The 57,671-nt window shown below is 30.3% G+C and carries 65 protein-coding genes and 1 riboswitch; of the genes, 3 read left to right on the forward strand and 62 right to left on the reverse strand.

The annotated features are described in order from the left end of the window. Positions 1 to 38: 38 nt before the first annotated feature. Positions 39 to 1,076: a sulfide/dihydroorotate dehydrogenase-like FAD/NAD-binding protein gene (locus B2S02_RS03360; protein WP_346920304.1), complete on the reverse strand. Its 1,038-nt coding sequence runs from the start codon at positions 1,074 to 1,076 to the stop codon at positions 39 to 41. A gap of 67 nt (positions 1,077 to 1,143) precedes the next feature. After that, positions 1,144 to 2,259 carry a D-alanyl-D-alanine carboxypeptidase family protein gene (locus B2S02_RS03365; RefSeq protein ID WP_346847970.1) on the reverse strand — a complete coding sequence of 372 codons (1,116 nt, stop codon included), beginning with the start codon at positions 2,257 to 2,259 and terminating at the stop codon, positions 1,144 to 1,146. Between the two features lie 127 nt (positions 2,260 to 2,386). On the opposite strand from B2S02_RS03365, the gene B2S02_RS03370 reads away from it, so the two are divergent. Both B2S02_RS03370 and ytfJ read left to right on the forward strand, forming a co-directional pair. Further along, positions 2,387 to 2,968 (forward strand): DUF2953 domain-containing protein, encoded by a 582-nt coding sequence (locus B2S02_RS03370; RefSeq protein ID WP_346847969.1) that lies wholly within the window; start codon positions 2,387 to 2,389, stop codon positions 2,966 to 2,968. After that, positions 2,969 to 3,397, forward strand: a complete 429-nt coding sequence (gene ytfJ, locus B2S02_RS03375; protein ID WP_346847968.1) for a GerW family sporulation protein — start codon at positions 2,969 to 2,971, stop codon at positions 3,395 to 3,397. 133 nt (positions 3,398 to 3,530) lie between these two features. Here ytfJ and scpB read toward each other — a convergent pair whose 3' ends face one another. The 47 genes from scpB to B2S02_RS03610 all read right to left on the reverse strand — a co-directional run bounded on the left by scpB (position 3,531) and on the right by B2S02_RS03610 (position 46,064). Beyond that, positions 3,531 to 4,265 carry an SMC-Scp complex subunit ScpB gene (gene scpB / locus B2S02_RS03380; protein WP_346847967.1) on the reverse strand — a complete coding sequence of 245 codons (735 nt, stop codon included), beginning with the start codon at positions 4,263 to 4,265 and terminating at the stop codon, positions 3,531 to 3,533. Next, positions 4,258 to 5,004, reverse strand: coding sequence for a segregation/condensation protein A (locus tag B2S02_RS03385; protein ID WP_035129401.1), 747 nt, complete (start codon positions 5,002 to 5,004; stop codon positions 4,258 to 4,260). The genes scpB and B2S02_RS03385 overlap by 8 nt, the downstream gene beginning before the upstream one ends. 360 nt (positions 5,005 to 5,364) lie before the next feature. Beyond that, the gene (locus B2S02_RS03390; protein WP_346847966.1) at positions 5,365 to 6,561 is read right to left on the reverse strand and encodes a D-alanyl-D-alanine carboxypeptidase family protein; all 1,197 of its coding nucleotides are present in this window, start codon (positions 6,559 to 6,561) and stop codon (positions 5,365 to 5,367) included. A 205-nt stretch (positions 6,562 to 6,766) separates the two neighbouring features. Further along, complete coding sequence (locus B2S02_RS03395; protein ID WP_346878749.1) at positions 6,767 to 8,071, reverse strand: pyrimidine-nucleoside phosphorylase; 1,305 nt, start codon at positions 8,069 to 8,071, stop codon at positions 6,767 to 6,769. A 56-nt stretch (positions 8,072 to 8,127) separates the two neighbouring features. Next, positions 8,128 to 8,943, reverse strand: a complete 816-nt coding sequence (locus B2S02_RS03400; protein ID WP_346920305.1) for a purine-nucleoside phosphorylase — start codon at positions 8,941 to 8,943, stop codon at positions 8,128 to 8,130. A gap of 248 nt (positions 8,944 to 9,191) precedes the next feature. Further along, on the reverse strand, positions 9,192 to 10,364 hold the full coding sequence (locus B2S02_RS03405; protein WP_346847964.1) for a phosphopentomutase: 1,173 nt from the start codon (positions 10,362 to 10,364) through the stop codon (positions 9,192 to 9,194). Positions 10,365 to 10,559: 195 nt separating this feature from the next. Further along, positions 10,560 to 10,778, reverse strand: a complete 219-nt coding sequence (locus B2S02_RS03410) for a hypothetical protein (protein WP_346847963.1) — start codon at positions 10,776 to 10,778, stop codon at positions 10,560 to 10,562. Positions 10,779 to 10,782: 4 nt separating this feature from the next. Continuing rightward, complete coding sequence (gene spoIIM / locus B2S02_RS03415; RefSeq protein WP_346847962.1) at positions 10,783 to 11,421, reverse strand: stage II sporulation protein M; 639 nt, start codon at positions 11,419 to 11,421, stop codon at positions 10,783 to 10,785. A gap of 80 nt (positions 11,422 to 11,501) precedes the next feature. Beyond that, positions 11,502 to 12,020 (reverse strand): NUDIX hydrolase, encoded by a 519-nt coding sequence (locus B2S02_RS03420; protein WP_346878747.1) that lies wholly within the window; start codon positions 12,018 to 12,020, stop codon positions 11,502 to 11,504. Between the two features lie 182 nt (positions 12,021 to 12,202). Next, entirely contained in the window at positions 12,203 to 13,036 is an 834-nt protein-coding gene (spo0A, locus tag B2S02_RS03425; protein ID WP_150844952.1) for a sporulation transcription factor Spo0A, read from the reverse strand. Between the two features lie 252 nt (positions 13,037 to 13,288). Continuing rightward, positions 13,289 to 14,443: a SpoIVB peptidase gene (gene spoIVB, locus B2S02_RS03430; protein ID WP_414632284.1), complete on the reverse strand. Its 1,155-nt coding sequence runs from the start codon at positions 14,441 to 14,443 to the stop codon at positions 13,289 to 13,291. 236 nt (positions 14,444 to 14,679) lie between these two features. Then, positions 14,680 to 16,377, reverse strand: a complete 1,698-nt coding sequence (gene recN, locus B2S02_RS03435; RefSeq protein ID WP_346920306.1) for a DNA repair protein RecN — start codon at positions 16,375 to 16,377, stop codon at positions 14,680 to 14,682. Between the two features lie 16 nt (positions 16,378 to 16,393). Further along, on the reverse strand, positions 16,394 to 16,843 hold the full coding sequence (locus B2S02_RS03440) for an arginine repressor (RefSeq protein ID WP_346847958.1): 450 nt from the start codon (positions 16,841 to 16,843) through the stop codon (positions 16,394 to 16,396). Next, positions 16,824 to 17,693 (reverse strand): NAD(+)/NADH kinase, encoded by an 870-nt coding sequence (locus B2S02_RS03445; protein WP_346847957.1) that lies wholly within the window; start codon positions 17,691 to 17,693, stop codon positions 16,824 to 16,826. The genes B2S02_RS03440 and B2S02_RS03445 overlap by 20 nt, the downstream gene beginning before the upstream one ends. Then, positions 17,690 to 18,514: a TlyA family RNA methyltransferase gene (locus tag B2S02_RS03450; protein ID WP_346877413.1), complete on the reverse strand. Its 825-nt coding sequence runs from the start codon at positions 18,512 to 18,514 to the stop codon at positions 17,690 to 17,692. The genes B2S02_RS03445 and B2S02_RS03450 overlap by 4 nt, the downstream gene beginning before the upstream one ends. Before the next feature lie 2 nt (positions 18,515 to 18,516). Beyond that, positions 18,517 to 20,394: a 1-deoxy-D-xylulose-5-phosphate synthase gene (gene dxs, locus B2S02_RS03455; protein WP_346847955.1), complete on the reverse strand. Its 1,878-nt coding sequence runs from the start codon at positions 20,392 to 20,394 to the stop codon at positions 18,517 to 18,519. A 5-nt stretch (positions 20,395 to 20,399) separates the two neighbouring features. Further along, complete coding sequence (locus tag B2S02_RS03460; RefSeq protein WP_346847954.1) at positions 20,400 to 20,984, reverse strand: hypothetical protein; 585 nt, start codon at positions 20,982 to 20,984, stop codon at positions 20,400 to 20,402. Positions 20,985 to 21,841: 857 nt separating this feature from the next. Next, positions 21,842 to 22,708, reverse strand: a complete 867-nt coding sequence (locus B2S02_RS03465; RefSeq protein WP_346847953.1) for a polyprenyl synthetase family protein — start codon at positions 22,706 to 22,708, stop codon at positions 21,842 to 21,844. Positions 22,709 to 22,731: 23 nt separating this feature from the next. After that, entirely contained in the window at positions 22,732 to 22,950 is a 219-nt protein-coding gene (gene xseB, locus B2S02_RS03470) for an exodeoxyribonuclease VII small subunit (protein WP_035129370.1), read from the reverse strand. A 1-nt stretch (position 22,951) separates the two neighbouring features. After that, a complete protein-coding gene (xseA, locus tag B2S02_RS03475) occupies positions 22,952 to 24,154 on the reverse strand; it encodes an exodeoxyribonuclease VII large subunit (RefSeq protein WP_346877412.1) in 1,203 nt (400 codons plus the stop codon). After that, entirely contained in the window at positions 24,144 to 24,989 is an 846-nt protein-coding gene (locus tag B2S02_RS03480; RefSeq protein WP_346847951.1) for a bifunctional 5,10-methylenetetrahydrofolate dehydrogenase/5,10-methenyltetrahydrofolate cyclohydrolase, read from the reverse strand. The genes xseA and B2S02_RS03480 overlap by 11 nt, the downstream gene beginning before the upstream one ends. Positions 24,990 to 24,997: 8 nt before the next feature. Further along, entirely contained in the window at positions 24,998 to 25,399 is a 402-nt protein-coding gene (gene nusB, locus B2S02_RS03485) for a transcription antitermination factor NusB (protein ID WP_346847950.1), read from the reverse strand. A 237-nt stretch (positions 25,400 to 25,636) separates the two neighbouring features. Continuing rightward, on the reverse strand, positions 25,637 to 26,035 hold the full coding sequence (locus tag B2S02_RS03490; RefSeq protein WP_035129363.1) for an Asp23/Gls24 family envelope stress response protein: 399 nt from the start codon (positions 26,033 to 26,035) through the stop codon (positions 25,637 to 25,639). A 187-nt stretch (positions 26,036 to 26,222) separates the two neighbouring features. Next, entirely contained in the window at positions 26,223 to 26,711 is a 489-nt protein-coding gene (locus B2S02_RS03495; RefSeq protein WP_346847949.1) for a SpoIIIAH-like family protein, read from the reverse strand. A 42-nt stretch (positions 26,712 to 26,753) separates the two neighbouring features. Further along, positions 26,754 to 27,458, reverse strand: coding sequence for a stage III sporulation protein AG (gene spoIIIAG / locus B2S02_RS03500; RefSeq protein ID WP_346847948.1), 705 nt, complete (start codon positions 27,456 to 27,458; stop codon positions 26,754 to 26,756). A gap of 35 nt (positions 27,459 to 27,493) precedes the next feature. Beyond that, positions 27,494 to 28,111 (reverse strand): stage III sporulation protein AF, encoded by a 618-nt coding sequence (gene spoIIIAF / locus B2S02_RS03505; protein WP_346920307.1) that lies wholly within the window; start codon positions 28,109 to 28,111, stop codon positions 27,494 to 27,496. A 15-nt stretch (positions 28,112 to 28,126) separates the two neighbouring features. After that, positions 28,127 to 29,281 (reverse strand): stage III sporulation protein AE, encoded by a 1,155-nt coding sequence (gene spoIIIAE, locus B2S02_RS03510; protein WP_150844940.1) that lies wholly within the window; start codon positions 29,279 to 29,281, stop codon positions 28,127 to 28,129. 8 nt (positions 29,282 to 29,289) lie between these two features. Then, a complete protein-coding gene (gene spoIIIAD / locus B2S02_RS03515) occupies positions 29,290 to 29,673 on the reverse strand; it encodes a stage III sporulation protein AD (protein WP_035129356.1) in 384 nt (127 codons plus the stop codon). Between the two features lie 9 nt (positions 29,674 to 29,682). Further along, the gene (gene spoIIIAC / locus B2S02_RS03520) at positions 29,683 to 29,880 is read right to left on the reverse strand and encodes a stage III sporulation protein AC (RefSeq protein WP_035129354.1); all 198 of its coding nucleotides are present in this window, start codon (positions 29,878 to 29,880) and stop codon (positions 29,683 to 29,685) included. Positions 29,881 to 29,895: 15 nt separating this feature from the next. Further along, positions 29,896 to 30,414: a stage III sporulation protein SpoIIIAB gene (gene spoIIIAB, locus B2S02_RS03525; RefSeq protein WP_035129352.1), complete on the reverse strand. Its 519-nt coding sequence runs from the start codon at positions 30,412 to 30,414 to the stop codon at positions 29,896 to 29,898. Between the two features lie 3 nt (positions 30,415 to 30,417). Then, a complete protein-coding gene (gene spoIIIAA, locus B2S02_RS03530; protein ID WP_346847946.1) occupies positions 30,418 to 31,335 on the reverse strand; it encodes a stage III sporulation protein AA in 918 nt (305 codons plus the stop codon). A gap of 240 nt (positions 31,336 to 31,575) precedes the next feature. Next, complete coding sequence (gene efp / locus B2S02_RS03535) at positions 31,576 to 32,133, reverse strand: elongation factor P (RefSeq protein WP_035129348.1); 558 nt, start codon at positions 32,131 to 32,133, stop codon at positions 31,576 to 31,578. A gap of 302 nt (positions 32,134 to 32,435) precedes the next feature. Further along, positions 32,436 to 33,263 carry a MetQ/NlpA family ABC transporter substrate-binding protein gene (locus tag B2S02_RS03540; RefSeq protein ID WP_346920308.1) on the reverse strand — a complete coding sequence of 276 codons (828 nt, stop codon included), beginning with the start codon at positions 33,261 to 33,263 and terminating at the stop codon, positions 32,436 to 32,438. Between the two features lie 48 nt (positions 33,264 to 33,311). Further along, positions 33,312 to 33,962 carry a methionine ABC transporter permease gene (locus B2S02_RS03545; protein ID WP_414632887.1) on the reverse strand — a complete coding sequence of 217 codons (651 nt, stop codon included), beginning with the start codon at positions 33,960 to 33,962 and terminating at the stop codon, positions 33,312 to 33,314. 2 nt (positions 33,963 to 33,964) lie between these two features. Beyond that, a complete protein-coding gene (locus B2S02_RS03550) occupies positions 33,965 to 34,924 on the reverse strand; it encodes a methionine ABC transporter ATP-binding protein (protein WP_346847944.1) in 960 nt (319 codons plus the stop codon). A 128-nt stretch (positions 34,925 to 35,052) separates the two neighbouring features. Next, positions 35,053 to 35,183, reverse strand: a riboswitch (SAM riboswitch). A 73-nt stretch (positions 35,184 to 35,256) separates the two neighbouring features. Next, positions 35,257 to 35,646: a hypothetical protein gene (locus B2S02_RS03555; RefSeq protein WP_035129332.1), complete on the reverse strand. Its 390-nt coding sequence runs from the start codon at positions 35,644 to 35,646 to the stop codon at positions 35,257 to 35,259. Further along, the gene (locus B2S02_RS03560; protein WP_346890902.1) at positions 35,636 to 36,079 is read right to left on the reverse strand and encodes a hypothetical protein; all 444 of its coding nucleotides are present in this window, start codon (positions 36,077 to 36,079) and stop codon (positions 35,636 to 35,638) included. Before B2S02_RS03560 ends, B2S02_RS03555 begins: the two co-directional genes overlap by 11 nt. Before the next feature lie 21 nt (positions 36,080 to 36,100). Beyond that, positions 36,101 to 36,826 carry a hypothetical protein gene (locus B2S02_RS03565; protein ID WP_346890903.1) on the reverse strand — a complete coding sequence of 242 codons (726 nt, stop codon included), beginning with the start codon at positions 36,824 to 36,826 and terminating at the stop codon, positions 36,101 to 36,103. Between the two features lie 11 nt (positions 36,827 to 36,837). Beyond that, positions 36,838 to 37,281: a hypothetical protein gene (locus tag B2S02_RS03570; protein ID WP_346890904.1), complete on the reverse strand. Its 444-nt coding sequence runs from the start codon at positions 37,279 to 37,281 to the stop codon at positions 36,838 to 36,840. Further along, positions 37,268 to 37,705, reverse strand: coding sequence for a hypothetical protein (locus B2S02_RS03575; protein WP_346920309.1), 438 nt, complete (start codon positions 37,703 to 37,705; stop codon positions 37,268 to 37,270). The genes B2S02_RS03570 and B2S02_RS03575 overlap by 14 nt, the downstream gene beginning before the upstream one ends. Next, positions 37,692 to 38,135: a hypothetical protein gene (locus tag B2S02_RS03580; protein WP_346920310.1), complete on the reverse strand. Its 444-nt coding sequence runs from the start codon at positions 38,133 to 38,135 to the stop codon at positions 37,692 to 37,694. The genes B2S02_RS03575 and B2S02_RS03580 overlap by 14 nt, the downstream gene beginning before the upstream one ends. Continuing rightward, on the reverse strand, positions 38,116 to 38,559 hold the full coding sequence (locus tag B2S02_RS03585; protein ID WP_346920311.1) for a type II secretion system protein: 444 nt from the start codon (positions 38,557 to 38,559) through the stop codon (positions 38,116 to 38,118). The genes B2S02_RS03580 and B2S02_RS03585 overlap by 20 nt, the downstream gene beginning before the upstream one ends. 21 nt (positions 38,560 to 38,580) lie before the next feature. Next, on the reverse strand, positions 38,581 to 39,777 hold the full coding sequence (locus tag B2S02_RS03590; protein ID WP_346847937.1) for a type II secretion system F family protein: 1,197 nt from the start codon (positions 39,775 to 39,777) through the stop codon (positions 38,581 to 38,583). Then, complete coding sequence (locus B2S02_RS03595) at positions 39,767 to 41,272, reverse strand: GspE/PulE family protein (protein ID WP_346877406.1); 1,506 nt, start codon at positions 41,270 to 41,272, stop codon at positions 39,767 to 39,769. The genes B2S02_RS03590 and B2S02_RS03595 overlap by 11 nt, the downstream gene beginning before the upstream one ends. Before the next feature lie 156 nt (positions 41,273 to 41,428). Continuing rightward, positions 41,429 to 42,256 carry a diaminopimelate epimerase gene (gene dapF, locus B2S02_RS03600; protein ID WP_346877405.1) on the reverse strand — a complete coding sequence of 276 codons (828 nt, stop codon included), beginning with the start codon at positions 42,254 to 42,256 and terminating at the stop codon, positions 41,429 to 41,431. A 12-nt stretch (positions 42,257 to 42,268) separates the two neighbouring features. Next, the gene (recQ, locus tag B2S02_RS03605; RefSeq protein WP_414632456.1) at positions 42,269 to 44,743 is read right to left on the reverse strand and encodes a DNA helicase RecQ; all 2,475 of its coding nucleotides are present in this window, start codon (positions 44,741 to 44,743) and stop codon (positions 42,269 to 42,271) included. 52 nt (positions 44,744 to 44,795) lie between these two features. Beyond that, positions 44,796 to 46,064, reverse strand: coding sequence for an amidohydrolase (locus B2S02_RS03610; RefSeq protein ID WP_346877404.1), 1,269 nt, complete (start codon positions 46,062 to 46,064; stop codon positions 44,796 to 44,798). Between the two features lie 239 nt (positions 46,065 to 46,303). On the opposite strand from B2S02_RS03610, the gene B2S02_RS03615 reads away from it, so the two are divergent. Continuing rightward, the gene (locus B2S02_RS03615; RefSeq protein WP_346920312.1) at positions 46,304 to 48,049 is read left to right on the forward strand and encodes an Rqc2 family fibronectin-binding protein; all 1,746 of its coding nucleotides are present in this window, start codon (positions 46,304 to 46,306) and stop codon (positions 48,047 to 48,049) included. Positions 48,050 to 48,089: 40 nt separating this feature from the next. On the opposite strand, the gene B2S02_RS03620 is transcribed toward B2S02_RS03615, so the two are convergent. The 13 genes from B2S02_RS03620 to B2S02_RS03680 all read right to left on the reverse strand — a co-directional run bounded on the left by B2S02_RS03620 (position 48,090) and on the right by B2S02_RS03680 (position 57,621). Then, positions 48,090 to 49,205, reverse strand: a complete 1,116-nt coding sequence (locus B2S02_RS03620; RefSeq protein WP_346847931.1) for a class I SAM-dependent RNA methyltransferase — start codon at positions 49,203 to 49,205, stop codon at positions 48,090 to 48,092. A 12-nt stretch (positions 49,206 to 49,217) separates the two neighbouring features. After that, positions 49,218 to 49,757 carry a bifunctional pyr operon transcriptional regulator/uracil phosphoribosyltransferase PyrR gene (gene pyrR / locus B2S02_RS03625; protein WP_035129314.1) on the reverse strand — a complete coding sequence of 180 codons (540 nt, stop codon included), beginning with the start codon at positions 49,755 to 49,757 and terminating at the stop codon, positions 49,218 to 49,220. A gap of 12 nt (positions 49,758 to 49,769) precedes the next feature. Next, positions 49,770 to 50,684 (reverse strand): RluA family pseudouridine synthase, encoded by a 915-nt coding sequence (locus B2S02_RS03630; RefSeq protein WP_346847930.1) that lies wholly within the window; start codon positions 50,682 to 50,684, stop codon positions 49,770 to 49,772. After that, the gene (lspA, locus tag B2S02_RS03635; protein ID WP_346847929.1) at positions 50,684 to 51,136 is read right to left on the reverse strand and encodes a signal peptidase II; all 453 of its coding nucleotides are present in this window, start codon (positions 51,134 to 51,136) and stop codon (positions 50,684 to 50,686) included. Before lspA ends, B2S02_RS03630 begins: the two co-directional genes overlap by 1 nt. Positions 51,137 to 51,148: 12 nt before the next feature. Next, complete coding sequence (gene aroF, locus B2S02_RS03640) at positions 51,149 to 51,961, reverse strand: 3-deoxy-7-phosphoheptulonate synthase (protein ID WP_346847928.1); 813 nt, start codon at positions 51,959 to 51,961, stop codon at positions 51,149 to 51,151. Between the two features lie 11 nt (positions 51,962 to 51,972). After that, entirely contained in the window at positions 51,973 to 52,665 is a 693-nt protein-coding gene (locus B2S02_RS03645; RefSeq protein WP_346877402.1) for a 5'-methylthioadenosine/adenosylhomocysteine nucleosidase, read from the reverse strand. A 397-nt stretch (positions 52,666 to 53,062) separates the two neighbouring features. Beyond that, a complete protein-coding gene (locus B2S02_RS03650) occupies positions 53,063 to 53,656 on the reverse strand; it encodes a DivIVA domain-containing protein (protein ID WP_346847926.1) in 594 nt (197 codons plus the stop codon). A 15-nt stretch (positions 53,657 to 53,671) separates the two neighbouring features. Beyond that, on the reverse strand, positions 53,672 to 54,448 hold the full coding sequence (locus B2S02_RS03655; RefSeq protein WP_346877401.1) for an RNA-binding protein: 777 nt from the start codon (positions 54,446 to 54,448) through the stop codon (positions 53,672 to 53,674). A 131-nt stretch (positions 54,449 to 54,579) separates the two neighbouring features. Beyond that, on the reverse strand, positions 54,580 to 55,029 hold the full coding sequence (locus B2S02_RS03660; RefSeq protein ID WP_035129307.1) for a cell division protein SepF: 450 nt from the start codon (positions 55,027 to 55,029) through the stop codon (positions 54,580 to 54,582). Positions 55,030 to 55,043: 14 nt separating this feature from the next. Then, complete coding sequence (locus B2S02_RS03665) at positions 55,044 to 55,712, reverse strand: YggS family pyridoxal phosphate-dependent enzyme (RefSeq protein WP_346877400.1); 669 nt, start codon at positions 55,710 to 55,712, stop codon at positions 55,044 to 55,046. Between the two features lie 117 nt (positions 55,713 to 55,829). Beyond that, positions 55,830 to 56,540 (reverse strand): DUF881 domain-containing protein, encoded by a 711-nt coding sequence (locus B2S02_RS03670; protein WP_346877399.1) that lies wholly within the window; start codon positions 56,538 to 56,540, stop codon positions 55,830 to 55,832. 12 nt (positions 56,541 to 56,552) lie between these two features. Then, entirely contained in the window at positions 56,553 to 56,894 is a 342-nt protein-coding gene (locus B2S02_RS03675; protein WP_035129303.1) for a small basic family protein, read from the reverse strand. 16 nt (positions 56,895 to 56,910) lie between these two features. Further along, positions 56,911 to 57,621, reverse strand: coding sequence for a DUF881 domain-containing protein (locus B2S02_RS03680; protein WP_346847922.1), 711 nt, complete (start codon positions 57,619 to 57,621; stop codon positions 56,911 to 56,913). Between the last annotated feature and the right edge of the window lie 50 nt (positions 57,622 to 57,671).

Raw genomic sequence — 57,671 nt, forward strand, 5'->3', positions numbered from 1 at the left:
TGCACAACCAGACCAGCCTCCCCCTATTATAACTATCTTCAATACAATCTTCTCCCTTCAAATATATATTTAGGACTGGTTTGCATCTTACACAGTCTTCTCAATTTTTCATCATCATTCATAATTGTACAGCAACCACAAACCCCTTCCCCACAACACATTTTTGCATTATTGGAACAAGAAAATTCAATATTCTTATCATAAGCTTCTACTATTTTCATGATTTGATGACTAAGCACATCTGCACTGTCACAATGCACTAAAGCAACATTACCCTTAGTTAAAATTCCTTCTAAAATCTTTCTACACTTACAATCAAGAATTCCACCCATAAGCAGTGTATTGGTTTTAATTATTTTTGTAGCAAATTTTTTCAATTCCTTTTCTATAAATATTGTATCTAAAGTTCCTTCATCAATAATTACTGTAATTGTATTTTCATTATTGTATAATTTCTCCATAACAGGTACCATAGGTGCTTGACCTATACCTCTACATACTAAAACACAATGATTTCTTTTAATGGTATTCACTGAATTAAGTCCTAAAATTCCATTCCAAAAAGGACCTTTAATTAAAACATATTCATTGATATTTACATCTTTAAGTATCTTTGTTTTAAGTCCCTTTAATTCAATAGCCAAGGTAATAACATCATTTCCCGTATCACTATCCATTACACAAATTGGGGTATCAAAGGCTTGTTCACAATCCTCTTTTCTAATAAATACAAAGGAACCAGGACCAACTAATTCGCTAGCTAGTTTTTGAGTAACTTTAATCTTTAATATCATAAGCTTTTCATTTATTAGTTCTTTATCTATAATTTGAAATCTTTGATGTTTCCTTCCTTCCTTTGCCTTAAAATTGTTTTGCATAAATTCCTGATATATACATACTCCATTCCAATTTACGCAATCACAAAAGTCTTTGCCATCTAAGTGAGAACAAAGAATGCAATTTCCTGACTCAGCTAAATGACATGGACAGTATTCACTTCCACAATCTATACAGTTATATGGTTCATAGCCCATTACCTGTGCCTCCAAAATTACTATATTATCAGAATATTTCACAATAAGTTATTTGCTACTATTTCCATGAAAAAAACCAAGGTTTTTACCTTGGTTTATATTATTTATTCTATTCATCTTTATTAATCATGTATTTAATGTAATCCCATATTCCAATTTTTTCAATATCTTCTTTGAGATGAAGGGTTATTGCGTATTTAGAGTTTAATTCATTGGTTATGGTAAGCATTCCTATATCATCTGTAGTTCTAATTGGTGTAGTTAACTCATAATTAGGTAGAACAATATCTTTGACTATTTTTTCTTCATTTCTAACAGGAAAAATTAAATCTTCTTCAGCAACTAATGGTATTCCCTTGTCTTTTCCTTTAACTTTTATATCTCCTATAACTTCACCAGCTTCTATAACTTTTTTATATTCATAATTATCTTTTACATATTCATAAATTCTCTGACTTTCTTTCCATCTTGGAACACAATTTAATGTTACTACAATTATTTCATTTTTATCTAGTTTAAAGGAACTAACAAGACATTTTCCAGCCTGTCCTGTATATCCAGTCTTAACTCCAGTACAATTAGGCTCTGAATATAAAAGTTTATTTATATTATTAAATTGTTTTGTAAATTCTATTCCTTCTTCTCCCGAGATTAATTTAGTAGACACAATTTTATTAAATTCTTCAATCTCCTTAGCTTTTTTAGTTGCTATAGCTAAATCATAGGCTGAAGAGTAATGGGAGTTACTATCTAGACCATGAGGTGATTCAAAATGACTATCTAACAAACCTATTGATACTGCAAATTCATTCATGACTTCACAGAACTTTTCTACAGTCCCACTAGTTCCTTCAGCAATAGCAATGGCACAGTCGTTACCTGACTTGAGCATAAGACCATATAAAAGTTCTCTTATGGTTACCTTATCTCCAGCCTTATATCCTACTTTAGAGCCTCTTATAGATGCTGCATTTTTAGATATTTCCACAACTCTATCTATATCTCCATACTGTAAAGTAACCAGAGCAGTTATTATCTTTGTTGTACTTGCCATAGGTATAACTTTATGGGCATTTTGATCAAATAAAATAGTTCCAGTAGCTGAATCTATAGCTATGGCAGATACTGCATCTACTCTTATTGGAGCTGCATCTACGTTTTTCATAGGAATACTCACTATAATAAATAAAAATATTAATAGGAAACAACATACTCTTCTTTTCATCCTTTTACACTCCCAACTTAAATTTGTGACTTATTCTCAAATAGTTTTATTTTTTTATTTACCATGAATATATAAATCATAGTTGGATAGAATTGCAGATATAAAACTATGGAGGTTTAGTATACTAATGAAATGTTTTTTATGGATTTTAGCCATAGTTACACTGGTCTTATTATTTCCTATTCCAATAAAAATAACACTTATATATGCTAATGAAATTTTTACCTTAAAAATATATAATAAAGTAATAATTCCATCAAAAACTAAAAAAAATAGGGCTAAAAATGAAAACAAATGGAGTGATTATGTAAAAACTCCTAACGAAGAAAAAATTTCAAAATTAAAATTTAAAGATTTGAAAGGAATAATAGAACTCTTTGTTAATTCTAAATTTAAATTTACTATACGCACTAAATTTAGAGTGGATTACTCTATAGAAGATGCTGCTATAAACGCTATTACTTACGGCTTTTTATATCAAATTACAGCATTTATTTCAACAATTTTAAATCTATTTTTTAAAGTTAAAAATTTTACTCCTACTATCAATATTAAATATAATAAAAATTTCTTTAAATTTGAAAGTACTAGTATAATTTTTATAAATATAGCAAAAATTATATACATGGTTATTGTAATTTTTTATCACCTTATCAAAGTACGAAAAACTTCTTCCTTTGATAAAGTGAATTTAAAGGAGGAATTTTAGATGGACGGTCATCCAATAGAAAATTTAATGAAGTCGACTATGGAAAATATTAAAAATATGATTGATGTGGATACAGTTATCGGTAATCCTGTAAGTGCACCTGATGGTACCACAATCATTCCAATTTCAAAGGTATCCTTTGGTTTTGCCTCAGGTGGAAGTGAATTTAAGGATACTAACTTAGATTCCTCTAACAGGCATCCCTTTGCTGGTGGATCTGGTGCTGGAATCTCCTTAAAACCAGTGGGGTTCTTAGTAGTACACAAAAATACCATAAGATTTCTTTCCGTGACTGAGTATAATCCATACGATAAGATAATGGATGCAATGCCTCAAGCCATTGATATGATTTCTGGGCTATTTAACAAAGATAAAGTCAATGGTGATAATTATTCTGAAGTCTATAACCCATGCGACCCTTGTGATTAACTCTAAGAAAAAAGGCTATCTTAAAATAATTCATTAATCTTTTTATAATATTGAGGTGTATTTTAATACTATAAGTACATCCTCAATATTTATTTAAGATTTAGATTTTATTTTAAATATAGCCATAATATTATTAGAACTTCTTTTCTTCAATATCCTTTTCCTCTAATTCTACTAGCTCTTCATCTTCAATAAAATTATCTAAAGATGGTAACTCTCCTAAAGATGTAAAATCAAAATGCTTTAAGAATTCGTCAGTAGTAGCATAAAGATTTGGTCTTCCTATAACACTTTTCTTTCCTGATTCCTTTATAAGTCCTTTTTCTACTAAAGTACTAATAGCTCTATCACTTTTAACTCCTCTTATGTCTTCAATTTCTATTCTGGTTATTGGTTGTTTATAAGCAATTATAGATAGGGTTTCAAGAGCAGCCCTAGATAAGGATTGTCTAATATTTGTCTTTAACAGCATTTGAAGATAATCACTATTTATAGGTTTTGTACCAAGCTGATAAGCCTTATTGATACATATTAGTTTTATCCCCCTAGACTCATCTCTTTCATATACCTTTTCTAAAACCTTTAAAAGTTCTGTAGCAAATTCTACTGAACATTCTAAAATACTTGCTATAGTGTCTACTTCCAATGGGTCTCCAGTTACATATAATAAAGACTCTATTATAGAAAAATATCTTTCATATTTAGATTCATCTATAAGATAATTTAACTGATGTTCTGATTCTTGAAGAACCTCTTCTATTTTATTTCTAGGATCAATATCTATGCTTCCATCTTCTTTATTTACTCTACTTAAAATTTTATCATTAACTTCTACATCTTCATGATTTAAATTAGTATGTTCATTCATCCCCCATCACTCCTTCTAAATATATTTCACCAAAGTTACCATGTTGAACTACTCGTACATCCTTAAGCTTTATTAACTCTAACAAGGCTAAGAAGGTTACAATGATTTCCGTTTTACTTTTGCTCTCCTTTATTATACTAGTGAAGGTAGTATTTTTACTATGCACTAATACGTCTTTTAAGTAATCCATCTTATCTTCTATTTTAAATAACTCAACCTGTACTCTGTCTTCTATGTTGAAGGTTTCATTCATCTTATTTTTATATATTTCCATAAGTTCAATATACATATTATATAAATCCATCATGGTTATGCCCTTAAGTAGCTCTTTGGCATCTTGCTTTTTTTCTCTGGTATCTTCAATTATTTCAGGCCTTTTAGTAAATATAATGCCTGTATTCATTTGTCTCTTGCCCAGAAATTCAGCTATATTTTTAAATTTTTTATATTGAACTAATTTATCTATAAGCTCTTGTGTATCATCAACCTCTTCAATCTCTGGTTCCTTATTTTTAGGAAGTAATACCTTAGATTTTAATTCAATTAATGTAGTAGCCATAACAATAAACTCTGATGCAATATCTAAATCCAATTCCTTCATTTCATTTAGATATCCTATATATTGATTTGTTATATCTAAAATACTTATATTATATATATCCATTTGGTTCTTTTTTATTAAGTGTAATAAAAGGTCAAAGGGCCCCTCAAAGTTTGAAGTTTTAATTGTTAATGCCATGGTTTCACCTTCCTTACAACAAATTTATCTGCATACTAAAAACTTCAATATATATTTTAGCATGAAAACACTCATTTTAAATTATACTCTAAATTTAGTTAAATTTACAATAGTAAAAACCATATCTTTCAATTATGACAATTATTATTTTGGAATCAAAAATTACTGTAGTTCATTTAAAAATAAAAAATCACCCTAAAAATTTTAGAGTGATTTTTTATATCAGCATTATACATTTGGGGTTGTATATTGTAACTGATAACTATAGCATTAAACTGAATTTTAAATTAACCTTTATATATACTTTTTACAAACATTTATTTTTTATTCAATATAAGTATATTAAAAGATTAAATATACTTATATTGAATGATCAAATATATTTGAAAATATATCTTTAACATTTTTAAAGAACTGAGATTGTTTTACTTCCCTATCACTATATAATTCTACTTTTCCTAGTAATTCATCTCCATTATAAACTTCACAATATCCAACAACATCACCAGCATTTATTTTTTTCAGTTCAGGATTAATATTTACTTTCTTTGTTAATTCTTCCTCAGTGCCTTTTTCTATGGTTACTTTTAAATCATCTTTTGCTTTTGCTATAAAGAAAGAATCACCTTTTTTATTTAATGGGATTTGTTGCACGTCTACATCTTTAGCTACTATAGTTTTACTTTGGTATTTAGAAAATCCAAAATCCATAAGCTTACTTGCATCTGCATTTCTTTGTTTATATGTAGGCGCTCCCATTATTACTGCAAGCATCCTTACATTGTCTCTAGTTGATGTAGCAGATATGCAATACATAGCTTCTTGTGTAAATCCTGTTTTTAGTCCATCACACCCTTTGTAAAATCTCACCAACTTATTATGATTAACTAATTCAATTGGTGTTTTTCTACCTTCTGATATAGTTTCCATATATATAGATGAATATTTTAATATGATTGGGTGTTTTAAAAGCTCTCTAGACATTATGGAAATATCTCTAGCAGTACTTAAATGTCCTGAAGCACTAAGACCTGTAGCATTTTCAAAGTGAGTATTAGTCATTCCAAGTTCTTTAGCTCTTTCATTCATTTTTACTGCAAAAGCTTCTTCACTGCCTTCTAAGAATTCTGCCATTGCCACTGCTGCATCATTTCCTGATGCTATAGCTATACCTTTTAGAATTTCTTCCACAGTTCTTACTTCTCCAGTGTCCAATATCATACTACTACCGCCCATAGATTTAACCTTTTCACTACAAACTATTTTATCTTGAAGAGTTATTCTTCCATCATCTAAGGCTTCCATAGCAAGTAGCATAGTCATTATCTTAGTAACCGAAGCAGGTGCAAACTGTTCATCTGAGTTTTTTTCATAAATAACTTTACCTGAATTAGGCTCTAATAGTATTACAGATTTTGCCTGTGGCTCAAACCCTATTACATTATCTGCAGGCTCATTTTTTATTTCATCATCAGCAAAGGCTGTTGGAAGGATTATAGCCTGCAATGAAAGTAGTACGGATAATAATAAAGTTAAAACAAATTTATTCTTTTTCATAACCGACCTCCAAAACAATTATTATGAGGTTATTTTTACCTCAATCTTAAAAATTATCCTAGAAATTTAGAAATTTTATTTTCTAAAGTTTCTTCCTATTTAGAGTTCCCTAATATAGAATTTATATCCTCAAGGTGCATATATTACTTTAAAAATAAAATGAAGCTATATAANNTTATATAGCTTCATTTTATTTTAATATATACTAACTAATTACTTCATGGATTAGTGGTATATCATTTTTATAGCCTTCAACTATTTCATAGTTTTTTAAGATACCCTCATTAGCTTTTTCAATAAGGCTTTCATTATTACTATGAATATATGCTATGGTGTCACCCTTTTCTACTTTATCACCACGTTTTTTATTTAAAACTATTCCCACTGCTAAATCTATTTTACTTTCTTTAGTGGCCCTTCCTGCTCCAAGTTCCATTGCAACTATTCCTAAGTTTTCAGCATGGATTTTTTTAACCACTCCACTATTTTCTGCAATTACCGGTACTACATACTTAGCTTTAGGTAATAAATTTGTATTATCGATACAGTCTATATCTCCACCTTGAGCTTTAACAAATTCTTTAAGTTTTTCTATAGCTGCTCCTGAAGTTATAGTCTCTTTTAACATAGCTTCAGCTTCCTCAGCAGTACTTGCTTTTCCTGCTAACATTACCATACGACTTCCTAAAACTAAAGAAAGTTGTAATAAGTCCTCGGGACCATTTCCCTTTAATGTATTTATGGCTTCTTCTACTTCTAAAGCATTACCTATAGCTAAACCTAATGGTTGGTCCATATCAGAAATTACTGCCATAGTATTACGCCCAATATGTTTTCCTATAGAAACCATTTCTGTAGCCAATTCCTTAGCAGATTCTGTGTTTTTCATGAAAGCTCCATCTCCAACCTTAACATCTAAAACTATAGCATCAGCTCCTGAAGCTATTTTTTTGCTCATAATGCTAGATGCAATTAAAGAAACATTATCAACGGTTGCTGTAACATCTCTTAAGGCATATAACTTCTTATCAGCTGGTGCTAAGTCTCCAGTCTGTCCTCCCACAGCAATTTTAATAGTGTTAACATTATTAATGAATTTTTCTGTTGGCATCTCCACTGAAAAACCTTTGAAAGCTTCTAACTTATCTATGGTTCCTCCAGTATGCCCTAGGCCTCTCCCTGACATCTTAGCTACTGGTATCCCCAATGCTGCTACCATAGGTGTAAGCACTAAAGTCGTAGTATCTCCTACTCCACCTGTACTGTGCTTATCTACCTTAACGCCTTGAATTTCACTTAAATCTAACATATCTCCAGAATGTACCATTGCCATTGTTAAGTCTGAAGTTTCTCTCTTATTCATCTTTTGAAAATATATAGCCATCAAAAGAGCTGATACTTGATAATCTGGAATTTCTCCCTTTGTATAGCTCTCTACAAAATAATTTATTTCCTCTGTAGAAAGCTCTCCACCATTTCTCTTTTTTAGAATCAAATCATACATTCTCATAAATCACACCCCGCTCTATACCTTTATATTTAATTTTGTTTGTAAATGGTCCACTATTATAATTCTCTAACTATTCCTTTCACTAAAGAAACAAATTTTGATTTTACTTTAGCAGAAGTTTCTATTACTTCTTCATGATTTAATGGCTGGTCTAAGATTCCAGCTGCCATGTTAGTTATGCATGAAATTCCTAGTATTCTAAGACCACAATGATTAGCTGCAATAACTTCAGGAACTGTTGACATTCCAACTGCATCAGCACCTAGTATTCTTGCCATTCTTACCTCTGCTGGAGTTTCATATACTGGACCTGTAAACATCATATAAACTCCTTCTTTCAATTCTATATTAAGAGATGCTCCAACTTCTTTTGCTAGTTTTAAATATTCTCTATCATAAGCTGTAGACATATCTGGGAATCTTGCTCCTATTTCTTGTTCATTTTTACCTATAAGTGGATTTGTACCTGCAAAGTTTATATGATCTGTAATCATCATTAAATCACCTGGTACAAAGCTAGTATTAACACCACCACAAGCATTAGTTACTATCAAGGACTTAACACCCAAATATTTCATGATATGGATTGGAAGTGCTAATACGCTCATAGGATGGCCTTCGTAATAATGAAATCTACCTTGCATCATGATAACCTTTTTACCTTCTAAAGTTCCGCATACAAATTGTCCTGCATGACCTTGTACTGTAGATACCGGAAGATTAGGTACTTCTGAATACTTTACTACCACCCTATCTTCAACCTTGTCAGCCATATCACCAAGACCAGAGCCTAAGATAATACCTATTTCTGGTTGGAAGCTTAACTTAGCCTTTATGTATTCTACACTCTCATTAATTAATTTAATATCCATTATAATTTCTCCTCTTCTTCACAGTTATATAATTTTATTTAGTTATACTCTATATTATCAGCTTATTAATTTATCTTAATGTTATTTGTTTGACTAGTTAGTTAAATAAATAATATTAACAACAAATTACAATATATTATTACCTTTAAGGAATTTATATATTGTAATTTGTGTATTAAAATTTTTATTATTCTTATTGTCTTTATATTTTTATACTATCTAAAACTCTTTTAAACCTAGATTACTAGCTATACAATTAAATCTTTGAAGCTTTTTCCTACTAAATCATTTTCAATATCAAGTAAATCTAATACAGTTTTACCTATATCGCAGAATCCATTTCTAGTTCCAAGATTTATATCTTCCTTAAGATTTCTTCCATATACAAGTACAGGCACATATTCTCTGGAATGATCTGTACCTTCTGTAGTTGGATCACATCCATGATCTGCAGTAATGATTAATACATCATTATCTCCTAAAGCTTCTTTAATTTCTGGTAATCTATCATCAAATTCTTCTAAAGCCTTAGCATATCCTTCTACATCATTTCTATGTCCAAATTTCATATCAAAATCTACTAAGTTTGTAAATATGAATCCATTAGAATGAGACTTCATCATTTGTAAAGTTTTATCAACCCCATCCATATTGTCCTTTATAGATACTGATTCTGTAACACCTTTTCCTGTAAATATATCTTTAATCTTACCTACAGCTGCCATAGGTAAGCCAGCTTCACTGACATACTCAAGAGCAGTCTTATTAAAAGGCTCTAGTGCATAATCATGTCTATTAGCTGTTCTTACAAACTCACCTTTTTTCATACCTTTAAATGGTCTGGCAATTACTCTACCTACCATCTTATCTCCAACTAACATTTCTCTTGCAATTTTGCACATATTATATAATTCTTCTAAAGGTATTACATCTTCGTTAGCTGCAATTTGGAATACACTATCTGCAGAAGTGTAGATTATAGGGTATCCAGTTCTTATATGTTCTTCCCCTAATTCCTCAATGATGGCTGTACCAGAAGCAACTACATTTCCTAAAGTCTTTCTTCCTATCTTAGCTTCAAATTCATCCATAATTTCTCTTGGAAAACCATTAGGATAAGTTTGAAGAGGTGTTTCTAAAATTACTCCTGCCATTTCCCAATGTCCTGTAATAGTATCCTTTCCTTTTGAAAGTTCACTACATCTTCCATAAATTCCTTCTGGATTTTCGCACTTAATAAGGTTTTCCACGCCTTCTATGGAACCAATTCCTAAAGCTTCTAAGTTTGGAATAGAAAAACCTTTAACATGTTTTGCTATATTACCTAAAGTATTACTACCTTTATCTCCATAAAGCTCTGCATCTGGAAGTTCTCCAATACCAACACTATCAAGCACAACTAAAACTACTTTTCTATCCATGATATACTTCCTTTCTTCTTAGTCACTGATATATTATATTTTACCACAGTTGTTTCAAAATATATAACTAAATAAAATAAATTATGTGTCACTGCTAAACTTCCATCTTTTTTAGCAATGGCACATAATATAATAGTACATTATTATTGAAATATGTCAATTTATTAGTTGAATTTATTTATCTATATTATTCCTTTATCTCAATATGGAATTAAATATATGAATATAATTATATAATATTTCTAAAGGTTTTATTAGTTCATTGCCAACTAAAATACTATTTTCATAAATTCCAGGTTTATAAAAATAATTCAGTACATAATCTAATATATTAGGCAGTACTCCCCCCATAACAAATATAATTATAAAGCACTCTGCGTATATAATTAAGAACTTTTTAATGTCATCTTTCATACTTTTATGCCCCTAACCCCTTTAGTGCAAAATTTATAAGTATAGGCGTTATAAAAGACTCAAATAAAAATCCAATGAACATAACTCCTGTGACAATTAAAAACATCATAGTATAATTTTTTACTGAACCAGTATTAGGTGAATATTTCTTTGTAAATTTTTCTTTTACTATACCTATAGAAAATTCAATAGATAGTACTGATAAAAATATTAAACATGGTATATATATAAGGTTTTGTGGTAAAACACCTAAAAGTGATAAGAGTAATCCTTTTTCTTTTAATCCATATATAAAAAAACTAAAAGTAAATCCTAAAGAAAATCCTTTGTAAATATTAATCAAAATAATTATTGGAAGTCCTACCACTGTTAATCCCAAGAACCAAAATCCAATTATAATGGGTATATTATTTTTTAAAGTACCCATTAATATTTCTTTATTAGATAATCCATCTAAGGTCGATGATGATCCAAAAGCAGTTATATAGTTAATTAAGGTACTCTTGTCCACATCCCCCATATATTTAACACAATAGAGACCTAGAATCATCCCAGTGGCAATAAATAATATTGTTAATAAATACATCCAAATATTTTCATAAAAATGTTTATTAAAACTATCTATTATGCTTCTTAATGTCATACATATTCCCCCTTAGTTTATTTAAGAATTAATTTATATTTATGCCTAACCCAAGGGTAATATTCCATTTTGTTTAATTTTTACAAGTATGCTAAAGCTGCAATGGTCTTTCCGTCTATAACTTCTCCACTTTTAACCATTTCTTTAATTTTATCTATACTATATAATTTTACATTTATAAATTCATCATCATCTCTATTAACTTCCCCTTTATATAACTCAGTAGCCTTATATAAATATATATATTCATCTGAAAATCCAGGTGCTGTAGCTATTTTACCTAAGAACTGAAATTTTTTAGCCCTATATCCAGTTTCTTCTTCCAATTCTCTAATGCCACATAGTTTAATATCTTCTCCCTTTTCTATTTTTCCAGCTGGTATTTCTAAAATTGCTCTATCTAATGCTTTTCTAAACTGTTCCACAATAAGTATAGTATCTGAATTCAAATAAGCTACTATACCAACTGCTCCTGGATGTTCTACAAGTTCTCTTTTTCCCACTTTTCCATTAGGAAGTTCCACTTGTTGCACTTTTAAATTTATTACTGTTCCTTTAAACTTATATTCTTCACTAATAGTTTTCTCAAAAAGTTTCATCATCACCACTCCTCACAATATATAATAACCTATCATACATAAAATAGACACCTTCAATTTTTTCAAATTAAAAGATGTCTATAATTTTTAATTATATATTGTTGGTGTAAAAACAATTTGTTGCCTTAGCTTTAATAATTAATCGACTTAAATTTTACTATAAACCTAATAATATTAAACTTCTAGCATACTTTATTTTTAAGTCTTAGCTTGTCTGCTACCATTGCAATGAACTCTGAATTTGTTGGTTTACCCTTTTCATTATGAATAGTGTATCCAAATAACTTATTAATAGTATCAACCTGTCCTCTACCCCATGCAACTTCTATAGCATGTCTTATAGCTCTTTCTACTCTACTTGCAGTAGTATTGTATTTCTTAGCTATTGCTGGATATAGTTCTTTAGTTACTGCTGACAATAATTCTATGTCATTTACCACTAAAGTTATGGCTTCTCTTAAATACATATACCCTTTAATATGAGCTGGTACACCAATTTCATGAATAATATTAGTAATTTCTGATTCTAAATCCATAGATCCACTATTTGATTTGGGTTTAGCATCCATCATTAATGATGAAGAACTAGTTGTATTAGTAACTGGTGTTTTTCTAACTGTATCACTTGAAATTGAATTATTAAACATATCTCTAATTCTATTAGATAATACGTCCATATCAAAAGGCTTAACTACATAATAATCAGCTCCTAAAGATATAGCTCTTTGAGTTATTTTGTCTTGACCTACTGCTGATAATATAATTATTCTAGGCATTGGATTTAAATTCATTGTATTTAATCTCTCAAGAACTCCTAATCCATCTAAATGAGGCATTATAATGTCTAGAACTACTAAATCAGGGTTAGTTTGTTCAATAAGTTCTAAAACCTCTACTCCATCTTTTGCTACACCAACTACGTTGATGTCCTTTTGACTTAAAAAATAATCACTTAAAATATTGCAAAACTCCTTATTATCATCTGCAATTAGCACATTAATGCTTCTTTGCTCCATTCCACAACTCCCCTTTTTGTAATTTTTACCATATCATAGATATATAATTTCGACAAAAGTAATAAAACTCCTTCTACTACCTAAAAAAAAATAAATTTTTTTAAAATTCAACCTTTTCTTATATTATAACATCATTTTGAGTCAAATAAAAACAACCTATTGTAATTTTATATAAATAGATTGTTTTTATTTAATTATTTATGATTATTATATAGCCTTTTGTATTTTTTAAGTGTAATTGATAATATTTATTTATTTCCTAATGTCTGCTTCATTTATCATCCAATCCATATATATTCCATATCCTGTATCAGGCTTATTGACAAGAACATGGGTTACTGCACCTACTATTTTGTTATTTTGAATTATTGGACTTCCACTCATACCTTGAATAATCCCACCTGTTTTCTCTATGCACAATGGATCTGTAACTTTTATTATCATACTTTTACCATTTGGTTCTTGTTGATTTAATAATTTTTCTATTACTATGTCAAATAATTGAGGCTCTTCTCCATCTATAGTTGTAAGAATTTGTGCTTTTCCTACCTTAACTTCATCTTTAAATCCTACCTTCATAGGCTTATTGTAATTATTGCATATTAAATTATCATTACCTTCTCCAAATACTCCAACAGGGGTATTTAATCTAATTATTCCTAAGGTCTTATTACTATCTGTAAAAATCCCCCTAAGTTCACCTGGACTACCTTTAGCTCCTTTCCTAACTGACACTATATTAGAATCTACAATTTCACCTTTCCCAACACTCATAATAGTATTGGTATCCATATCTGTTATAGGATGTCCTAGTGCTCCAAACTTCCCACTTTCTTTATGATAAAATGTTAAAGTTCCCACACCTGCTACAGAATCCCTAACCCATAATCCAATTTTATAGTTTTCATCCTTCTTACTGACCACTGGATTAACTACAAAATTCATTTCTTCGCCTTTTCTATTTACTGTAATTTTAACCTGCCCTCCCTTTGCTCTATTTACATAAGTAGCTATATCTTCGGCACTTTTTATTGTTTCATTGTTAATTTTTGTAATACTATCTCCTATAGCTATTCCAGAAATAGCAGCTGGGCTTTGAACCTTATTACCATCTACCTCAATATCTGACAAAGCAATAACAAGGGCTCCTTTTGTATTAATTTTAATTCCTAAAGGTTTTCCTCCTGGGTAAACCATTATGTCGGAGGTTTTAGCATAATTAACCTTTTTTAGACTAGTAGCTTCTGAAAAATTTAATTTATAGTCCATAGCACTTGAATAATTATTTATTGAAGGCACTGCTTCATTAAAATATCTATTAATTATATCAGTATAGCAATTTATAGATATTAGTATGAAGGTTGTAGTAAATATCAAGAATAAAATATTACTAAATTTTTTCATAATGCTTTACCTCCTGTAAAGAATGTTTAACTTTAATTTTCCCCTATGAGAAATTTTTATGTTAGAGTTCTTTTTCTTTTAAACCCAAAAAGATTTCCTAATTGAATTTTTTAGAACATGAAAATAAAACACTATAAACTAAAGTTATACTTAGTTTATAGTGTTAAACATTTTTATAGTATATATTCACATTTTAATTTTTATTTTTTAAAATTTATAATAAAATCTAAGAACTCTGTTTATCGTCTTAAATCACTTTTTATTTCTTTTGCTTTTGAAATCATCTCTCTTGCATTTTCAATAGTTATAGCCGTAACTTCGCTACCACCAATTATTCTAGCTACTTCTTGTTCCACTTCATCATCCTTCAGCTTCTTAACTTTTGTAAACGTATTTACTTCATCGCTGTTTTTTTCAATTAAATAATTCACATCTGCTAGTGCTGCAATTTGAGGTAAATGAGTTATACAAAATACTTGATGAGCTTCAGAAATAAGCACCATTTTTTCTCCTACTCTTTGAGCTATCCTACCACTTATTCCAGTATCTACCTCGTCAAATATTACAGATGGAATTTGGTCTTTATCTACAAACACAGTTTTAAGTGCTAGCATAATCCTTGATAATTCTCCACCCGAAACCACTTCTTCTAAAGGCTGTAATGGCTGTCCAGGGTTAGTGGAAATGTTGAACTGTATCTTGTCTCTACCTTTATAATTAAGATTATCTGTATATGCTACCTCTATTTTAAATCTACTTTTTTCAAGACCTACATAATCTAATTCTTTTTTTATTTCTTTTTCTAGTACTTCACTTATTTCTAATCTTAAATTATGTAATTCCTGTGCTATTCCTTCTAATTTTTCATATAACTTTTTCTTTTGTTTTAATAATTCTTCTATAATCTCTCCACTGTTTATTAATTCGAAATATTGTTCTTCTATATTATTTTTATACACTAGCACATCTTCTAAAGTAGGTCCATATTTCTTTTTACAAGCAGATAATTGATACATTCTAGAATTTATAAATTCCAATTCACCTATATCATAGTCTGTATTATCCTTTAAGTCACTAAGAGTTCTAGTATTATCCTCTAACAAGTAATATGATTCCTCCAGAGAATCTACTATGGATTTAACTTCTTCATGATGAGCTTCAATAGACTTAAGTTCTCTAATAACATACATTAAGGAATCTATAATAGAAATCCTACTTTCATCATTCTCTTTAAGTAGCATATAACTTTTTTCTAACGCCTTTTTGATTTTTTCTCCATTAGATAACATATTAAATTTTTTTGATAACTCTTCATCTTCACCTATTTTAGGTTTTATGCTATTAATTTCATCTATTTGAAACTTTAGAAAATCTATTTTTTTCTCTCTTTCTCCATCGTTTCCTTGAAGTCTATTTATTTTTTCTTCAACTTCACCATATTTTAAATAAAATTTATCGTATTCTTCAAGCTTATTCACCAATAAATCTTGGCCAAATGAGTCTACATAATTTATGTGCTTTGAACTATCTAATAAATTTTGGTTTTCATGTTGACCATGAATATCAATTAAAGTTTCACTAACCTGCTTTATTTTAGATAGCAATAAGGTTTTATTATTTACTTTTGCTATGGTTTTACCTGAGTGAAAGCTTTCCCTACTGAGTATTACTATTCCCTCATCAATAATATCTAATTCTTCTAAAATAGCCTTAGTTCTTTGATTTTCAATAGAAAAAACTGCTTCTACTACAGTTTTATCTTCTCCTACCCTTATTAAATTCTTATTAAATTTACCTCCAAGAACAAAGCTAATAGCATCAATTAATATAGATTTACCTGCTCCTGTTTCTCCTGATAAAACATTAAATCCCTTAGAAAAATCTATGGATAGTTTTTCTATAAGAGCAAAGTTCATAATATTAAGTTGTAAAAGCATTTATACCATTCCTCATTTACTTTATTAATTTTTCTATTTCTAATTTAAGTTCCTCGGCTTTTTCGTCAGTCCTTACCAAGATAAAAATAGTATTATCTCCAGCTATCGTTCCTGCAATTCCTTCTAATTTAAAAGAGTCAATTGCTTCAGCTGCAACTTGAGCTGATGCTGTAATTGTTCTAACAACCAAAATTTTATCTACTTTTTCAACAGATATAGCTGTATTTGAAAATATGTATGCCAATGCACTAATAGTTGAGTTGTTATTTGAATTTACTTGTGCATACTTGTATCTTCCTGTATGAGATAAGGTTTTAATTAAGTTTAATTCCTTTATATCTCTAGATACAGTTGCCTGAGTTACATTTATATTTTTAGCTCTTAATCTATCAGCTAAATCTTCTTGAGTTTCAATATCTTCATTTTTTATTATATCCAATATTATACTATGGCGATTTTCTTTCATATATTTTCTCCTCACAATCCATAGATCTTGAAATTATTTTCGTTCTTAATATTTTAAAATAATCATAATCCTTAAATTGAACAATCTTACACTTATCTTCAATTGTTTCAATTATCATCTCATTGTATTTATCTGATTCTAATTCTAAATGCCCATCACAGGTTAAGAATACGTTATCTTCATTAGTATTTAATATTATTTTTATCTTGTTATGAGGATCTAAAATAATCGTCTTTACTCCATTAGATATAGGACAAATAGGAGTTAAACTTATTAGCTCCATAGTTGGATAGATTATTGGCCCCCCCGCTGATAAAGAATAGGCTGTAGAGCCTGTAGGGGTAGATACTATTAACCCATCAGCTTTATAGCTACTATAAAAGCTTCCATCTACAAATATATTATAAGTCAACATTCTGCTTAGAATCCCTTTGGTTATAACTATATCATTTAAAGCTACATGGACATTTTCACTATCTTTTTTAGGAATAGTAACCTTTATCATCATTCTTTCCATGATTTTAAATTCATTATTTTTAAGTTTTTTAATAGCTTCACTAACTTCTGTTAGTTCTACACTAGTTAAAAAACCTAAATGGCCTATATTAACTCCAAGAATTGGTACTCCATATTTATATATCTTTCTTGCTGCTCTTAAGATAGTTCCATCCCCACCTAAGGTAACGAGTAAATCTAATTTTTTGTTTTCTTCTAGCTCCAATCCCTCAGCATCTTTAAATATGTGTAATTCACTTTCAGGAAATTCTTCCTTTATTAGATCATGAACATAGTTTAGTATTGTATTCTTCTTATCTTTAGATGAATTTATGTTAATACCTATACTCTTCATATATCCTCCACAGTAAGTTTTTCATGAGCATTTTTTACAATGTTTCCTATACTATTGCTGTTAAAATTTCCAATTCTATTAAAATCTTTAGTAAAATTAATCAGATATTCTATATTTCCATTAGGACCCTTAATGCCTGAATAAGTTAAATTTAATATATTAATGTGACTCTCCTTCAAAAAAGTTACTACATTTAAAATAACCTCTTCATGGATTTTACTATCCCTTACTACCCCTTTTTTAGAAACTTTTCCTCTACCAGCTTCAAACTGAGGTTTTATAAGTGCTACCACTTCTCCCACGTCCTTCAAAAGTGGAATAACATGAGGTATTACTTTATCTAATGAAATAAAAGATACATCTATAGATGCAAAATCACAGGATTCACCAATTTGTTCTATTGTAAGATTTCTTACATTTGTGCTTTCCATAGAAACAACTCTTTTATCCCCTTTAAGTTTGTCTGCCAATTGATCTTTACCTACATCTATTGCATATACCTTAATGACTCCACTAGTAAGCATACATTCTGTAAATCCTCCAGTAGATGCTCCTATATCTAAGCATTTAAGCCCTTTAAGATTTATATTAAAATCTTTAAGGGCTTTTTCTAATTTAAGTCCACCTCTACTTACATAGGGAATTACTTCCCCACACATTTCAACTTCAGCAGTTTCTTCAACTTTTAGCCCGCATTTTCTTTCTTCTTTTCCATTGACATATATTTTTCCAGATAAAATATATTCTCTAGCTTTTTCACGAGAAATTGCTAATTGCTTTTTTACTACTAATAAATCTAATCTAACTCTTTCCTTTAACATGCTTACTCCTTAGTTAAAAATTCCTCTACACTACTACAAATTCCTTCTGGGTCTAATTTGTTAAGATTATATAATATATTAACATCTCCATGCTGTATAAATTTATCCTTAAATCCTAATGTTAAAATATTATTCTTAAGTAACCCTTCCCTATTTAAATACTCTAATATCTCACTTCCAAGACCACCAGATATCATATTATCTTCTACAGTAACTAAATCATATCCTGACTGTACTAGTTCTTTTATCAATTCAGTGTCTATAGGTTTTACAAAACAGCTATTTACTATTGTACAATCTATATTTTTCTCCTTTAACATTTCTTTAGCAATAATTACATTCTGAACCATTTTACCTACTGCTATTATTGCCACTTTTCCAGATTTATTACCTAAAACTTCCCACTTACCTTTTCTAAAGAAAGTCATAGGTGAAAGTTTAATATTAGATAAGTCTCCACCCCTTGGATATCTTATAGCTATAGGATAGTTTTGTGTAACTGCAAACTGTAGCATATACCTTAACTCTTCAGTACATTTAGGACTCATTATTGTCATATCTGGTATGTGTGTTAAGTAAGATAAATCAAATACCCCTTGGTGAGTTTCTCCATCTTGACCTACAATACCCGCTCTATCTATAGCAATTACCACTGGCAATTTTTGTATTGCTACATCATGAATAACTTGATCATAGGCTCTTTGAAGAAAAGTAGAATACACTGCAAATACAGGCTTTAATCCTTGTGATGCCATACCTGCTGCCATGGTTACCGCATGTTGCTCTGCTATACCTACGTCAAAAAATCTCTTTGGGAATTCCTTAGAAAATCCCTCAAGTCCTGTTCCCTCTGGCATAGCTGCAGTTATAGCTACTAATTTTCTGTTTTTTTCTGCTAATTTTACCATAGTATCACCAAAAATTTCTGAATAGGATTTGCTAGCCTTTGAAGGTTGCTGTCCATTTTCACAATTAAAAGGTCCTACTCCATGAAATTTATCTGGGAACTCCTCTGCATACTCATAACCTTTACCTTTTTTAGTTATTACATGAATAATTACTGGGCCTTCTACCTGTTGAGCTTTTTTTAGTACCTTACTCATCTCTTTAATATCATGGCCATCTATTGGTCCATAATATTTTAAACCCATATTTTCAAAAAGCATTCCAGGAACCATAAGTTGCTTTACAGAATCCTTCATCTTATTTATAGAATTAATCATACTTTTTCCTACCTTTGGTATCTTCTCCAAAGTAGCATTTACATCACTTTTAACTCTATTATAAGCATTTCCCATCCTTAAATCATTTAGATATGTGGATATTCCTCCAACATTTGGTGAAATAGACATTTGATTATCATTTAATACTACTATCATCTTAGTTTTATTATATCCTATATCATTTAAAGCCTCCATAGCCATTCCGCCAGTAAGGGCTCCATCTCCAATTACAGCTACCACATCATGTTTCTCATTTTTTATGTCTCTAGCCCTTGCCATCCCTGCCGCTGCCGATATAGATGTACTACTATGTCCTGTATTGAACATATCATACTTACTTTCTTCTGTTTTAGGAAATCCACTAAGACCTTTATATTGTCTAAGGGTATCAAATTTTTCTTTACGTCCTGTTAATATTTTATGAACATAAGATTGATGTCCTACATCCCAAATTATCTTATCCTTGTTAAAATCAAATACGTTAAATAAACTCATAGTCAATTCAACTACACCTAAATTAGATGATAAGTGTCCTCCCGTCTTGGAGACTTGAGTGATCAGAAATTGACGTATTTCTTCTGCAAATTCTTCCAATTCATTTATTTTCATGTTTCTTATTTCATTAAAATCTTCATATCTATCTAAATACTTTGACATTTGCCTTAACCTCGTTTTATAAAATATATTACTTTTGCAACTGCATATAATATATTATTACTATTTGTAATTGCGAATTTTTTTCCTATTGCTTTTCCACCAACAGTAGCTCCTGCTATCATTGCACTAATACCAGATGCTATTAATATTTCAGAACCATAAGGGTAAAGTTGCAATATTTTTGCTACTATTACTACACCTACAGCTCCACTTATAATACCACACACATCTCCTACCACGTCGTTACAAAAGTTTGAAACCTTACTTGCATTTCTTATCATCTTCACTGCTATCTTTGCTTCTTTTATCTTCTTTGCAGCCATGGCATGAAATGGAATTTCATTTGCTGCCGTAACCGCTGTACCTATCACATCAAAAATTACGCCTAAAAAAATAATCAACACTAATATGGTAAACGCTAAGGAAGCATTAACCCTTGGAAGTGTAGATTCTGATAAAAGTGAAGCAGTTCCACTAATAATTATAGTATAAATTGTAATTTTAGTTATCCATAATGCTTCTTTTGTATTTTTTTTCTTACATTCTTTGTTTTTGGCTTTTTTATTCCGCCTACTACTATCGCTTTCCAATTTTACCCTCCAAAATAGATAAAGGTGGTAGCATACTAAGTAAAATTTGCGGCTTAGGTCTAGCAGGATTTCCCATAGAGTAATCAAGATGTCGCCATCTTGACGGTTTCCCTTTAATGCTCTATCTATAGTGTTTCCAACTACAGGGCTAGATTACCACTTAGTCCACACTGCAATCCTTAATATGCTTCACATGGAACAGTCTAGGAGATTTCCTCGACAGTTAGGTACTCTCTTATCCTCTTTTGCAACATGGGTTTTAGCAAGCAATAGCCCCATTACCCTGGCCGGGGTAACAAGATTTGTTCTCACCTCTACCCACCTCACTCAAGGCAGGCTACTCTGCACATAGCTCGTTTACCACAATGCAGGTTTAATCCAGTGCCGTACCGTGGGTATCTCTCCCAAAGCACAAACATTGGTCTCCACGATTGTAGGGTCGATGTCGCATGCCTTTGCGGTCGCCCCACAACCTTACTCCCAGCACAAGCCCACAACTGGGCGTTACAGGCCAGCACAAGGAACTTCATCGATGTGCCCTTCAACGGATTTTTAGCCCCGTCCTCAAAAGTACTTACCTGACTAGAATACTGCACCACCTCATTAAATTAATTATAGCATAACTATAATTAATTGACATTACTTTTTTTATTAACAGATTTCTTAGCTTCCTTGAAACTTACTAACAGAATTCTAAGTGTCAATTAATTTGATACTTAGAATTCGTTGTCCTTTAGGAGAAATCGTTATCCAGAGACATACCAGCTCTTAACTCCCGATTTGAAAAAGATGGGAGTATTAGAGCTGGTAGTCATCGGATAAAGTTAAATGTGCTTAGAGTCATTTGTTTTAGTAGATTAGTATTCTCTCTCCAACAAAAACTTAGTTATATCTTCTAGTTCTTTTGTATCTCTTTCTATGCTACTTAAAAGCTCATAACATTCTTGAGTTAAATTGTTACAAAACTCTTTACACTTATTAATTCCATACATGGTAATAAAATTCGCTTTATCATTTTCTCCATCACTTTGAGTTTTACCTAGTAATTTCGAATCTCCTTCAACATCTAAAATATCATCTTTAATTTGGAATGCAAGACCTAGTTTTTCTCCAAAAGATTTAAGAGTTTCCAAATCTTTTTCTGGAGCCTCTCCCATTGTAGCCCCTGCAATAATAGAAGCTGATATTAGCTGACCTGTTTTATTCTTGTGCATCTCTAAAAGAATTTCTTCATTTATTTTTTGACCTTCACTTCTTATATCTATAATTTGACCCTTTATCATACCATCTATACCTGATGACTTTGAAATAATCGCTGCTGCTCTAATTTTTTTCAATTCCCCACTTAGACATTGTGAAAACATAACATTCATAGCCTCATTTAGTAAACTATCTCCAGCTAAAGTAGCCATAGCTTCTCCATACACCTTATGATTTGTTGGTTTACCTCTTCTTAAATCATCATCATCCATACATGGAAGATCATCGTGTATTAATGAATAGGTGTGTATCATCTCCATAGATGCAGCAAAAGGAAGGATTTCATCTATACTATTATTATACATATTATAAGTACAAATCATAAGAATAGGTCTTATTCTTTTACCCCCAACCTTTAAGCTATATATTATAGGTTCTAACATGGAACTATCACCAACATCTTTAGTTTTAAAATAGTTTTCCATCCAACTTTCTATTTTTTCCTTATAGATATTAATATTCATATTTAATCCCTCACAAAATACAATTAATCTTCCTGATGAAAATCTTCTTCACCTTTATCTGTCAATATCTTTATTTTTCCTTCTGCTTCTTGAAGAGTCTTATATAAATCACTATAAAGCTTCATTCCCTCTTCATATTTACAAATAGCCTCATCTAAAGTAACTTCTCTATTTTCCATTTCAAGCAATATTTCCTCTAACTTGAGGACCTTACTCTCATAAGTTTCTTTTTTCTTAGCCATGTTATTCCTCCACCTGTTCTATTTTAAATAGTCCATGACCATCTTTCATGGTAATCCTTACAACTCCATACTTTTTCAATTTTTCTAAAGATTCTATAGGCTGATTCTCTGGACTTTTTATAATGCTATACCCCTTTTCTAATATGTTTAATGGGTTATTTCCAATTAATCTATGGCTTATAACCTTTAATCTATTTCTTTCCTCTTGAAGCCTTAACTCCATAGTAAACACTAGTTTACTTTTTAGATTATCTAACTTATCATATTGATTTACCACATAATTCTCAGGGCTATATAACAATAATCTATTAAGCATATTATTAAGAATATTAAATTTATCATTAATATTTTTACTTATAGCATATTTTATTTCTTCTCTTAATCCATTTAATTTTTCCTTAAAACCCTCTAAGCTGTATACTGCAATTTCAGCAGCATGGGAAGGAGTGGCTGCCCTTAAATCAGCTGTAAAGTCAGCTATTGTAAAATCTGTTTCGTGTCCTACTCCTGTAATAATCGGAATTTTAGAGGCTTTAATAGCCCTCGCTACTTCTTCCTCGTTAAAGGCCCATAACTCTTCGATTGAGCCACCACCTCTAGCTAAAAGTATCATATCTACATCCTCAATATTATTAAGAGCTTTTATACCAGCAGCTATATCTCTACTGGCATTGATCCCTTGAACTAAGGATGGATATATTAAAATATCAATGTTTGGGTTTCGTCTAGTTGCTACTTTAATTATATCCCTTACTGCTGCACCAGTAGGTGAAGTAATTACTCCTATTCTTCTTGGCATGGATGGAATTGCCTTTTTTAAATTATTATCAAAAAGTCCTTCTTTCTCTAACTTTTCTTTTAATAAATTAAATGCAATAAAGAGTTCTCCTTCCCCTTCTACCTCCATAGTGTTACAGTAAAGTTGGTAGGTTCCTTCTTTCTCATAGATAGATATATTCCCAGACACTACTACATTCATTCCATCCTTAGGTATAAATGTTAAATTCATGGCTCTTGTCTTGAACATTACACATTTAAGCTTTGTAAAACTATCCTTTAATGAAAAGTATATATGACCACTGCTATGGATTTTTACATTAGATAGTTCTCCTTTGATATTAGAATTTTTAAGTATAAAATCATTATCTATTACTTTCTTTATATAGCTATTTACTGCTGTCACTGTTAAAATTTTACTGTACATTTTTTAACCATGCCTCACAGGTATTCTTCATAAGCATAGTTGTTGTCATAGCGCCTACCCCACCAGGTACTGGAGTTACTAAACTAGCCACTTCTAATACTTCTTCAAAGTTTACATCGCCTTTGACCTTACCTTCCACCATAGTAGTTCCTACATCTATAACTATGGCTCCCTCTTTAACAAAATCTTTAGTTACAAAGCCAGGTTTTCCTATGGCAGAAACTAAAATATCTGCTTTTTTACAAACACTTTCTATATCTATAGTTTTTGAATGACATATAGTAATAGTAGCATTTTCTTTAAGCAGTAAAAAAGCTGCTGGCTTTCCAACTATGTTGCTTCGTCCAATTATTACTGCTTCTTTTCCCTTTATATCTACTTGAGATTTAATAAGTTCAATAACACTCCTAGCTGTACATGGCATGAAAGATTTTTTATCTTTATACATCTTTCCTAGATTAAAATCTGTAAGTCCATCTACATCCTTTTCTACATCAACAGCATCTAAAACTCTTTCTTCATTTAATGCTTTTGGAAGAGGTAATTGAATTATTATTCCATCAACATAATTATCTTCATTTAACTCTTTAATTTCATCAATAAGCTTATCTTCCGAAATATTTTCTGAAAACATTTTTGTTTCATACAATATTCCAAGCTCCTCACTTACCTTTTTTTGTCCTCGAGTATATGAAATAGATCCTCCATCTTCACCAACAATTATTGATACTAGCCTTGGAGGTCTTTTCCCTTTTATTACTCTGCTTGCAATTAATTCTTTAATTTCGCTTTTATGTTGAACTGCCAAGTCTTTTCCACTTAATTTTGTTCCCATAAATACACCTACTTTTTAATTAAATTATTTAACACCCCATTTATAAATGATGGTGCATTATCATCTCCATACCTCTTTGCAAGTTCTATAGCTTCATTAATAGTAACTTTGTTTGGAATATCTTCATCAAATAAGATTTCATAAGTTGCCATTTTCAGTATAGCTAAGTTCATCTTTGGTAATCTTTCTAATTTCCATTTTACTAGATACTTAGTAATAGTTTCATTAATTTGAGCTTCATTTTCAGATACTCCCTTTAATACTCTTATTACATATTCAAAGTCTATATCCTCTATTTTTTCCTCTGTATTTTCGCGAAAATTTTCAATAATGTCTACATAACTCTCCTTGTTAATTGACATTTCAAATATTAACCTAGTTGCTATCTCTCTACTTTTTCTTCTATTCATATATATACCTCCATAAAATATCTCTTGTTTGTTATTTATCCTAATAAGTTTTTTGTAACCTTTTATAAATGAATTATCTATATAAAACCACTTAAGTGGGAGTTTCTTATGTATAAGCTCCTTATATCTTCTTATTAATATATTATGTTTTTAAAATTGAAATTAAACTCCACATCATGACATGGATAAGTTAATTTTACACATGGAAACACCCTCTTCACTAGAGGGTGTTTAAAATTACTCTATTTCCTCTTCTTTGTTCATCTTAGGAAATATAATATTCTGCACGTTAATATTAACTAATGATACATTTAAACCTGTCATAGTTTCAACAGTGTTCTTAACATTTTTCTGCACCTTTAAACACATATCCGGTATCTTTATACCATACTCCACGGACATATGTAAATCTATTACTGCAGAATCGTTATCCATAGTTACTTTAACGCCCTTTGATATATTCTTTTTACCAGTAAGCTTTTTACTTATATCTTCTACTAATCCAGCACTCATACCTGCAACACCTTCTATTTCTGATGCTGCAAGACTAGCTATTACACCAATAACTTCGTCAGATATTCTTACTATACCAACTTCTTCCTCTGTAGGAACTTCATTTAATATATTTTCTTCCATAATTCACTACCCCCTTACCAGTGTGATTAATAATATTCATATTATATCAGATAACAATTTCTTTTACAAATTTTATAATAGAAATACTCATTATTTTTATATTACCCACTTTTATAAATATTACCCTATAAACATATTAAAAACAGCAGATTTTTACTCTACTGTTTTTAAAACAAAATATGTTTAGTTATTCAGCTACTTTTATTTCTATATCTTTTATATCAGCTTTACTCATAACTACATCTTTAATTTGTCTAACTTGTTGGTCTGAAAGCTCTCCTTCATGTTTAACTACCACTGTAGCCTTTTCCTTATCTAAAGTACAAAGAGCTTCTTCAAATCCTTGAGCTTTAAGTGCTAATTCAATTTTAACTTCTTTATCAGATTGAAGTGCTAAATTCTTATATTCATCAGCAGCCTCTGCCTTTTGATCTTGTGGAGTATTTTCATCATCTAATAAAGCCTTTAAAGTTTGAAGAGTTTTAGTGGCATTGTTATCACGTTGTAATCTTGCTTCTGTAAAATAATTTGCATTAGTTGATGCACTAATTGTAGTTCCATCATTTCCCTTTGTATCATTTACATAAAGTGGTCCATTTACTTGAGTCGCTAAATAACCTGCAAATAAAATTAATACTACTAGTGAAGAAATAATTATAGTTTGTTTTTTATTCATTATAGTTCCCCCCGAATTTTTTATTTATATCACATTTATATGCTACTTTTTCATAGGATATACCTGTACTTTATTATCTGAAAGACCAAATAATTTAATTACTGCTTGGCGTATCCTTAATTCTGTCACTGAATTCCCTGCTCCTTCAGCTACTACACAAATACCTGTAATGGTTGGATTATAAGTTTTTGTTATAAAGGGTTGTTGCTGATTTTCCTTGTTTTCCATAACTACTGTACTCCCATCATTTTCTTGTGTTATCTCCCTTTGTCCCCCACCATTGTCCTTTTCACTAGTAACACTAGTTGAAGTTTCTTCATTAAATACTGGTACCTGTTCTTGTCCACTTTCAAAGTAAATCATAGAGTGGACTTTACCTACACCTTCTATTTTCTCTAATAAACTAATTAATTCTTGTTGCATCTTCTCCTTATAAGCCTTATCTACAGCTGAAGATGTAGTATCTGTATTCTTTTGTATTTCATCACCACCTATTGCCACTACATTAGCAGTTCCACTGTCACTTCCCTTTGGACTATTGTCCTTTGTAAACATACTTCCTACTATTAATAATAAAACTCCAACTAAAAATACTATGGCTAAATTTGTTAATAGATTAGAATTTATCACCTTGGGCTTTTTACCACTTTCTCCTATAGTAGTTTTAGAATCTTTATCTTGCTGTTTGTTCTCACCTCCTTTTCCCTTAAAAATATCTTCAAATATTTTTTTAAGATTATTTGACACTTTTATCCCCCCAAACTTCTATATAAAATTTATGTTTAATTATTATTAAGTTTGTATACATATATATTTTCCTCATCTATATCGTAAGTAGAGCTAATAAAATTTCTAACCTCCATTGATTTTTTATCTGTTGAAGAATCTTGATTGTCTACTTGAACTGACTCATCACCGATTTGTACCTTTTTTACCCTTTCCACTGAACCATCATTAATTCCTATCTCAATTCTTTCAATAAGAAAAATGCTGTTTTCATTGTCATAAGCTGCATTTACATTTGCACTATACCGATCTCCCTTAAAATTTTTCTCTAAATCAGCTACACATTGTTTTTCTAAATTGTTTTTAAATCTTTCTAATGTACTATTTATGTTAGCCTGTCTATATTCTTCATAATTTCTCTCACCTCTATCATTGAATACTAAGTCTGCAGATTCTTCAATTATTTTGTTCACTTGTAGCTCTTCATTAAATATTTTTAAAATAGGACTTAATATAACTACAAAAACAATTAATCCAAGAACAAAATTACAATACTTTTTTAATGAATTATCTGGTAATATCATTTGTACTGCTGTAGAAAAAAATATTGCCACACATATGGTTATTATCCACTTTCCTAAAGCTTCTATCATTCCATCACCTACTTTTAACATAAATTAATCTAATATCTACATTAGAATAAATCCCTTACCTGTAGCAGCTATTATAGTAATCATTATAAAAAACATTACACTGACACATATAATGCAAGAACCAAGTAGCATCAAAGATCCTCCTGCAGCATCTATAATATTAGTTACCTTATTATCACTTACTGGTTGTAATAATGCAGAAGTTAGTTTATACATGAATCCCATAACAAAAATCTTTATTATAGGAAGTAAAATTATAGATATAAGAATTACCACACCTAATAGACTAACTGAGTTTTTCAAAAGTAAGGTGTAGCTGGCTACTGTTGCAAAGGCATCAGATAAAGTTTTACCTACTACAGGTATAAAACTGTCCATGGCAAATTTAGCTGTTTTTGTGGTCACAACATCAAAACTATTTCCTACAATTCCCCTAATTGTTATAATCCCAACGAAAATTGTTAGAAAAATACCTTGAACCCATAGAGCAAACTTTTTAAGTAAACTAGTTAAATTCTTAACGTTATATTCATTAGATATGTTATTTACAAAGTCTAGGACAAAACTCATACAAATTATAGGTATGATTATAGAAGAATAAAGCTTAGTTCCTAAGGTGCATACACCCATAATAATGGGGTCCATTACCACAGCTTGACTTACACTTCCTACACTTGCCAGTAACATTATAAGCACCGGCATTAGCGCTACCATAAAATCACTTATACTATTTATAACCTGTTGGGTTAATTCCACTCCTATATAAAATCCTCGAGCAATCAGTATAATCATCACAGAGAAGCAAGCAAAATATGCTACATTACACAACTTTTCATTGCTAAAGGCATTTTGAAGATTATTTAATAATGCACAAACTATAGCTATTATGATAAGTTGTCCTATTATTTTAAAAGATACTACTATTTCTTTAAATAAGTATCCCAAAGCCATCTTTAATATTTCTTTTCTTTCTAAGGAGCCTTGTCCATCTTTCATGTAACTTTGCACAAATTCCTTAGGCGACATATCCTTTAGTAATTCAGTTCCAGTATCCAGATTACTTATATAATCATATAGTCCATTTATTTTGCTCATTTGCTCATCATCTATATTTACTTCATCATTACCATAAGCTTTTATAGGAATTAAAAATATGATCATAACTATTAAAACAAATATACTTTTCTTCATATTTACACCTACATTATCTTTAATATTGTTTGCATTACAGCCATTAGTATTGGTATTGCAAGAGTAAGAATTAATATTTTACCAGCAAATTCAACCTTTGATGCAATACTACTCTCACCAGCATCCCTGCAAATTTCACTACAAAAGGATGATAAATATGCAATACCTAAAATTTTAAATACTGTATCCAAGTACACTATGTCTATATTAGCTTTATTAGATAAGGTTTGAAGGAAATTTACTATTATAGTTAGCTTGCTAACTAAAAACATAAATACTATTATGCCTGCTATTAAGCTAATTAAAAGTGCAATATCTGGTCTTTCCCTTTTTACCATTATCACAATAAGAAGAGTTATTAGTGCAAAGGATACTATTTTGATAATATCCATAGTTTCCTCCTAAAAGTAAAATAAAGTTTGTATTGCATTGAATAGCTTTGAAACCAAACTAATCACCAATATTAGTATTATTACTATTCCTGCTAAATTACTAATAACTGCATATTCCTTTTTCCCTCCACTATCTAAAACCTTATCTAAAACTATCATTACAATTCCAACTATACCAATTTTCACTATTATACTTATATCTAACAAAATCCACACGCCTCCTTACATTAAAATAATTCCTATCATGGCACCGAAGGAAAACCCTAGGTACCTATACATTTTCACGTTTTTATCAATGTTATATTCGGCATTCTTAATTGCTTTTCCCAAATTTTCTAGAGTTAGTGCAAACATATCATTATGTCCTTCTATATCCATCTCACCTAGGCTTTTAGTAAAATCTAAAAATATGCCTAGATCATCTTTAGTTAAGGATAATTTGTCCACTCTTTTATCTAGGCTATGAATAAAACAACTATTTACATCACATTCTTCGCTACTAATAATTAATTCTGACGCTTCCTTAAAAATTCCAGCTATGGGTTCTTCACATTTTTCATATACCTTATTAAGAGCCTCTGGAAGTAATGCATGGGTAAAATTTATTTCATTCTTTAATACATATACGCCTCGCTGAAATTCCTTTAACTCCCTAACTCTTTTTTTAAATTTTTCTCCATAAGAAAATCCTAAAATAGTAGATGAAACTACTATAAGAATAAACCCTATTACTTTTATCATTTATTACCACCCCCTTACTTTCTCACCTTTTGTAAAATCATATATATATTCTATGGTTGCAATGCCACACTTATTACTTAAAATTACAGCTCTTTGAAAAACTTTATTTTCTAAAATTTCTTTGAATACTGGTCTATTATAGAGATCCTTTTCACTAAATCCGTGGATAGTCGTTATTACATTTACACCTGAATTTAATGCTGCCACAATACTCTCCATATCTTTATAGGTACCTATTTCGTCACATACTATAAGATGAGGAGCCATACTTCTAATGGCCATGATTATTCCTTGACTTTTCGGGCAGTTATCCAATATATCTGTCCTAATGCCTACATCCATTTGAGGAACCCCTCTATAACATGCTCCAATTTCACTTCTTTCATCAATAATAGCTACATTTTTGCCACTTAACCCATATCTTGATAATCCATTAGATATCTCTCTTGATAAATCTCTTAATATAGTTGTTTTCCCACATTTAGGTGGAGATATTATTATAGTATTTAATATAGAATTATCTTTAATAATAAAAGGTAAGATTCCATCACTACATCCCTTTACCTCTCTAGCAATACGTATATTAATTGAAGATATGTGTTTTATAGTCTTAAGAGAGTTTTCTTCTAAAACACAGGTACCACAAATTCCAACTCTGTGACCACCTTGAATAGTTATATATCCTTGTTTGATTTCTTCCTCAAAGGCGTATATGGAGTAGCTACTTATCTTTTGAATAATTATCTTTATGTCCTCTAGTTTTGTATTATAACTTGTTCTTATCTCCTTATTATTGCTTATAAATATAAGCGGTTTGTTAACTTTCAATCTAATTTCTTGTAGTTTTCCACCATGGTCATAGTTTATAACTTCAGTTCTAATAGAAGGAGATAGTATATCCAAAACATCTTTAGTAATCATGCAACTCACCCTTTCTTACTTAATTGTTATTACCTTTCATAGATAATTATTACTATAATATTTTTATTTTTTTATTTTTTGCAAAAAAATAAGTGCTTCCTATAACGAAATATAATATTTCATTATAGGAAGCACTTATTAAAAACAGTATGTTTTCATATATCTCTGCAACCTATTAAATATGTATTCATAGAGCAAATAAAAACTAGCCTTCAATTATGAAAGCTAGCTCAATATGGACTAAACTCTTTCCATATATTCTCCTGATCTAGTATCAACTCTAATTGTGTCTCCTTCATTTACAAATAGAGGAACTGGAACTATTGCCCCTGTTTCTACTGTAGCTGGTTTTAACACGTTAGTTGCAGTATTTCCTTTAACTGCTGGTTCAGTGTTTGTAATTAATAGTTCAACGAAGTTTGGAGCTTCTACTGAGAAAGCTTCACCCTTGTAGAATTTAATTATTGCAAACATGTTTTCTTTTAAGAACTTTATAGCTTCTTCTACTTTATCGTAGTTTAACGGAATTTGCTCGAAAGTTTCTTGATCCATGAAGTAGTATAACTCTCCATCAGAATAAAGATACTGCATTTCTTTTCTCTCTATTACTGCTTCTTGGAATTTAGCAGTTGGGTTGAAAGTTGTTTCTGTAACCGCTCCAGTTATAGCATTTTTTAATTTAGTTCTAACGAATGCAGCACCCTTACCTGGTTTAACATGTAAAAATTCTACAACAGTGTAAACTTGTCCACCATCTTCAAAAGTTGTTCCTTTTCTTAAATCTCCAGCTGATATCATAATGTAACCTCCCAATATATAATAGCCTTTGTTAATAAAATTATTATAACCTATTTAAAGCACTTTAATACCTTATGTAGTTATTAATATGCATACTAAATTTTAGTAATAAACTAATTACCTAATTTAATAATTATACTTACTTACATTTACATTAACAATGATATTTTATCAAAACTATGTATTCTTTGCAAACAAATTATACCTTCATATTAAGAAACTTGCAATAAAAGTTTAAATATATTATTAAAAATACATATTATATCCATATATTCATATCTATTATATACATTTTGATAGATTTAAAACCCTGGAACAATAGCTCCTTTATAATTATCTTCGATGTATTTTTTTACTTCTTCAGAAGTGGCTGCTTTTGTTAAAGCTTTTATTTTATCCTTTTCTTTATCTTCAGTTCTAACAGCAATGATATTAGCATATGGACTATCTGTACCTTCAATTGCTAAAGCATCTTTCAAAGGGTTAAGTCCCCCCTCTAAAGCATAGTTAGTATTTATTACTGCTAATTCTACATCTTTTAGAACCCTTGGTAACTGTTCTGCATCTAGCTCTGTAATCTTAACATTTTTCGGATTTGAAGTAATATCTTTTGCAGTTACTAGATCCCCCTCTGAAATTTCAATTACTCCATTTTTAGCTAAAAATTTTAAAGCTCTTGCTCCATTAGATGGATCATTAGGAATTGCTATTTCCGCACCATCTTTAATAGCCCCCATACCATCTAATTTTTCTGAATATACTCCCATTGGTTCTAGGTGTACCTTTGTTGTATAAGAAAGTTCATAAGATTTTTCCTTAACTGTAGCTTCTAAAAAAGGTACATGCTGAAAATAGTTTGCATCTATTTCACCTTCTTCAAGGGCAGTATTAGGTAGTACATAATCTGAAAACTCTACTACTTCTACTTTATATCCTTGATTCTCCAATAGTGGCTTTATAGCATTTTCCACTATAGCTTTATGCGGCTCTGGAGATACTCCTATAGCTATAACCTTATCTTCACCCTTAGCCCCTGAGCCTGCTTTCCCCTTAGAACCACAGCCTACTAAAGTCACCCCTAAAGCTAATGTTAACGTTAAACTTAATAATTTCTTTACTGATTTTTTCATGTATATATTCCTCCTTGATTATAAATTTCTAAACTTAAATTTTGAATACTAGCTTAGTTTCTTATATATGTAGTTTCCTAAGCTTTGAATAAGTTGAACAAATATAATTAAAACTACCACTGTAAATATCATAATTGGAGTATTAAATCTATTATATCCATAGGTTATAGCTGCTGCTCCAAGACCGCCTCCACCAATAGATCCAGCCATGGCAGAATAGCCTATAATGCTTATAATAGTTAAAGTAAGACCTGACGCAATAGATGGTAAGGCTTCTTTTATCATTATTTTAAATATTATTTGAGTCTTAGTAGCTCCTAAGGATTGAGCTGCTTCTATAACTCCTTTATCTACTTCCTTTAAAGAAGTTTCAATAATTCTTGCAACAAAAGGAGCTGCAGCTATAGTCAAAGGTACTATGGCCGCTGTAGTTCCTATGGATTTACCTACAATAACTCTAGTAACAGGAACTACTACCACCATCAATATTACGAAAGGTAAACTTCTTAAAGTATTTATAACTCCATCTAATATTTTATATATATATTTATTTTCCATTGGACCTTCTTTGGTTGTTAGTATTAAAGCTATGGCTAAAACCATACCAATAATTACTGCAAAGATCGTAGATATCACTACCATTATTAAAGTTTCTATTAGTGCACTACTAAGGATCCCTATAATTGCTTCTACTGTCATAACTATAACACCTCCCATTGGAATTTATTCTTTTCTAAGTAACTAGTAACAACTTCCTTCCACTGTTCATCAACTCTTATGACTAATGATCCCAATATATTTTCCCTAAATCTTTCTAACTTGCCCCACACAATAGAAAAATTTACATTCAAATCTCTAGCCATGTTGGTTATAAATGAATTTTCACTTTTATTTGCCGGAAAATATATCTTAATATTGACTCCATCTTGAAATAAAATTTCTTCTTCTTCTCCTAAGAATTTTCTTAGAGAATATCCTGGTCTTAAGAACAGTTCATCTACATTTCCTTCAGCTTTAACTTCTCCTCCTTCTACAAGCACTATTCGCTGGCATATAGACTTTACTACTTCCATCTGATGAGTAACCATTACTATGGTAATCCCCATTTCTTTATTAATTTTAGATAACAGCTCTAATATGTCCTTTGTAGTTTTAGGATCCAGTGCTGAGGTTGCTTCATCACAAAGTAATATTTTAGGTTCTAAAGCTAAAGCTCTTGCAATTGCTACTCTTTGCTTTTCTCCGCCACTTAACTCTTTAGGCATAGACTTTATCTTGTGGAATAATCCAACAATTTTCAACAATTCTTCTACCTTTTTTTCTATATACTCTTTATCATATCCCCATAGTTGTAATGGTAATGCCACATTATTATATACATTAGACCTTTTAAGTAAGTTAAAATTTTGAAATATCATTCCAACATTTTTTCTAAACTCTCTAATATCTCTTTCTGTCATAGAGGAAACTTCTTTTCCCATAACTTTCAAACTGCCTTCATCATAACCTTCTAATCCATTTATACATCTTAACATGGTAGATTTTCCAGCTCCACTGTGACCTATGATTCCATATACTTGTCCCTCTTCTATGGTAAATGATACATTCTTTAGAACTTTTAAACTCTCAAAGCTCTTATTGATATGTGATACCTCTATCATTATCTAGCACCGCCCTTTACTGTAGATATCCTATTTACTTTAAATCTAGATTTAATTATTTGGGGTAAAAAGAAAAGCACTAGAGAATAAATCTCTAGTGCATAAAACTTCATGCATGCCAATTCATTCTCTTATCTTCCAGCTCAAAAAAGCTGCAGGATTTAGCACCATGACGCACATATAAAGATATATGATTCAATATATATACACAGGTTGCTGGGTTTCAAAGGGCCAGTCCCTCCACCGCTCGTGATAAGACAATATTTACTTTTACCTTGGCACTAATTATACATAACAATAAATAAATAGTCAACATAAAAATACCAAATTTTTTAGATTTTTTTGAATACAAGAATAAAGGTGCAAATATCTTCTTCCACCACCAAAGAGTTAATTTCTTTTATTTCATCCATCTTACCTAAATCACTAAGTAAATTTTTAAAAGTAGTAAAATCCCCCTTACACTTGATAGTTACTTCACCCCAAGAGTCATAAACAACAATGTTATTTAAAGAAATATCATTATAACTTCTTAATCTATTTAAAAATTCTCCAAGTTTAAACTCTTCCTTTTTATTTTCTTCTACAAGGTTACTTACAACTAAATTTCTATGATTTTTAGCATTATTTAAATTTATTTGTGTTTTACCATAGGCTATTAAGAGTATTATAGTTGCTATAACTATAGTAATATTAATTAATTTATATTTTCTAGTATCCATTAATCTTTACCTTAGCTGTAAAATATAGCTCTTCCTTCTCTTGAAGAATAGATGAAACTTCAACTATTGAAAACTTTTCTTCTAAAGTTTTAATACACATTGAATAATCTTCCTTATCTTTAATCTTTATATTAAATCCTATATTATTGTCATCTATATTCATAGAATTTATCTCAAGCTCTTCCTTTGAAATTATTTCATAAATATAGTTATATGCAAAGGTTGTAATACTTTTTCTGTCATTATTTAATTCTATGTTTTTGTTATACTGCACTTTACCTACAATATTTAATCTCTTGTAATGATTCCCTAATATTCCCATGGAAATAATTATAAATAATATAGAGAAATATATCAAAGTCCTTATTATATTTTTCTTATAGATGTACCTTAAACTCTCTATATACCATTGAGGATAATATCCTTCTTTCATTGTCTCCCTCCCTTTCATAAATTAAGAATTTACAGGAAAACTCCTTTTCATCTCATATAAATTAGCGACCTTAACCTTTTCCTTTTTTTCATTTGTAATGATGTAAATTCCCTTATTATTATGTTCTTCTCCATTAATCTCTCTCAAAAATGCTAAGATTTCTATATTTACATTTTCTTTACTTCCATTTATAACTCTATTTGCTCTTATAGTTCCATTTTCTACTTCAATGATATAAACATATTTATTTCTATATATTATTAAAGTGAATTCTCCATTTTTAATCTTTTTGTTGTATTTATTTGTATATAACTGTTGTATAGGTATTATAGAGTTTATATTTGCTCCTAAAAACAATTCTCGATTCATTAAAAGTGAATCCTTTACATTTATGCAGTATATGGCTACCTCTAATTTTCCTCTTTTATTCCTAATAATTTCATAGTTAAATATTATATTTTCTATATCATAAAAAATTTTTATTACTTGATTTTTAACAATTAAATCTAGTTTATTTTTATTTACTTTAGGCACAAAAATATTATGTACAAATATCTCTTCTCCCTCTAAAATTATGTCCAAATTAAGCTTTCTTAAATTTTCCTCAACTGCTACATCAGTGTCTTTATAATTTTTCTTACAGCAATATGTGCAGTAAAAATTCTTATCCTTTTTTAAATCTTTAATCTTTTCTTTTACAAACTTTATTTCTTCTTCACTTATTTCAATCGTACACCTTTTCTTCATAACTCTCCCTTCTACTGTACTAAATTCCCCTTAAAAATATATTTAACTTCACTACCACTAATCTCCATAGCGAACCTATAAACTCTATTTAATCCATTGATTTGAAAATACTTATTACTTAAATCATAGGTTATATAACTATTATCATAGGTTATTAGTTTTTCACCAGCCTTCCTTTCAAAGTATTTCTCTGGAGTCTCTGCATTTATAGTTTCTATATTTTCTAGTACATAACTATTAAAATTAGCTATTAAGTGCTCCTTATAGCTATGGTCCTTATTTTCTTTCAAGTTATATTCCACATAATTTTTAATATAAGAATTTCTATTAATAAAGGACTTCATAGAATAACATATAGTTAGGGAAATAATCATTCCTACAATTACCACATAAGTTAATATCCATCCCCTATGAATTTTTCTATACTTGCTTAACCCTGTTTTATATTTTACCAATTGCTCTCTCTCCACTAATTCCTTTATTCGTAACTATTTTAATGAATAGAACCTTACCATTTTGCCTAACTTTAATTTCTCTCACATCATATAAAAGAGGCTGATTGGTGTGGCCTACTCCATGTTTATTCTTGAAAAAAAACCTAAGTTCATTCCCCTCTAAAGAAACATAACTTTCTCCTACAGATGTAGGTATAATTATATCCCCCTCTTTTAAAAAACATCCTTCACCTCTATAATTAACATAATTTTCTATATACATAAGTGCTTCATAAATCCCTGTAATTTCACTAGAATAATATACGTTTTCCTTATAGCTTTTCATCCAAATACTATAACTGCTAATAATAACTGTAATTATTAAGGAGGAAATACTTAAGGCCGCTATTAATTCTAATATGGTAACCCCTTTAGCTTTTCTCATAATTACCCTTGTAAAATACATAATTTATTTCCTTTCCATCTTGAAACTTATATAAAACCTCTATTTTTATAATTTCTTTACCAGTTTCTTCAGTTCCCATTAACATTATAATTGGGTATTGCTTTACTTCATCCTTTATAATATATTTTATATTTATACTACCTAGAGCTTCCTCTGATAAATCACTAGTATTTATAAATCTAGTTTTTTCAACTATCTCTTTTTTAATATCACCATAATCCATATTGCATAAAATAAGCTTTTTAACTGCATCTATCTGAAAAGTGGCCTTCATTTCCTTTTGCTCTTCTTCTTCACACCTTCCCATTACACCATAAAAAGTAAGTGCTCCTATGAGAATAGTAGATATAACTAACATGCTTATTATAGTTTCTAACAGTGTAATTCCTTTATTTTTGCTTACTAACATAATCTGTTCCTACCTTTATGGTTATAACTTCTCTACGTCCATCTGTATCATATATATTTATAGACCTTCCCAAAGATGTATTTCCGTCAATATCTAATGGTATAGTTATACTAGCATCATTAGATATATGTATCCTTAGTGAATCTGGTAATAGATAACTGTGTACTTTTACAGTTCCATGATATAGGTTTAATTCTCTACTTTGGATAACTAATCTAAAGAGTTTCCTATTATCATAATTATTTCTTGCATACATCTTACAGCTATTTATAAATTCAATTGTGCCATTAACCCCATGTTCCATTTCCATGGCTAACTTCTTTTCATCATAGGAGTTTAAATGAGGATATATTATAAATGAACATATAGACAATATACCTAATACCACTATTAATTCTATTAGTGTAAATCCATTTTTCTTCATAGTTTTCTACCTTAATACCTTTTAAAACTTTGTATTGTACATATTAAACAATGGAATCATAATTGCAATAATGATAGATCCTATAAATAGACCTACAAAGACTATTAGTAGTGGCTCTATTAGGGATGTGATCCTATCTAATTTCCCTTCAAGTTCTTCTTCGAAAACTTCATTACAACATTGCAACACCTCTTCAACACTTCCATTAATTTCTCCTATATATATTGTTGATAGAAAATAATTTGAAAAAATATTGCACCTCTTAAGGCCCTCATAAAGGCTATCACCTCTTTCTAATCCTTCTATACATCTATTTAACCGCTCCTTAATGTAAATGGCATTTTCACAATTTCTCAGTAAGATTAAAGAAGATTTTATATCAATACCACTACCTATCATCATTGAAAGGGCCATAGTAAATTTACAACAAAATCTATTTTTCTCTAAATTTCTCGTTAGTGGATTTTTATATTTTAAATTATAGGTTATCCCTTTCCCCTTTAGATAGATATGTATAAAGCTTATGCCTATAAAAATCCCTATGCCTATTGGTACTACAAGTATACCTAGACTATTTATAACTCTAGATAATCCTAAATAAAATCTAGTTATATAAGGAAGTTTCATATTTTCTATATCCATAGAATTAAAAAATGTAGGTACTAACTTGTAAATAGCAATCATGCCCATAATTAATACAAATATAAATAATCCTATAGGATAAGTACTTACGCTAATAATTTTCTTTCGCCTTTTATATTCCTTCATATAGTACTTTTCCATGAAAGTTAGAATCTGCTGCAATCTACCACTTTCTTCTCCAAAATGAATTAATGTTATAAAAAATTCTGGGAATACACTTTTAAACTTCTCTAAGCTTTCTGAAAAAGATAAACCACTTTTTATATTATTTATAACTTTATTTAGAATTTCACATAACCTTTTATCCCCTAAATGCTCTTCTAATAGTTTCAAAGCATTAACTAAAGGAATTCCCGCCTTTAAATTATTCTTTAAATTTCTGCAAAAAGTAGATAAATTCTTTTCTGAAATCCTTCTTTTAAACAAATATGTATTTTCTTTATGCAACTCTTTGTAATTAATACAATATATTTCTTCCTCTTCTAATCTTTCCATTAAACTACAATGATCTTCTACTATAACTTTTCCTGATACAATTTTTCCCTTTACATTTATCCCCTTATACTTATACTCCATAATCCACTCCTAAGGCTTTTTCAATGTTATAAACCTGCATATTTCCATAATACTCTTCCACGGAAGTACTTCCCTCTACAACTAACTCCTTAAAATATTCATTCATAGTAACCATTCCCTCTTCAATCGCTATGTTTCTTAATATATCACTATCCCCACTATCCATAGACTCCTTTAATCTCTTTCCCATAATCATAATCTCATAGGCTACAGTTCTTCCTCTGTATCCAGTGCTATTACATTTAATACATCCAGTTCCTCTATAGCCTTCTTCAATCCTATCCATGGCTAGAAGCTTCTTTTCTTCCTTGGATAATTTATATTTCACCTTACACTTTTCACATATTAATCTTGTTAACCTTTGAGCAATTACAAGAACGAGAGAACTTTTAATTATATCTCCATCTATCCCCATGTTAGTTAGTCTATTTATAGCACTGCTAGCATCGTTAGTATGCAAGGTAGTTAAAACTAAGTGACCTGTTAAAGATGCTCTTATAGCTACTTCAGCAGTTTCCTTATCTATAATTTCACCCACCATTATTACATCAGGATCCTGTCTTAATACTGCCTTTAATATATTTCCATAGGTAGCACTACCATCTCCTATGGAAACTTGATTAATTCCCTCAACTTCACACTCCACCGGCTTTTCTACAGTGACTATATTCCTAGTTTCTTCGTTCAACTCATTTATCATAGAATATAAAGTAGTAGTTTTACCACTTCCTGTAGGACCTGTAATTATGATTAAACCTTGTTTGAACTTTAATATATTTTTTAAGAGTCGATAATCTTTAGGTGTAAAACCTAGCTTATTTATATCTAACAAAGGTGCATTTCTTTGTAATATTCTTATTACAAATTTTTCTCCATGAACAGTAGGCATTGTAGATATTCTTAAATCATAAATATTTTCCTTTACTTCAAGATTTATCTCTCCATCTTCTGGAGTATATTTATTAGTAATATCCATATTTGCCATAACCTTTATTCTTGTGGCTATAACCTCATAAAGATTTTTAGGTAAAGTACTAAAAATATTTAAAACTCCATCTATTCTATATCTTACAGTAATTGTATCCTTCCATGACTCTATATGTATATCACTTGCACCTTTTTCAATACCTTCTCTAAAAATCGAATCCACTAAAGAAATAATGGGTCCTTTTACTTCTTTATCACGCTCCTTTTTAGGATACTCTTCACCTTTAAGTCCCTTAACTATTTGCTTTCTATAAATTTCTTCATAATATTTATCTAAATAAATCTTAAATTGATCTATAGTACATAAGTTAAATACAATTTTTTTCTTTAAAATAAATCTTAATCTATTAATTTCTTCATTGGAATGCTCCGTAAAGGTAGCTAAATAAATCTCATTATTTTTTATGTCATAAGGTAAAATGCTATACTCTTCACACACTTCCTTGGAAAGCATAGACATAGCCTTAGTATTTATTGCTATTGAATCTAAATCTATTTTGTTGATCACCAGTTTATCTCCTTAAACATATTAAAAATATAGATTTCTTTTATCACAACTATAATTGTTACCATTTATTTCAAATATAATTCTATAAATAAATAAAAAAGGGTTTATATTAAAACAAATTTATAAATTGTTTAAATATAAACCCTTAATGTTCACTTATACTGCTATTTCACCCTTAAATACATTCTCCGCTGGCCCCGTCATCATTATTCCATCCTCAGTTATTTCTATAGTTAAAATACCTCCTGGAGCCATAACCTTCACAGATTTATCTACTAAATTTAATTTATTACAAACCACCACCGATGAACAACATCCTGTTCCACAGGCAAGGGTTGGCCCTGCTCCTCTTTCCCAGGTATTAACCTTTATTTCCTCTCTATTCACAACTCTACAAAAGTTAACATTGGTCCCCTGTGGAAATAATTCATGGGTTTCTATGGCTGCACCTTCTTCAACCTTAAACCCGCCCTCTTCAGTTAATAAAACAGTATGGGGAACTCCAAGTAATAATGAAGTTATATTATAGCTTTTTCCATTGGCACATATATCTTTTTTAATAATTTCTTCCTCTCCTAAGGCAGGAATAAACTTTGGATTAAAACTCTCTCTTCCCATATTTATCTTAACAGCTTTTACCTTATTATCTTCTATGAACAGATGACAAACCTTTATACCATCTCCTGTTTCTACGGTAAACTCACTTTTTCTTACCATGTTATTTTCATATACGTATTTTGCAAAGCATCTTATTCCATTTCCACACATACCAGCATAGGAACCATCACTATTTATTATTATCATTTGAATATCAGCAATTTTACTTCTTCTTACTACTAATATTCCATCTCCTCCTATGCCAAAATTTCTATCACATAACTTTTTAGCTAAAGTACCTAAATCATTGTATTTTACTTCCATATCTTCAAAAACCACAAAATTATTTCCTGCTCCCTGCATCTTTGTAAATTTTAAAATTTCCATAATATTCTCCTCTTAAAAGTAATTCTTAAGTATAACAGCTCTTATAGATTCATAATTAATTGTCTTAGGTAACTCTGCCTTTACCTTACTAACCTTATCATAGCCAACTCTTTCACAAACTTCCATGATAATTTTTTCTTCATCTTGGTTAAAAAACTTATTTAAAGGAATAGTAAACTTAGGTCTTCCATACTCCTCTATATACTCTGTAACGTATCCAAGTATAGTTGAAATTGATACCTCAATCTCTTCTGCAATATCCTCAATTGCAAAGTCTTCATTTAGCATGTCTAAAGCTATTTCCTTATTCTTTCTTTCATCTCCATCTATAACTAATCTTTTTTTCTTTTTTTCTTCCCATATAGGAGTTATTCCTTCTTCTTCTATATATGTATTTACTGCTTCTATTAAAGCCACTCCATATTTTTCTATCTTCTTAGGCCCCATACCTCCTATATCCTTTAGCTCTTCTAAGGTTTTAGGATATCTTCCACTTATCTCTTTTAGAGTATTTTTTGCTATGATATTCTGTTCCATGGCACCTTCTATCCTGCTAAATTCCTTTCGCACTAAAACTAACCTTTCAAATAGCTTTTTATCAGTATTTACATAAAAATCCCCTGATTCCTCATTAATACTACTAATTTCTTCTGATTTAGTTACACTAGCTTCTTCATAGCTTTTGTCAGGGTTATTCTTTTCCTTAACAGTTAGATTGTTAGCTTCAACATACTCTATAATAGCACCTTGAAATTCCTTACCATACTTACTATACTTAGTTTCTCCCACTCCAGATATCTCTAAAAACTCCTCCTTATTTGTAGGATGCTTAACACTCATTTCCCTAAGGGTTCCATCACTAAAAATTATATATGGAGGAATTCCAGCAGCCTTTGCCATGTTATATCTAAGTTCTCTTAATATATCAAAGAGTTCATTTCTTACCTCTGCATTTACTTTAACTTTAAATTCTTTAAAGTGAACTACTTCCTTACCTCTAAGTACTTCCATAGACTTATTATTTAATGCAAGGACAGGATAAGTTCCTTCAACTTGATTTATATACCCATGAGAAATTAATGTATTTATAAAAGTTTTTAGGTTTTCACTTGAATAATCTTTCATTATTCCATAGGTAGATAGCTCTTGAAAATTAAACTGTGTAACCTTTTTATTTTTCGATCCTCTTAGTACATCTATAAGCATAGTTGCACCATAGTTTCGTTTCATCCTATATATACAAGATAATACCTTTTGAGCATCTACAGTTTTATCAACTATCTCTCCCTGATTTAAACAATTACTACAATTATTACAGTCATCTTCATAACTTTCTCCAAAGTAATTTAAAATATATTTTCTATAACAATCATTACTATAAACAAAATCCACCATCTGCTGAAGTGCTTTATACTGATTGTTTTTTCTCTCTGGATTTTCTATACTCATCTCTATTAAATACTTTTGAACATGGATATCTCCTGGAGAAAATAATAATATACACTGACTCTTCTCACCATCTCTACCAGCTCTTCCAATCTCTTGATAATAACCTTCTATATTTTTAGGCATATTATAGTGAACCACATATCTTATATTAGACTTATCTATTCCCATACCAAAGGCATTAGTTGCCACCATAATCTTAACTCTATCATAAATAAAATCTTCTTGATTCTCTTTTCTTTCCTCATCAGATAAACCCGCATGATATCTAGCTATATTATATCCCTTACTAGAAAGCTCTCTATAAATATTATCTACTTCCTTTCTAGTAGCTCCATATATAATACCAGAGTTCTCTTTATTGTCTTCCATAAATTTAAGAAGATATTTCTTCTTATTCTCAGATTTAACTATATTTATAGACAAGTTTTCTCTATCAAAGCCAGTAATAAATATTTTAGGACTTTGAAGCTTTAAAAGTTTTACTATATCTTGTCTTACTTCTTTAGAAGCTGTTGCAGTAAAGGCTGTAACTATAGGTCTCACCATAAGCCTTTCTATAAAACCTGCAATTCTTTTATAACTAGCTCTAAAGTCATGACCCCATTGAGATACACAATGGGCCTCATCTATAGCTATCTGGCTAATAGGTATCCTAGAAATTACATTATAAAATTCTATATTATCTAATCTCTCAGGGGCTATATAAAGTATTTTATATTTTTCTTCCTTTATTCCATCTAATACTTCTTTAAAATCTTTACTGCTTAAGGAGCTATTAATATAGCTGCAAGGTATTCCCATGTCCTTAAGTGCATCTACTTGATCCTTCATAAGGGAAATTAAAGGTGAAATTACTATAGTTAATCCCTGAAGGATTAAAGCAGGCACTTGATAACATATAGACTTACCACTACCTGTAGACATTATAGTTAATGCATCCTCTCCCTTTAAAATAGATTCTATAACTGGCTGTTGACCTGTCCTAAAGCTTTTATATCCATAATATTTTTCCAAAATTTCTTTCATTGCTTCTTTCAAAACTACACATCCCTTAGCTTGTTTAATTTAGTAAATTTATCTCAAGTTTAAATTATATCTTTTGTAAAAAAGTTCTTATCATACGTACATATACATCATGACCTATTATAAGTGATTCTTCATTAAAATCAAAATAGGGATTATGATGTGGTGCCACAATAGAAGATGGAATTATAAAATAGATTCCCTTTCCCCCTTGCTTTTCCACCTCTTCTAACATATAAGTTATATCCTCAGAAGCTCCAAAGGAAAATTCTTCAATAATTTCTATAGGTAAACTTCTAAGATTTTTTATTACTATCTTAGAAAATTCATTATCGGTGCTATTATATGCCCTTGCAGAACCAACTACTCTTATATTATATTCCACATTGTAGGAAATTGCTGCACCCTTAACTACTCGACAAACCATATCCATGATTCTATCATTAATTTCGTTAGTATCGCCCCTTGTTTCCAACTGTAAAACTGCTTTATCTGCTATAACATTTTTTCCAGTTCCTCCATGAAGAGTTCCTACGTTAAGTCTTCCTACTCCTTTTCCAAATTGCACTTGGCTATGAAGATTTAAAATACAGCTTGCTCCTGCTAAAAGAGCATTTCTTCCCTCTTCTGGACAAAGACCTGCATGGGCAGATTTACCTAAGAACTCTACCTCCACTTTATTAGTAGCAAGCAAATTTTTAACTTTAACAGCTATGGCATTATTTTTATTAATAAAGCCGATGTGACCAGAGAATAAATAATCTACATCTTTTAAAACTCCAGCTTCTACCATAGACTTAGCCCCTCTAACCTCTTCCTCTGCCGGTTGAAATATGAGCTTTATTTTTCCTGTTAATTTTTCTTTCATCTCTACAATAGTATTTGCAAGCTGAAGGCCCATAGCTATATGAGCATCGTGACCACAACAATGACATATTCCTGGATTTTTAGAAGAAAACCCCTCTTTAAAAGGTCTATGATTTTCCTTAGCTTCCTCAACCTTAAGACCATCTATATCAAATCTAAAAGCCATGGTAGGACCCTGAACTCCTGTATCTATACTTGCTACTACCCCAGTATAGCCTTGTAGAATTTCATCTACATTATAGGACTTGTTTTTAATTGCTCTACTACACTCTATCCTATGATTAGTAAGTATTTCTTCATCAGCCATACCCATTGGATTACTATGTATTTCCTTACCATATTGTAGATTATATCCAAGTTTTTTTAAGTAATCCATTATTTTTATGGTGGTTTCAAATTCTAACCACCCAGCTTCTGCACATCTATGAAATTCCCTTCTTAAGTTAATGATACTTTCCCTTAACTCCATTTATATCCACCCTGCCTTTATAATTTTTTCTATATATTCAACTCTTATGTAAATTCATTCTTATTACTTCTTAAACAACTACAGTTCCTTTAACTTAAATATTCCTTAAATGCAATATTACTTTTATTATATCATCTTCAATTAAGGAAATTATCCTTGTCCTAACTTATTTTGTATTTTATTTATAAAATAATAGTGATATACTGTAAAATATATGCTTAAATGAAAGGATGATTTATATGGCACTAGATGGATTATATTTGCGCTCTCTAGCCAATGAAATAAAAAACACTCTAATAAGCAGTAGAATAGATAAAATAACCCAACCTGAAAAGGATGAAATAATACTGAGCTTTAAAATAAATAGGAAACCTGTTAGACTACTGCTAAACGCTAACGCTTCTTATCCTAGAATAAACTTTATTGATTACTCTAAGGAAAGTCCACTTAAGGCACCTGTATTTTGTATGGTTTTAAGAAAATATCTAAATACTGCAGTTTTAAAAGATGTTACTCAATTAAATAACGACAGAATCCTACTTTTAGATTTTGAAAGTAGTGATGAATTAGGCTTTAACAGTATATATACCCTGATAATTGAAATCATGGGTAGACACAGTAACATTACTTTGATAAGAAAAAGAGATGGACTCATCATGGATTCCATAAAACATATTACACCAGATATAAATAGCTATAGAGTACTCTATCCTGGTATTGAATATGTATATCCTCCTGAAAGTAATAAACTTGATATATTCAACACTACCTTTGAATCATTTCAAGAAAAAACTTTTAGTCTCTATGAAGATGAAGAGCTAAATGAAAAATTCTTTACTAGAGTTTTAGATGGAGTAAGTAATCCTATATCTAAAGAGATTTCTTTTAGGCTAAATAAAAGAAATATTCCTTTAAGTAAAAATAACCTAAAGGGAATCTATGAATTCTTAATAGAGTTTTTTGCTAAATCCAAAGATAATAATTATGACCTTTATAGCTATTCCATAAATGATGAACTAAAAGATTTCCACTGTATAAAGCTAGAGTATATTTTAGATTATGGTGGACAATGTGAAGAATATTCTTCTCCTAGTAGTCTTCTAGAAAGCTTCTATCATGCAAAGGATAAAATAAGTAGACTTCAAAGTAAAAGTCATGATATGCAAAAGCTAGTTATAAATAACATAGACAGAGTTGAAAAAAAATTAAACATTCTAAAAAAAACTTTAATTGAATGTGAAGAAAAGCAAAAATATAATCTATATGGAGAGCTTATAACTGCAAATATTTATAATATTAAAAAGGGTGATAAAGAGGTTGAAGCATTAAATTATTATAGTGAGGAAGAAGAATATATTAAAATTCCTTTAGATGTAAATAAAACCCCTTCTGAAAATGCTCAAAAGTATTTTAAAAAATACAGTAAATTAAAAGCTGCAGAAGAAAATGCTTATATCCAAATAGAATTAGCCGAAGAAGAGGATGAATATCTTCAATCAGTACTTAGTAATATTGAAAATGCTGATAACTATAAAGATTTAGAGGATATAAAAAATGAGTTAGTGGAAACTGGCTACATTGCTTTCAAAAAGTCTATGAAAAGTAAAAAGACTAAGCCTTCAAAACCACTCCACTTCATATCTAGTGATGGCATTGATATATATGTAGGTAAAAACAATCTAGAAAATGATTATTTAACTCTGAAGTTTGCTCATAACAATGATATTTGGCTTCACATAAAAAATATTCCAGGTTCCCATGTAATCATTAAAAACCTTGGAGAAGTACCTGATTCCACCCTTCTTGAAGCTGCAACCTTAGCCGCCTTCTATAGCAAGGGTAAAAACTCTACAAAGGTACCTATAGACTACACAGAAATTAGAAATGTTAAAAAAATGGCTAAAGGAAAGCCTGGTATGGTAACCTACTCCACAAACAAAACCATCTATGTAGATCCTATAAAACTTGATTTAAAGCAAGCTTAAAACAAAGACTATCTCAAATTTTTTTGAGATAGTCTTTAATTTATTTCTTCGGATTATATTGATAGTAATAACACTGAATTCTTCCATTATAAAGTTTTCTGTTTTTATCAGCCTTTTTTCCAAATACCTTTTGAAAGTCATCATAGGATGTTAGTACATAGCAAGACCAATCCTCTAGTCCTGCATACACATTAGAAAAAGTTTTGTAGAGATACTTAACCTCATCTTCATCTAAAAGTCTCTCTCCATAAGGTGGATTAGTTATTATCATACCACCTTTTTTTCTATTTCTTACATCCTTCATATCAAGTCTTTGGAAGTTAACATACTTCTCTACACCTGCTTTTTTAGCATTATCCATGGCAGTTCTAAGTACTCTTCCATCTATATCAGAGCCTTGAATAACGAAGTCTTTTTTATTAACACTTCTTTTCGCTCCTTCGCGTACCTGCTCCCAAATTTCTTTGTCAAAGGTAGGCCAAGTTTCACTTACAAAGTGTCTATTAACTCCTGGTGCTATATTTTTAGCTATCAGTGCCGCTTCTATAGGTATAGTTCCTGATCCACAAAATGGGTCTATTAAAAGCTCATCTCCATTGAATTTGGCTATCAAAACTAAGGCTGCTGCTAAGGTTTCCTTCAAAGGAGCCATTCCTGCATTTTCCCTATATCCCCTCTTATGAAGTCCTATTCCAGAGGTATCTACTGCAAGGGTTACCTTATCCTTTAGAATTCCAACTTCTATCTTATATACTGGTCCATCTTCACTAAACCAATTAGTATCATATTTTTCTTTCATTTTTTCTACTACAGCTTTTTTTACTATACCTTGACAGTCAGGTACACTATGTAAAGTAGATTTAACAGATTTTCCTATAACATGCATCTTACCATCAATAGGTATTAAGCTACCCCAGTCAACTTTTTTAGTTCCTTGAAATAATTCTTCAAAGGAGGTAGCTTCAAATTCTGCCATCTCTAGAAAAACTCTCTCTGCAGTTCTTAAATGGATATTACAGATAGCAACATCCATTTCATCTCCTTCAAAGGTTATCTTTCCATTTTCTATTTTTAAGTCTTCATATCCTAAATTCTTTAGCTCCTTGCCTGTAATAGCCTCTATACCAAAGGTAGTAGTTACAATTATTTTATACATAAATTTTTTCTCCTAATTATTCTCGTATAGACTTACAGAGTCCACTCCATCTTTTTCTACTAGTTCAACAGATATATCCTCTTTTCTTGAAGTTGGTATGTTTTTCCCCACATAATCAGCTCTTATTGGCAGCTCTCTATGACCTCTATCTACAAGTACAGCTAACTGAATCATTTCAGGTCTTCCTCTATCTATGATTGCATCTATTGCCGCTCTTACACTTCTTCCTGTAAATAAAACATCATCCACTAGAATTATTCTCTTACCAGTTATGTCTACACCTAATTCTATACTATTATGTTCCTTTAAGTTTTCAGGTTTTTTTAGGTCGTCTCTATATTTAGTTATATCTACACTCCCTACTTCTACCTCTTCACCTTCAAACATGTTGATCAGTTCAGCAATTCTATTAGCTAGTGGCACTCCTCTACTTTTAATTCCTAATATAACTAAGTTTTCTGTACCCTTGTTTTTTTCTATAATTTCATGAGAAATTCTCGTCAGAGTTCTCTTAATTGCTTTATCGTCCATAAGTACTGATTTCAGTTCCATAACAATCCCTCCCTAAACTTCTTTTCTTAATTTATCTAATATATCCTGAAAATATTCTGGAAGTTGTGAATCAAACTCCATATACTCTCCTGTGGTAGGATGTATAAAGCCTAAATTTTTCGCATGAAGTGCTTGACCTTGCAATTTAAACTTCTGTTTTTTATATCCATATACTTGATCTCCAATTAGTGGATGATGTAAATGAGCCATATGAACTCTAATTTGATGTGTTCTACCTGTTTCTAATCTACATTCCACCAAGGTATTACTTTTAAATCGGTCCAGCACTTTATAATTAGTAATAGCTTCTTTTCCATCCTTAACTACAGCCATCTTTATTCTCTCTACAGGATGTCTTCCTATATTGTTTCTAACCGTACCCTCTTCCTCTTTTACTATACCTTCTACTATGGCATAGTAAGTTCTCTTCATGGAGTGGTCCTTTAGCTGCATAGCTAATGAATTATGCGATTTATCATTTTTAGCAACTACTAATACCCCAGAAGTATCTTTATCAATTCTATGCACTATACCAGGTCTTATAACTCCGTTTATACCTGATAAGTCCTTACAATGATAAAGAAGACCATTAACAAGAGTTCCAGTATAATTTCCTGGGGCAGGATGGACTACCATGTCCTGTGGTTTATTTATTACTATAACATCACTGTCCTCATAAATTATATCTAAAGGAATATCTTCAGCCTCTACTTGAAGCTCCACTGGCTCAGCTAGTTCTACTCGAACCTGATCCCCTACTCTTAATTTGTAATTACTTTTTCTTATCTGTCCATTGACTTTCACTTGTTGTTTTTCAATAATTCCCTGGACAAAAGATCTAGACATATCTACTTCATTTTCACTTACAAATAAGTCAAGTCTCTTCCCTACATTTTCTTCTTCTATAATATAATTTTTAAAATCCATTAAATCTCATCCTTCAGTATACATATTAATAGAAAAAATGTTCCTATACAAACTAGCATGTCAGCCACATTAAAGGTTGGAAAATAATATACATCCCTATAATGAACCATAATAAAATCTACTACATAATTATAACTTATTCTATCTATAAGATTACCTATTGCTCCCGCAATTATCATAGCAATAGATACATATACTAATTTAAACTTAGGCTTATACTTTAATAAATAGAATATCATTCCTATAACTACAACTATAGTAATAACAATAAATAACCACTGCTTATTTTGAAGCATTCCAAAAGCAGCTCCACGGTTTTCTAGATAATCAAGAGTAAAGAAATCCTTAATTACAGTTAATCCTTCTGAACCCTTTAAGGTACCTATAGCCCACCATTTTGTTCCTCTATCTATTATTAGACCTAATACTACTATTATTATTCCTAAAGTCAAAACCACTCCCCCTTATCTTAACTCGGATAAAATATTTTTAATGGCATTAGACTTATTTATAATTTTTTTTAAATTTTCTACATTAATAGTTTGTCTTGCATCTGATACAGAATTATCAGGATTTACATGACTTTCTATAATTAATCCATCTGCACCAGCTGCCACAGCAGCTAAACTCATAGCTTCAACTAACTCACGCCTTCCAGTTCCATGACTAGGGTCCACAATAACAGGAAGTCTATAATTTTCCTTAATCACTGCTACAGAGTTTAAATCCAAGGTATTTCTAGTGGTAGTCTCAAAGGTTCTTACTCCTCTTTCACAAAGTACTACTTGATTATTACCTTCCTTTAAAACATATTCAGCTGCATAAATCCATTCAGCTACAGTTGCACTTATCCCTCTTTTTAGAAGTACAGGTACTTTAAGCTTTCCTAATTCCTTCAAAAATGTATAGTTATACATATTTCTAGAACCAACCTGTATCATATCTACATAAGGAAGAGAAATTTCTATATCTCTAGCATCCATTACCTCAGATACTACTGGCAAACCAAATTCATTTCCCACTTCTTTAAGTATTTTTAGTCCTTCTATACCGAGACCTTGAAAATCATAGGGAGATGTTCTAGGCTTGAAGGCACCTGCTCTCATCATATGTGCTCCCTGGTCCTTCAAGGCTCTTCCTATCTTTATCATTTTATCATAGTTTTCCACTGCACATGGTCCAGATATAAACACTAAGTCATCTCCACCAATGATTACATCCTTAACCTGTACTGTAATTTTTTCTCCACTATTTTTTTCTGCAAGTATTCTTTTCATATAATATCACCTTATAAAGTTTTTAACATAGAACGTAATATGGTATTTGAATTTTTAACTGATATTTCTTTAAATTTTTCATAGTCCATATGTGCTCCATTATTAGCATTGTCAGAAATTGATCGTATTATAACAAAAGGTTTGTTATTAAGATAAGCTGCATGAGCTATACTTGCTCCTTCCATCTCGCAAGATAGCGCATTAAACTCGCTTTTTAACCATCTTATCTTCTCTATATCAGCTATAAATTGATCTCCAGATACTATTCTACCAGTGAAAATATTTATATCTTTTATACCTTCACAAGCACTTTGGGCTTTTTCTACTAATCCCTTATCACATTTAAAGTCAAAGACTTCCATATTAGGAACTTGACCTGGTCTATCTCCAAATTTAGTTGTGTCCATATCATGCTCCACTAAATCTGTTGCAATAACCACATCTCCTGGATATATATCTTCTCCAATACCACCAGCTATACCGACATTTATAACAGCATCCACATTGAAATCATCAACTAAAATTTGTGTACAAACTGCTGCATTTACCTTACCTATTCCACTTCTAACTATTACAACATCCTTATCATAAATAGTTCCATGATTAAATGTCATCATTGCTCTTGTAACTTTTTTCTTTATTTCCATATCAGCTATTAGAGAGCTTACTTCCTCTTCCATAGCTCCTATAATTCCTATCCTCATGCTAAAATCTCCTCTTTTCTTCCTAGGTACAAATAATTCTAGGTACTTTTCTTTAATACAAATTTAGGTCACCAATTATGTTAATACATATCGAAATATAATTTTTCACATTAATTGGGTACAACTACATCTATTATAATATACATGTTCCGGGATATGTCAATAGCTTTCAGCAGATAAAAAAATCTCACCCTAAAGTGAGATTAAAGAGCTGCTACGTCCCTGGATAATAATTTCCCTAAAGGACAACGAATTATAAGTATGAATAAATTCATACTTATAGTTCTATTAATAACCTTCAGTGGGAGTAAAAACTCTCTCTAAAGCAAAGAATTCTATTTATACATTAATCATATTTACCAAAAATTACACAATATATGTAAATAAAATTTCAATATTACTTATCTACAAAAAAACTTTTTATATCCTCTAATTCAGCTGTATTATATTCAAAGCTTTCTACATCCTTCTCAGAAGCAACTTCTAATACTGGCTCATGTACCTTCTCTTCCATTACAGTTGAAATATTATAATTTTTATCAAAATCTTTTTCTAGCGCTTCAAACATTTCCATTTGTGTAACTATAAAGTTTCTAAACTTGCTCCTAAACTTAGCAAATTCCTGTTTTGTTCTATCGAATTCATCATTGATATTTAAAACATCAGTGTGAGCTTTATCTAAAATTCTTTTAGCACTTTCATTTGCATTTTTAATTATAAGTTCAGCTTCTGATTGAGAACTTTGCTTTGCCTGTTCTGCAGCATTTTGTGCTAATAACAAAGTGCTTTGAATAGTAGTTTCCATCTTTGAATAATGATCTAATTTATCTTGAAAAACATCTAATTTTTCCTTTAAAATAGCATTTTCCTTATACACGGTTTCATAATCCTCAGAAATTTGTTCTAAAAATTCATCCACCTCATCCATGTTATATCCTCTCATGGCTTTTTTAAAATCTTTGTTCATAATGTCCATAGCTGTCATCTTCATATCCTTCACCCCGCATTAAATATATTTACCTATTAATAATTTAATTCGTCCCTTACTAGTTTCTCCTTCAATTGAATTAATTTTATACTTTCCAAATCCCCTTATGGTAATAGTATCCTTCATTTCTATTAATTTATCCTTTCTATTACATTTAAGATAATTTAATAATACAGACCCATTACTTATAAGATCTGTGCCCTTAGCCCTAGACATATTGCAAATACTAGGTACCACATTATCTAGTCTAAGGGATGTAACCATTATAATCTTTTCTTCAAATTCAATCTTTGGGATATCTTCACTATTTATATCTATTCTATCAATAGTACATGGACAATTTCCAATGTTAGTTAAATTATATTGAACATATTGAGAAACTGACCTTGTCATTGGAACAAAGCAAGCATCTCCTTTTACTACTAAGTCTCCAAATAAGCTTCTCTTAACTCCTAAAGCCATTATAGAGCCTAAATAATCTTTATGCTTAAGATCTTTAAACTTTGATTTATTTTTTATCTTTACAATATGAATATCATAGTCCAGAGTTTCATATGTATTAGTAGAAAAACATAACATCTTTCTCTCACAATCCGCAAACACACCAGTACCATGAACAAAAACCCCAAGTTTACTTTGGTTGTTTTTTATATTCATATAGATATCCGGAGTCACAAACTCCTTTGTATATATAGGAATTTCTATGTTCTTACATAGTTCTATGTCCTCATATATACTTGAAATATAATTTTTATCGTGGTCTTTAAATATATCTAAAAATGCCTTCTTCTCCATAGCTTTCCTCTAATTCATTATATATTATTATAATTCCTCTTAATACTGTTCATGTTTTTTAAGCTATATTCTACCACTCAAATATATATAAAATTAACCACGTAATACTTTACTAAGTTCGAGTACTAGACTTATTTGAAGGAACTAAAAATTCCTTTGTTTGTAAGCTCATTTTTTAATTCATTACTAACTTCAATATTAGATGGAGTTAATATAAATACTCCCTTTTCTACAGGTTGAAGTCCTCCCTCTAATGCGTAAATAGCTCCTATTAGGAAATCAAGTATTCTTTGACCTTCCTTAGGCTCTACTCCATTTAAGTTAACAATAACTATTCTTCTAGACTTTAAATTGTCTACAATAATTTTTCCCTCATCATAATTTGAAGGCTTACTAATTACAACCTTTGAGGATGATGCAGTATGAATATTAACTATTTTATTTTGCTTCTTGCTTACGAAAGGTTCAATTTCAATCTCCTCTTCACCTTCATCATAGTTTTCTTCCCTGTTCTCTAATAATTCTTCATCATCTTCTTCATCAAATCCCATCATTCTACTTATTCCTTTGAAAAATTCCATAATAAACCTTCCTCCTACTTTAATTTGTTATAATCTCTTTTCCCAAAAACCCCTTCACCAATTCGAATCATATTTGATCCTACTTTTAAAGCTTCTTTATAATCTCCACTCATTCCCATAGATAAAATCTCCATGGTAATATTTTTATAGCTTTTAGTTTTCAGGGTATCAAATACTTCTTTAGTCTTAGTAAAATAGTAATTACAACTTTCAGTATCTCCTTTTGGAATAGTAGCCATAATACCTTTCACCTTGACGTTTTTACACTGTTCACAAGCATTTATAAGTTCATCTAAATCCTCCATCATAATCCCAGTTTTAGACTCTTCTCTACCTATATTAATTTGAATTAATACATTTGCAATAAGTTCCTTACTTGAAAATTGTTTTTCAATCTCCTGTAAAAGTCTAACACTATCTAAAGAATGTATTAAATAAACTCGTCCAACTAAATATTTAACCTTATTTCTTTGAAGATGACCTATTAAGTGCCACCTAATATCCTTAGGTAAGATTTCTTGCTTTTCCATTAACTCTTGAACTTTATTCTCTCCAAAATTTCTTTCCCCTAAGTCATATACATTTTGTATTTCAGCTATAGATCTAGTTTTTGATACTGAAATCAATGTCACTTCTTCTGGCAACTCATTCTTCAATTTTATAAAATTTTCTTCAATAGACAATTTTATTCCTCCCGTCTCATATACAAACTCTAGCTTATAATGGAAAATATATGCCCATATAATTTATTCTCGATATAATCTAAAAAACCTTTAATATTATTAATTTTTTCTAGTTTTTTATTTTAATTTTAGATACTCACTTTTTAACTCTCCATTATAGGCTGGCAACTTTTCATCATAAACTGATTCAATATCTACATAACAGCCTCTTGCCTTCAAACTCTTAAGTTGATTTTGTTGATTTTCAAGAAAACTATTTATTACATCCTGATTTCCAATAGCTGTAATGTAAAAAGGAGCTATTACTTTTATCCCATCTAACTCTATGGTTGCTCCAGCACAAAGTCCAGCTGTTGAACCTATTATTCTATATCCATTAATAGCTATTGCCTCTGCTCCTGCAGCTCTTAAATCATTAACAACCATTGTTAAATCCGAATCATGAATTAACATATAAAGGGGTACATCTTGCCCTAAAATTGTAGCTTCCGGTGCATCATTTAAAGTAATCTTTACACCATTTCCCACCACTGGAAGCAAACCTAATGCAAGTTTATTTTTGCTTATCTCTCCAATCATCTCTTTTCTAACTTCATCCTCAGATATACTACTTCTTTCATATTTATTAATTTTATCATTAGTTTCAACATATTGGTCTTCTAAATTACTTATTTCATTTTGTAACTTTGTCCTACTATCATATGCCTTTTGATACTGCTCTACATCTAAAAATTTAGTTTTTCCTCCTAAATTTACATTCATAGCTATTAAAATACCAATTATAATGGTAGCTATAAGTAAAAATATATTAGCTTCATTAACTCGCATTTAATTATCTCCTTAATGATGTGTTTTTATTCTATCCATCAATAACCTTCTTATAACAGCAAAGTTTGTAAATATCCTCTGTCCAAATATTATAATTGCTGCAATATATACAGGTATACCCAGCTTATCCCCTAGATAAACCATTCCTGCTGCTAAAAATGCATTTCCAAAGAATCCTGATATAAATATATCTGGTCTAAAATCCTTATTTAAGGTAGCTCTAATAGCCCCAAAAGTGGAGTCTATACAAGCAAATATTGCAACAGATATATATGGTGATAATTTAAGTGGAAAATTTATGTTGAAAGCTATTCCTAATATAATTCCTATTATAAGTCCTATTAATGCAATCATTTCATCACTCCTACTTTTAGTTTTCTTGTACTTCTTTTATGTGTTCATATTTTACTGGTATACTTGCCTTTTTAATTTTAATATTATCCTTTGTTTCCGATGTAACCTCACAGATTCTTTTCACTCTATTAGGAATGAACCATCCCATAGCCCCTTCTAATATAGTCTTATTTCCTATAGCTTTTATAACTATACGCTCCTGTTGTGAAATTCTTTCACCATTAATTCTAATACTATTTCCTGCTATCCTTATACTGCTGTTTCCAATAAGTCTTATATCATTTATAGATACAGCTTCAGCCCCTGCAGCATATAATTCATTAACGATATACAGTAACTCATAATCTTGTATAGGATCATCTTCTACTTGTGGAGTGAATAAACTAGTTTTAGGATCAATATATATTGTAATACCTGGCCCCTCAACATTAGTTAATCCGGCTCTAAGTCTAGTATTATTTAGCTCTTCAAGGAGCCTTTGATTCTTTGTATCTTCTGTTGCTTCCTTTTCGTATTCAGCCGCCTTCACCTCTAGTTCCTCAACAGCCTTTTCCAATTCTTCCTTTTGTTTTTTTAATTGCTCATTTTCTAATAATATTTCTGGACTTTGTGAACCCTCAACTTTATCTGTACTTTGCTCTCCTATAGTATTAAGTTGAGTGATTATAACAAATCCAAACATTAAAAATATAAGTCCGGTACATAGCTTGGAAATAATACTTTTCACTTACCCTACCTCCCAATAAAATCTTTCTTGAACTATGATGCTTTTACTTT

The organism is Clostridium sp. UBA7339 (genome assembly GCF_002470865.1).
Classification (GTDB): Bacteria; Bacillota; Clostridia; order Clostridiales; family Clostridiaceae; genus Clostridium_J; species Clostridium_J sulfidigenes.

Excerpts from the sequence above, each read along its gene's own strand:
- B2S02_RS03365 (WP_346847970.1), bottom strand. The coding sequence starts at position 2,259 with ATGAAAAGAAGAGTATGTTGTTTCCTATTAATATTTTTATTTATTATA.
- B2S02_RS03370 (WP_346847969.1), top strand. The coding sequence starts at position 2,387 with ATGAAATGTTTTTTATGGATTTTAGCCATAGTTACACTGGTCTTATTA.
- ytfJ (WP_346847968.1), top strand. The coding sequence starts at position 2,969 with ATGGACGGTCATCCAATAGAAAATTTAATGAAGTCGACTATGGAAAAT.
- scpB (WP_346847967.1), bottom strand. The coding sequence starts at position 4,265 with ATGAATGAACATACTAATTTAAATCATGAAGATGTAGAAGTTAATGAT.
- B2S02_RS03385 (WP_035129401.1), bottom strand. The coding sequence starts at position 5,004 with ATGGCATTAACAATTAAAACTTCAAACTTTGAGGGGCCCTTTGACCTT.
- B2S02_RS03390 (WP_346847966.1), bottom strand. The coding sequence starts at position 6,561 with ATGAAAAAGAATAAATTTGTTTTAACTTTATTATTATCCGTACTACTT.
- B2S02_RS03395 (WP_346878749.1), bottom strand. The coding sequence starts at position 8,071 with ATGAGAATGTATGATTTGATTCTAAAAAAGAGAAATGGTGGAGAGCTT.
- B2S02_RS03400 (WP_346920305.1), bottom strand. The coding sequence starts at position 8,943 with ATGGATATTAAATTAATTAATGAGAGTGTAGAATACATAAAGGCTAAG.
- B2S02_RS03405 (WP_346847964.1), bottom strand. The coding sequence starts at position 10,364 with ATGGATAGAAAAGTAGTTTTAGTTGTGCTTGATAGTGTTGGTATTGGA.
- B2S02_RS03410 (WP_346847963.1), bottom strand. The coding sequence starts at position 10,778 with ATGAAAGATGACATTAAAAAGTTCTTAATTATATACGCAGAGTGCTTT.
- spoIIM (WP_346847962.1), bottom strand. The coding sequence starts at position 11,421 with ATGACATTAAGAAGCATAATAGATAGTTTTAATAAACATTTTTATGAA.
- B2S02_RS03420 (WP_346878747.1), bottom strand. The coding sequence starts at position 12,020 with ATGAAACTTTTTGAGAAAACTATTAGTGAAGAATATAAGTTTAAAGGA.
- spo0A (WP_150844952.1), bottom strand. The coding sequence starts at position 13,036 with ATGGAGCAAAGAAGCATTAATGTGCTAATTGCAGATGATAATAAGGAG.
- recN (WP_346920306.1), bottom strand. The coding sequence starts at position 16,377 with ATGCTTTTACAACTTAATATTATGAACTTTGCTCTTATAGAAAAACTA.
- B2S02_RS03440 (WP_346847958.1), bottom strand. The coding sequence starts at position 16,843 with ATGAAAGAAAATCGCCATAGTATAATATTGGATATAATAAAAAATGAA.
- B2S02_RS03445 (WP_346847957.1), bottom strand. The coding sequence starts at position 17,693 with ATGAAGAGTATAGGTATTAACATAAATTCATCTAAAGATAAGAAGAAT.
- B2S02_RS03450 (WP_346877413.1), bottom strand. The coding sequence starts at position 18,514 with ATGTTAAAGGAAAGAGTTAGATTAGATTTATTAGTAGTAAAAAAGCAA.
- dxs (WP_346847955.1), bottom strand. The coding sequence starts at position 20,394 with ATGTCAAAGTATTTAGATAGATATGAAGATTTTAATGAAATAAGAAAC.
- B2S02_RS03465 (WP_346847953.1), bottom strand. The coding sequence starts at position 22,708 with ATGAATATTAATATCTATAAGGAAAAAATAGAAAGTTGGATGGAAAAC.
- xseB (WP_035129370.1), bottom strand. The coding sequence starts at position 22,950 with ATGGCTAAGAAAAAAGAAACTTATGAGAGTAAGGTCCTCAAGTTAGAG.
- xseA (WP_346877412.1), bottom strand. The coding sequence starts at position 24,154 with ATGTACAGTAAAATTTTAACAGTGACAGCAGTAAATAGCTATATAAAG.
- B2S02_RS03480 (WP_346847951.1), bottom strand. The coding sequence starts at position 24,989 with ATGGGAACAAAATTAAGTGGAAAAGACTTGGCAGTTCAACATAAAAGC.
- nusB (WP_346847950.1), bottom strand. The coding sequence starts at position 25,399 with ATGAATAGAAGAAAAAGTAGAGAGATAGCAACTAGGTTAATATTTGAA.
- B2S02_RS03490 (WP_035129363.1), bottom strand. The coding sequence starts at position 26,035 with ATGGAAGAAAATATATTAAATGAAGTTCCTACAGAGGAAGAAGTTGGT.
- B2S02_RS03495 (WP_346847949.1), bottom strand. The coding sequence starts at position 26,711 with ATGAATAAAAAACAAACTATAATTATTTCTTCACTAGTAGTATTAATT.
- spoIIIAF (WP_346920307.1), bottom strand. The coding sequence starts at position 28,111 with ATGTTAAAAGTAGGTGATGGAATGATAGAAGCTTTAGGAAAGTGGATA.
- spoIIIAE (WP_150844940.1), bottom strand. The coding sequence starts at position 29,281 with ATGAAGAAAAGTATATTTGTTTTAATAGTTATGATCATATTTTTAATT.
- spoIIIAD (WP_035129356.1), bottom strand. The coding sequence starts at position 29,673 with ATGGATATTATCAAAATAGTATCCTTTGCACTAATAACTCTTCTTATT.
- spoIIIAB (WP_035129352.1), bottom strand. The coding sequence starts at position 30,414 with ATGATAAAAGTAATAGGGTTTATTCTTATAGTAGTTTCATCTACTATT.
- spoIIIAA (WP_346847946.1), bottom strand. The coding sequence starts at position 31,335 with ATGATTACTAAAGATGTTTTGGATATACTATCTCCTTCTATTAGAACT.
- efp (WP_035129348.1), bottom strand. The coding sequence starts at position 32,133 with ATGATATCAGCTGGAGATTTAAGAAAAGGAACAACTTTTGAAGATGGT.
- B2S02_RS03540 (WP_346920308.1), bottom strand. The coding sequence starts at position 33,263 with ATGAAAAAATCAGTAAAGAAATTATTAAGTTTAACGTTAACATTAGCT.
- B2S02_RS03545 (WP_414632887.1), bottom strand. The coding sequence starts at position 33,962 with ATGACAGTAGAAGCAATTATAGGGATCCTTAGTAGTGCACTAATAGAA.
- B2S02_RS03550 (WP_346847944.1), bottom strand. The coding sequence starts at position 34,924 with ATGATAGAGGTATCACATATCAATAAGAGCTTTGAGAGTTTAAAAGTT.
- B2S02_RS03555 (WP_035129332.1), bottom strand. The coding sequence starts at position 35,646 with ATGGATACTAGAAAATATAAATTAATTAATATTACTATAGTTATAGCA.
- B2S02_RS03560 (WP_346890902.1), bottom strand. The coding sequence starts at position 36,079 with ATGAAAGAAGGATATTATCCTCAATGGTATATAGAGAGTTTAAGGTAC.
- B2S02_RS03565 (WP_346890903.1), bottom strand. The coding sequence starts at position 36,826 with ATGAAGAAAAGGTGTACGATTGAAATAAGTGAAGAAGAAATAAAGTTT.
- B2S02_RS03575 (WP_346920309.1), bottom strand. The coding sequence starts at position 37,705 with ATGAGAAAAGCTAAAGGGGTTACCATATTAGAATTAATAGCGGCCTTA.
- B2S02_RS03580 (WP_346920310.1), bottom strand. The coding sequence starts at position 38,135 with ATGTTAGTAAGCAAAAATAAAGGAATTACACTGTTAGAAACTATAATA.
- B2S02_RS03585 (WP_346920311.1), bottom strand. The coding sequence starts at position 38,559 with ATGAAGAAAAATGGATTTACACTAATAGAATTAATAGTGGTATTAGGT.
- B2S02_RS03590 (WP_346847937.1), bottom strand. The coding sequence starts at position 39,777 with ATGGAGTATAAGTATAAGGGGATAAATGTAAAGGGAAAAATTGTATCA.
- dapF (WP_346877405.1), bottom strand. The coding sequence starts at position 42,256 with ATGGAAATTTTAAAATTTACAAAGATGCAGGGAGCAGGAAATAATTTT.
- B2S02_RS03610 (WP_346877404.1), bottom strand. The coding sequence starts at position 46,064 with ATGGAGTTAAGGGAAAGTATCATTAACTTAAGAAGGGAATTTCATAGA.
- B2S02_RS03615 (WP_346920312.1), top strand. The coding sequence starts at position 46,304 with ATGGCACTAGATGGATTATATTTGCGCTCTCTAGCCAATGAAATAAAA.
- B2S02_RS03620 (WP_346847931.1), bottom strand. The coding sequence starts at position 49,205 with ATGTATAAAATAATTGTAACTACTACCTTTGGTATAGAGGCTATTACA.
- pyrR (WP_035129314.1), bottom strand. The coding sequence starts at position 49,757 with ATGGAACTGAAATCAGTACTTATGGACGATAAAGCAATTAAGAGAACT.
- B2S02_RS03630 (WP_346847930.1), bottom strand. The coding sequence starts at position 50,684 with ATGGATTTTAAAAATTATATTATAGAAGAAGAAAATGTAGGGAAGAGA.
- aroF (WP_346847928.1), bottom strand. The coding sequence starts at position 51,961 with ATGAAAAGAATACTTGCAGAAAAAAATAGTGGAGAAAAAATTACAGTA.
- B2S02_RS03645 (WP_346877402.1), bottom strand. The coding sequence starts at position 52,665 with ATGAGGATAGGAATTATAGGAGCTATGGAAGAGGAAGTAAGCTCTCTA.
- B2S02_RS03650 (WP_346847926.1), bottom strand. The coding sequence starts at position 53,656 with ATGAAGATGACAGCTATGGACATTATGAACAAAGATTTTAAAAAAGCC.
- B2S02_RS03655 (WP_346877401.1), bottom strand. The coding sequence starts at position 54,448 with ATGGAGAAGAAGGCATTTTTAGATATATTTAAAGACCACGATAAAAAT.
- B2S02_RS03660 (WP_035129307.1), bottom strand. The coding sequence starts at position 55,029 with ATGGAATTTTTCAAAGGAATAAGTAGAATGATGGGATTTGATGAAGAA.
- B2S02_RS03670 (WP_346877399.1), bottom strand. The coding sequence starts at position 56,540 with ATGCGAGTTAATGAAGCTAATATATTTTTACTTATAGCTACCATTATA.
- B2S02_RS03675 (WP_035129303.1), bottom strand. The coding sequence starts at position 56,894 with ATGATTGCATTAATAGGACTTATAATAGGAATTATATTAGGAATAGCT.